The organism is Brevundimonas sp. CEF1, assembly GCF_051353055.1.
Taxonomy (GTDB): Bacteria; Pseudomonadota; Alphaproteobacteria; order Caulobacterales; family Caulobacteraceae; genus Brevundimonas.
Genome location: NZ_CP195593.1, coordinates 567,532 through 623,382 on the forward strand (window position 1 = coordinate 567,532; position 55,851 = coordinate 623,382).

Consider the following 55,851-nt stretch of genomic DNA (forward strand, 5'->3'; position numbering starts at 1 on the left):
CCGTCGACTGCGCCGTATCGCGAAGCGGATCGACCTGGTTGGCCGCAAGCGATGCCCCGAACTGGATGATCGAGGCGACGAACGATCATCCGGGGCTCTGCTGGCGAACGGTGGCGGAGGTGCTTCGCGACCCCATCACCCTGTCTTCAGCCGATCTGGTCTGCGCGTGGAAGACGGTGCCTCCAGGCGGGCTCCACCTCCCCGACGGACGAAACCGTATGATTTGGTCGCCGGCCCAGGCCGCGCGTCGTTCATCGCCGGCAGATGCTGCCGGGTTGCGAGCGACGGTCGAGGGTGCGGTGACCGGCCTGGTGGGGAGGCGGACCTCCGTCCTCGCCGAGGTTTCCGGCGGTCTGGATTCGGCGATCATGGCCTCCAGCTTGCTCGCGGGTGGTTTCCGCGGCCGGGTCATGTGGCTCAACACCTCCGGGCCCTATACGGAGTCGGACGAGCGGGCCTACGCCAGGGCGGTGGCCGAGACGCTGGGCGTTGAACTGACCATCATGTCCCGGTCCGCCCGGGACCTGGTCAATGGCCTGGCGCTGGACCATCCCCGGTCCCTCCGGCCCAGCCTCAACCGGCTCGATGCGGTTTATGACGCCCTGCAGGCGGGCCTGTGCGAGCGGCATGGCGTCGAAGGGGTTCTGACCGGCAAGGGCGGGGATGTCGCCTTCGTGCAGACGGCGAGTTCCAGCATTCTCGCCGACCAGATTCGAGATCGCGGGCTGGGGGCCCTATTGACCCCGACGGCGCCGGTGCTGGCTCGCCGAATGAGACGCTCCGCCTGGCGCACCATGAGGGCGGCGCTGGTTGCGGCGAGACGTCCGCGCGACTACGGCCCGTTGGCGAACGGACTTCTTCACCCGGATATCCGCCAAATGGACGTCGCGCCTCATCCATGGCTGGCCGACGTGGCTGACCTGGGACCCGCCAAACGTCAGCAGGTCGTCGGCTTCACCAGCAATCTCGGCCTTCACAGCCCATCATTGCGAAATGCGAGGGCGGATCTGCTTCATCCGGCCCTCAGCCAACCGGTCATGGAAACCGTCCTCGCCATACCTGCCTATGAACTGACAAGGGGCGGGCATGATCGTCTTATGGCTCGGGAGGCGTTTGCCGACAGGCTCCCTGCCGCCCTGATCCAGCGGCGCTCGAAGTCGGAACTCGGCGGCTATTATGGTCGGGTGCTGGCGGCCAACATCGATCGTCTCCGACCGCATCTGCTGGAGGGATATCTTGCTCGCCACGGCCTGATCGATCGCGAGCAGGTCGAGGCCGCGCTGCAGGTTGAACATCTGATCTGGCAAGGCGGCTATCTGGAACTGATGATGCTGAGCCTCGTCGAAAGCTGGGTGAGCGCCTGGCGTTCCTAGCCGCTAGGCGGCTACACCTTGGACTCGCGAGCCAGTAATCGGCCTGTCCGATGACGGCGTTACAGGATATCCAGGAAGTCCCGTTTTTTACTGGAGCCCTACCTTGGACGACGCGATGACGTCTGATCGGGACCTTCTCGACATGACCGCCGACATCGTCGCAGCCTATGTGACGAACAACAGGATCGAGGCAGGCGCGCTGCCCGGCCTGATCACCTCCGTCCATGCCGCGCTCGGTTCCACCGGTTCAGATCGCATCGAGGAGGTTGAACCGGTACGAAAGCTCACGGCCGCCCAGGCCCGCAAGCTGATCACCCCCTCGGGTATCATCAGCCTGATCACGCAGAAGCCCTTCAAGTCGATGAAGCGCCACCTGGCGATCCACGGGCACACCCCGCAGTCCTATCGCGACGCCTTCGGCCTTCCTGCGGATTTCCCGATGGTCCACCCCGACTACGCCAGGGCGCGGTCTGATCTGGCCAAGCGGATGGGGTTGGGGGTCGGTGGACGCAAGGCGACGAAGACCGCTCCAAAGGTCAGGTCGGGCGGCAAGTCGAAGGCAGGCGGATGACGCAGTGGCAGACGGCTCTACTCTTCTTCGCCGCCTTCGGCTGCTTGAGCATCCTCCTGGCTATCAGCAAACAGCTGGACCGGCTGATCAAGGAGATCAGCCATCTGCGGATCGAACACCGCCGGGCGACCGGCGTAGAGCCTGCGGGACTGATCTTGGCGCGAGACCGCGCCGAGGCTGATCGGATGTGATCGGGGGCTGACGGTCGCTCAGGTCCAGAGCTTGCGGCGCCGGACCTGAGCTCAGTCCTATGAAAAAGACCTATTTGTTCTGGCGACCAGGCCTGACGCGCGAAGGTTGCAGCACCTCGTCCAGCCAGGCCCAAACGGTTTCATAATAGTCGCGGATGTTCGCCGGGCTGGAGAGGACATGGCCCTCGCCCATGTAGGTCAGGAGGACGACGTCCTTCTGCTGTCGGTAAAGGGCTGAGAAAAGCTCCTGGGCCTGTCCGGGGGGAACATAATCGCGATCGGCCGTGACAAGCAGAACCGGCGCCGAGATCCGGTCGGCGGCCAGGGCCGGACTGTTGCGCACATAACGGTCCGTGTCGGCATAGGGGGGAGACCCGAGCCCTCCCTGACCGGTCTCGACCCAACCGGCCCTCGATCTCACCGGCAGCCCGTCCGCCGGCGAAAGCGCGGCGGGCAGGGAGAACTGGCCCCAGGCGCTGAGCAGATTATAGGGTCCGTTCGCCGCGATCACGGCGGAGAAGCGATCTGATTGGGTCGCCGCGGCGACGGCTGCAAAGGCGCCGAAGCTGTGCCCCCACAGGACGATCCGTTTAGAGTCGAAGGCGTCCAGAGACTCTGCGGCGTCAACAGCGGCGAGGATGTCGTCCGCCATGCCGAGGGCGGGCTCGCCCCGTCTGTCCGGTCTGGGGAGACTCGGGATCAGCACCGCATAGCCGGCCGCCGTCATCAGTTGAACGTTGGAGGTCACGCCGTCTTCCGGCGAGGCTGGCTGGTATGCGGGCTCGCCAGGATAGGGAACGACGATCAGGGGAGGCTTGTGATCGCTTGTTCTGAGCGGGCGGTAGAGCCAACTCGTGAGCGGCGCGCCGTCCGGGGCCGTGTGAATCACCGCTTCCACGGGAGCATAACTCACCTCGGCGAGCCGATCGTTCAATCGCATCAAGGGAGGCGCGCCGTCCAGGGCGAGCGCTTCACGGTTACGGTCATCCCTGATCGCGACGACGGTGCGCCGTTCCCCCGCTGCGGCGATCCGGGATGACATCTCCGATCTGGAGCCGGTCGCGGCGCCCGTGGCCGTATCCACTCGCCACATCTCCTGGCCATCACCGGTCAATGTCCAGTCCCGTCGGGCCGGGCTGTTGAAGGAGAAGCGTTGACCCCGGCTGAAGAGGGCTGATGTCGCGCTCGGCCTGGCGCGGATCGCCCTGCCCAAACGTGTCGCCGAGCCGTTTTGATCGATGGACCAGGCCTCGGCTCCGGATTGCACCACGAGGCGGCGCGCGGAAACCGCGATCAGCGAGAAGGAGGGCGAGGCCAGCGCGGCCGTCAGGACCTGCGGGCCGGCATCCGTAAGAGAGATCCAGTCGCGTCGGTCGCCGTTCTGGACATAGAGGATCGGGTTTTCGCCAAGCCAGTCCGCGCTGATGAATTCGGTTCGAAGTCCGGTCTCGAGCCGCGCCGGCTTGAAGCCGCCCAGGTCCGTAGCCCTGACGGTTTTTCGTCCGGGGTCGATCTGCATCAGCCGACCGCTCGACCAGGGCTCGCCGTCCTGCCTTGCCCAGACCAGCAAACGATCGCCAGAGAGCGACCACGACATCAGGAGCGGAGAGATGTCCAGTCCCGGGAGCGGCTCCCAGACTTCGCCGCTTTCGAGGTTTGCCAGGGTGAGCTCGCGCCGTTCTGAAAAATCTCCCTGAAGGAAGGGGGCGTCTGGATCGAACGGGCGGTCCCCGGAGAACCGCACCGCAGCGGCGAAGGCTCCGCCTGGGGCGATTTCCAGGTCGTGAAAACGACCCGTCGCCAGGCTCTGCTGTCGTCCGGTCGCGGCCGACACCAGGACCAGACGGGACTCCGCCGGTCTGGGGTTCCTGTCCAGAAAGGCGCCCCCGCCGATCAGGGTGCGGCCGGGTTGCAGCCCCTCCCGGGTGGACCGCCACAGCTCGCTCATCCGGTCCTGAACATGAAAGCCCTGGCGCACCATGGGCGGGAGATCGCCCTCCACGCGCTGGATCATGACCAGCTCAGCGTTGTTGCGCCATTGCGCCGCCCGCCCCCACATGGAGGTGTCGGGCGTGCCGGGCAGCCACAGGACGTCTCCTGTGGCCGTGTTCACGATCCCCGCCGCAAAAGAGCGTTCTGCGAGCCGATAGATGAGCAGGTGTCGATCGTCCGGAGACCAGGCGCCGATGACATGGCCCTCGCCTTTCGCCCTTGCCAGCAGGCTGCGAGGGGCCGCGCTCCCGTCCGCCGGGGCGACCATGATGCTTGAGCGCAGCACCAGATCCAGCGCGTCATATTCATAGGGTCCGGCCTCGATCATGGGGCCGATGTGTTCGAAGGCGAGGGTGGTCTCGCGAGGAGAAAGGGCGACCTGGCCGAAGCGTTCGAGACGAAGGAGGTCGTCCAGGGTTACGGGCGCGGCGAGAGCGGGTCCGGATCCGCAGATCAGGACCGCGCTCGCGGCGGCGAGCACAGTGCGAAACATGGGAGACCTACCAGCGCTTGGTCAGTTGCAGCGCGAAGGTCCGACCCAGGGGGTCGGCCTGCCCGGCGTCGAAGCCGATGCCCGTGACCGCGTCATAGAAGGGCGGGTCCGCATCGAAGACATTCCGCACCGAGGCTGTCAGGCTGAGCCCGTCGCCCCACGCGCCCGAGGGCGTCCACCCCACCTGCAGGTCCGTCGTCGTCCAGGAGCCGATCCGGGATTCCAGGAGGTCGCGATAGCCGCCGACGTGGTTCACCGCCACCCGAAGCGAAACATCGTCTCGCACCCAGCGACCGGACACGACGCCCCGCAGATCGACCGGGAAGCCGTAGGTGTCGACGAGGTCGACGGACGGCGCGGCCGTAGTGATGCGGCGCTTGTAGTCGGTCATGTAGGAGGCGGTGGCTTCCAGGGTGAGCTCGCCGCCGGCCAGGTCCAGATCATAGGCGGCGTAACCGTCTAAGCCCCGCACCTCTACCGCCGCCGTGTTCAGCCAGCGCCCATCGACGATGACGCCGAAGGCGTCTGCGGGAAGGACGCCCGGCAGCAGGAAGTCGGGACTGGTGATCAGCGCCTCTACGGCCGCCCGGTCGGCGGCCGAGTTGCGATCGACCCGATGGACGAAGGGCGCAAGGGTGGGATCCAGCAGCACCTGGGTGAGATTGTCGAGCGCCGGACGCCCGATCCGGTCGGAGAAGGCTATGTCGAACCAGGTGGCGCCGAAACGCCATGACCTGTCCCTGGGGCGATAATCGAAACCGAGGGTGAAGGTGTCCGCGGTCTCGGGCTTGAGGTCCGGATTGCCGCCGCCTTCGAAGAGGGCGACCTGCTGGCCGACCGTATCGGCGACGAAGGTCGCGGAAATGTAGCGGCGTTGCGCCAGCTCGGTCATGGCCGGTGCGCGAAAGGACGTCCCCCAGTTGGCGCGGACCTTGAGGTCCTCGACAGGGGTCCACATCAGGCCGATCTTGGGATTGGCGGTGGAGCCTATGTCGTCATAGTCCTCCAGCCGCCCCGCGAGGGAGAGCTCGAGCTTCTGAATCCCCGGAACCGCATGGTCTGGACCGACGAGCGGCGCGCGAACCTCGATGAAGGCGGCGGCGACCTTGCGGTCCTTGTCAGGGGAGCGCGTCGACAGGGGAGTGAGGCCGGAGGTGAAGGTGACGCCGCTGTTCTTCAGCACCTCCGTTCGGAACTGGGCGCCGACCGCAACCTTCAGATCTCCCGCAGGCAGCTTGAAGGCCGTGCCCTGGGCTATGAGGTTGGCGGAGGCCACCTCGTTCTCGTCGGTATATCGACTCCAGCCGCTGGAGATGAAGTCCAGGACGGTGCGGGCGTTGGCCGCGCCGGAGCCGAAGAGGTTGAGGTAGCCGTCACGCGGCGCCGAGAAGGCGGTCGCCGGATCGTCCGCGGTGTTTCCCAAGGCTTCCTGCAGGAAGGTGGACTGAATCATGCCGCGACGCCCGTCGTCGGCCCGCTCGGCCCCATAGGTCAGAAAGGCTTCGGCCTCCCAGTCGGAGGGCAGGAAGACACGCGCTCCCAGGGTCGCGCCGAGACTGCGTGCTCGACCTGAGCGTTGAGAGACCCCAAGGTCTCCACCAAAGGAATAGGCGATGCTGTGCGATGTCGCGCCGGTCGGAGACACGAAATGCGGGTTCGCCGTCGTGACCGTCGCGATGACGGTCGGGGTGGTGCTTTCGGTTTCGAACTCGCGCTGACTGAAGCGGAGATCACCTGTGAACTCGAGATGCGCGCCGACCTGCTGCCTGACGTAGAGATAGGCCGCGTGGCGATCGAACTCCGGGACGAGGGCGGCGCCTGTTCGGGTGTTGCCGTAGTTCTGCTGGCCGGCGGCGAAATCCGCCGCTGAGACCGCGACGCCGCCCGCGCCCGGGCGGATGGCGTGGGTGACGACGTAGCTGCTGCTGGCGTTGTCGAAGCGGACGATATTGCCCGGGACGGCGTAATAGGTCCGATGGTCCGTGCCGCCGAAGGGCCTGAGGTCGCCCGTCGCTGTATAGGCGCGGTCCGTGGTGCTCAGCGCGTTCTGCCGCTCGAACTCGTACGAAAGGAGCGCCTGACCGGTCGACCAGGTCCGGCCAATCGTATGGGCGGCGATGACGGACTCGCCGCCGCCCTTAGCGGCGCCTATGCGCAGGCGGCTTTCCTGACCGTCGAAGTCCCGCCGAAGGATGATGTTGACCACGCCCCCGACGGCGTCGGCGCCATAGAGGGCGGAGGCCCCGTCGAGCAGGACGTCAACACGTTCGACGGCGGCGGTCGGAACGGCCGAGACGTCGGCGAAATCACCCCTGCCGCCGGCGCCGGCCATGCGACGGCCGTTGACCAGCACCAGGGTGGAGTCCGGTCCGAGACCGCGCAGGTTCACCCCGGTCGCCAGGCCCGAATTGCTCTGCATCGGATCCGATCCGACCAGGGCCGCCGTCGGCGTGCCGCTGCCGGCGTAGTTCTGGGGCAGGGCGGCCAGGGCTTCCGCGATCGTGGCGCGGCCGGTGCGGTCAAGATCGTCGCGCCGGATCACCGTGACCGGGGAGGGCGTGTCGCCTGGCCCCCGAAGCAGGGTGCCGGTGACGACGACGTCGTCGACGACCACGGCCTCCGCGAACTCATCCCGGGGCGCGCGCTGAAGGACCCAGGCCCCGCTGGAGGACTGAACCGCGACGAGGCCGGACCCGGCCAGTAGCCGATCGAGGGCGGCGTCGGCGCTCATTCTGGCGTTCAGGCCAGAAGTCCGGCGGCCCGCGACCTGGTCCGACGTGAACATCAACTGCCGGCCGGCCTGGCGAGCATAGGCGTTGAGGGCTGCGCCCAGAGGTCCGGCGGGAATCGCGAAGTGTGTCTGGACCGGCGCCTGGGCCGGTGTTGAAGGCGGGGCTGAAGACTGGGCGTGCGCGGCGCCGGATACGGCGGCCAGGGCGACGCCGGCGAAAAGGCTTAAGCGGTGGGCGGTCATCTTGTCTCTCCCCCTCGACGCAGGAGCGCGTCGGGGTAGAGACGGTTGGGCTAGGGTCTGACCCTCACCCCTTTTCATTATTCCTTGGAGTGACCAGTCGAACCCTGCCGTCAGGCTCGCGGATCGCTTTCAGGCCGAGCAGATGGGCGGCTGCCGAAACAAAGGCCGACCGGTCCCCGCTGCGGAAGACGCCGTTGATCGGGGTGTTGGCCGAGGCAGGCGCGTCGAGAATGATCGGCGCCGTCAGGTAGCGGTTCATCTCGGCCACGGCGTCGACGAGCGGGGTATCCACAAAGGTGAGCTGGCCGTCGGTCCAACTAGTCGCGACATCAGCGTTAACGGTGGATATCCTGGCGGTTCCAGCGCGGATCGCCGATTGCTGGTTGGGCTTCAGTCTTTGTGGCGCGGCCGGCGCAGCGGACTGGGCGACGTCGACGGCGCCCGACAACAGGACGACGCGGGTTTCTGAACCGACGCGACGAACTTCGAATACGGTGCCGACTGCGGTGACGGAGGCGTCGGTGGTTGACACCACGAAGGGACGGGCGGCGTTGTGCGCCACCTCGAACAGGGCCTGACCTTGGGTCAGCTCAATGCGACGTTCACCGGCGGTGAAGCGGACCCGCATCCTGGAGGCCGTGTCCAGACGGACCCGCGACCCGTCGGCCAGTTGCAGCGTCCGCTGTTCTCCGATCCCGGTGGAGTAGGTGTTGCGCCCCTCCCAGAAGACAAACCCGGCCGCGAGCGTCGCGGCCAGCGCCGCTGTCAGGCCGATTGCGCGGACTTCGCGCGAGCCGAAACGACGCGGCCGACGTTGGTGGGCCTGTTGAAGGGCTGCCTGGATGTCCGGGTCGCCTGCGAGTTCGCCGCTCCGCGCCCAGAGCTGTTCGGCCCGACGGTAGGCTTCGGCGTTTTCGGGAATCTCGCGCCATTTGGCGAAGGCCTGGACGGTGTCGAGCGAAATGGTGCGCGTGCCGAGCCGCGCTATCCAGTTGGCCGCCTGATCGTCGGCGGCCGTACGTGTCTTCACCTCAGTCGGCATCGCAGCCCTTGGACTAGCGTCGGAGTTGAGCATCGACCTGTTTTAGCGCCCGCGTGATGCGACGCTCCACAGTCTTTACCGACAACTCTAGTCGCGCTGCGATCTCCTCGTTTGTCAAACTTCCGAACCGGCTGAGCATGAAAATATCTCGTTCGGGTTGTGGAAGCCTGAGGATCAGCTGCTTCAGCAGGACGGCTTCCGTCTGGGAGGCGGCGTCGTTGCAGGCGGTGGTGGTGGCGGCGTGCAGGCGTTGCCTTTGCGTGCGGCGGCCTTCCTCGGCCACGAGGTTGGTGGCGATCCGGAGAAGGAGGGACTTCGGGTGGCGGACCTCGCCACGCGCCTGGTAGGGCGCGATGCGGAGGTAGGTCTCCTGAACGATGTCGTCGACGCCCGTGACGCCTAGACGGCGGAGACGGGATGAGAGCCAGCTAGCATGCCGGAGGTACAGGTCTCCGAGACCTGATGGGTTCTTGCTATGCCTGATCGCGGCTTGACCAGTCATTAGTCCCTCAATGACACGTTCAGAGGGCAAAATGACACGATTAGGGGACAGATTAAAGAGTCCGGTGGCGCTCAATTGTCTGGATGTCCCTCGTCGCCCTACTGGGCCGAAATATAAGGCGTCATCGAAACGCCCTGGGCATTTCTCAGGAAGAGCTCGCGTTCCGTGCTGACATGAAGCGGAGCTATGTGAGCGGCATTGAGCTCGGCAATCGAAAACCAAGCGTCGAAGCGCTAGAGCGGCTTGCGATCGCTCTGGGTGTTGATCCACGCATTCTGCTCGAGCCGGATCGCCACTCTAATTGACACGTCTGGTGGGCAGCCAAACTCGAGCTTGGCCGGTCTCCTGTGCCCATGGACGTCGTAGCCCTTTTAGGCCGCAACGTGCGTGTTCTAAGGACTGCTGCAGGCCTCTCGCAGGAGGAGCTGGCCTTCCGGGCCGGTATGAAGCGGAGCTATCTCAGCGATCTCGAGCGCGGCACGAGAAATCCTAGCGTCAGGGCGCTGGGACGCATTGCGGCTGCGCTTGGCGTGCCGCCGAGCCGGCTTCTGGATTAGCGTTGCAGAACCGTGGCCGGGTATCCCGATTTGCAGAAGTTCTTTTAGGCGGCGCTATGGCCGCTTTTGACTCATATCGGACTTTGGGAGCGTCCGCTGACGGCATCCAACTACGAATCTGAGGATCGGACGTTCGAATCGTTTCGAGCGCGACGCAAGTGTCGGACGACACAGCAGGCTAGACTCCGACACAGAAAGTTGGACTCATTGGCCCACATCTCGGGCTCCCAGCATTTTCCAAGGTTTGAAGACTGGACAACCGCTGCAATTGCGGGGCGTTTGGATATGGTTCGGTCGGCTTCGGGCTCTTAGGTTCAGGACCCATTGATGTGAGGCGCTGGATCTGTATCTGATTGATGAATAAGGGAAATATGGTGGGCGCGCTAGGGCTCGAACCTGGGGGCCGCTGATTAAGAGTCAGCTGGTTGACGGCAGCTTTAGCCGATTTTCCACAAAAAGAGGACGGTCAACAATCGGCCCAACTTCCGCCGTTCAATGAGGCGGTTGAGCTGCCAATTTTCGAACATTAGTCGGCCGATCGCACCCTTGTAACGGTTTGGCGCAAATTCGCGATTCTGGGAGGATCGGTGGGGGTATTTTCCAAGAGTTGGGCGGAAAAACGCGCAATGTCAGAACGTTATATGTTCGATATATGTTCCTTCTCCGCTACCAGGAAATAGCGTCCGCATGTGTTCGCTTGCGTCCGTATACATCCGGATTGTTTACCCAAATCGCTGATTTCAATAACAGATGTGCTACCACGCCTATTCGCTTGGGGCCGTATGCGTCCGTATGTGTTCGCTTGAAGCCGGGGCCTTTATGGGGGTATTTTGGGGTATCCTCGGGCAGTGCGAAATCAGGCGAGACCCCCAGCTGCGATCTGTGGCTCACGGCCGGATTCTCACGCTAGTGCAACGGCGTGCCCCAGCCCTTCCGCAACGGGATCGGTCGGAAAGATCCCAATTATTTAACGTGAGTTCGAGTCCCGCCCGAGGATTCGAACAGAGGTGGCCGACTTTGGGGCAGGGGAGGACACAACCTTTTCATTCCTAGGATAACCGCTTTGCGCCCCACATCCGGCCGTTCAGCCTTGTCGCCGACGATCCCGAAAGCCGCCCTTCGTTCCGCCAGCGCTCAACTGGTTCAGACCCGACATTGCGCTCACGGCCCAACAGGCGTCGCCACAATCATATTCGGAGTGCAGCAATCAGGGCGTCCCGAGCCATGGCCACGCGCGGGTGTCGCAGCGATGAGCGTGCCCAGACGAGGTAGTAGGCGTTGCGCGGCACCGTGACCGGGGCGGGTATCTCGATCAGCGTGCAGGCAGCGCGTTCGCTGCGGGTGAGATAGCCGGGCATCACCGTCCAGCCGAGACCCGCGCACAATCCCGATCGCAATACTCTCAAATCGGGCGCGGTCAACGCGGGCTGGCTCGTCAGCTCGAGCTGGTTTGCATGGAGCCAGGTTCGCAGCAGCGGCCGGTCGAGGTCGTAGGCGAGGTGGGCCGTCCGGTTGAGCCCGTCGGCAAGCGGCAATTCGGCAATCCGCATGGCCACGGCGGGCGAGGCTACGGCGCGCAGGTGCTCTTCGCCCAGCGCATGGAAGGCCAACCGCGGATCTTCGGGTTGCGAGGCGGTGACGGCCAGGTGCACCTTGTCTTCGAGGAGCATGGCATAAAGCGCCTCGCGCCCGCCGATATGCAGCCGCAGGTCCAGCCCTGCTTCCAGCAGCGGAGCCAGTCGGGGCGTGATCATTTCGCCCAGCAGGTCCGACGGCGCGGCGATGTGGACCGTGCCCGAGATGCGGGACGAACGGGCCCGCGCGCTGGCCAGTGCCGATTCCGCTGTGTCAAGGCTGCTTCCGATTGAAGCAGCGAGATCGTCGGCGATCGCTGTCGGTCGGACGCCGCGCGAATGGCGATCGAACAAGGGACGGCCCAGTTGCGCCTCGAGCGATGCGATGTGCTGCGACGCAGCCGGTTGGGTGATGCCGATTGCCCGGGCCGCCTCGCTCAGCGAACGACGGCGGTAGACTTCAACGAAGGTGCGCAACTGCAGGAGGGACATTCCGGTTCCATAAGCGCATTTATGGCCGTCCGCCATTCTCGCTGGATTTCATGATGCCGTTCCCTGCCTATCTAGGCCGCCGAAAGGAACGATCGAATGCAAAATCGCCGCCAACTGCTGAAAGCTCTCACCACTGTCTTTGTGGCGGGCGCGGCCGCGCCGTGTGCGTTTGCTCGTGTCCCCACATCAATGGAGAAGGACAACTGACGATGACCCGCATTCTCATGGTGGCCACCTCCGCCGACCGAATGATTCCCGGCACCGAACCGACGGGTGTCTGGCTCGAAGAACTTACCACCCCGTACTACGCGTTCCGCGATGCGGGCGCCGACGTGACGCTGGCCTCGATCAAGGGCGGCGCCATCCCCGTTGACCAGCGCAGCGTCAACGCCGACGGCGAGAATGACGCTTCGGTCGAGCGCTATCTGAAGGACGAGGCCCTGAAGGCCGAGGTTACCAGCACCCCTGTATTCACAAGCATCGATCCCGCCGGCTACGACGCGCTGTTCCTGCCCGGCGGCCACGGCACCATGTTCGATTACCCCGGCAGCGACGAACTGGCGCGCCTGGTCGAACGCTTCGACCGCGAAGGCAAGATCGTCGCCGCCGTCTGCCATGGACCGGCGGGGCTGGTCTCAGCGAAAAAGGCCGATGGCACGCCCTTCGTCGCCGATCGCCGTGTCGCGGGCTTCACCGACAGCGAGGAACGCGCGGTCGGCCTCGATCAGGCGGTGCCGTTCCTGCTCGAAACGCGTCTCAAGGAACTCGGCGGCAAGCACGAGGGCGGCCCCGATTTTGCCCCCTTCGCCCTGCGCGACGGCAATCTGGTGACCGGCCAGAACCCCGCCAGCGCTACCCGCACCGCGGAGCTCGTGATGGAAGCCCTCAAGGACAAGGTCGCCTGATCATGCGCTATCTCCACACCATGGTGCGCGTCGCCGATCCCGAGGCGGCGATCCGTTTCTTCACGCTGCTGGGTCTCAAGGAAACCCGGCGCATGGAGAACCAGGCCGGGCGTTACACGCTGATCTACCTTGCCGCCGACGAGGATTTCCGCGGCGACGGGGAGCAGGGCGATGCCGAGGTCGAACTGACGTACAACTGGCCGCCCGAGGACGGCAACCCTGCCGAGACTTATACCGGGGGCCGCAACTTCGGCCACCTCGCCTACGGGGTCGACGACATCTACGAAACGTGCGCGCGGCTGCAGGCGGGCGGCGTGACGATCAATCGCCCCCCGCGTGACGGATACATGGCGTTCGTCCGCTCGCCGGACGGGATATCGATCGAACTGCTGCAGAAGGGCGAGCACAAGGCTCCGGCCGAACCCTGGGCCTCCATGCCCAACACGGGCGAATGGTGATGGCGAATTTGTTCGAACCGATTGAGGTTGGCGGGCTGCGGCTCGCCAACCGCATCGTCATCGCGCCGATGTGCCAGTATTCGGCAGTCGACGGCGCGATGACCGACTGGCACCAGATGCATCTCGGCCAGTTGGCGCTGTCGGGCGCGGGCGCGCTGACGATCGAGGCGACCGCGGTCAGCCCGGAAGGGCGCATCACCTACGGTGACGTCGGCCTATACGATGACCGTACCGAAGCGGCGATGCGAAGCGTGCTCGAAAGTGTGCGCCGTTGGTCGGACATGCCGCTGATCATCCAGCTGGCCCATGCCGGCCGCAAGGCGAGCTGTGCCAAGCCGTGGCACGGCGGAGCGCAGCTTGCCCCCGATGCAGAGAACGGCTGGCAGACCGTGGCACCCAGCGCCACTCCCTTCGCTCCGGACGACCATCCCCCCGTCGAACTGGACAAGGCAGGGCTTGCCCGCATCCGGGAGGCGTTCGCGGATGCCGCCCGCCGCGCCGGCAGGCTCGGCATCGATGCCATCCAGATCCACGCGGCGCACGGTTATCTGCTCCACGAGTTTCTTTCGCCGATCTCCAACCGGCGCGGCGACGAATACGGCGGCAGCCTCGACAACCGGATGCGGTTCCCGCTCGAAGTGTTCGCTGCCGTGCGCGAAGCATTACCGGCCGACCGCCCGGTGACCGTCCGCGTTTCGGGGACCGACTGGGTCGAAGGCGGCTGGACAGCGCAGGAGACGGCGCGGTTTGCGCAGGAGTTGGAGCGGCGCGGTTGCGCGGCGATCCACGTCTCCAGTGGCGGCCTCGATCCGCGCCAGCAAATCCTTGTCGGCCCCGGCTATCAGGTGCCGCTGGCGAGGACGGTCAAGGACGCGGTCGCCATGCCTGTCGTGGCGGTCGGAATGATCACCGATCCGCAGCAGGCGGAGCGCATCCTCGAAGACGGGCATGCCGACGCCATAGCGATAGCCCGCGCTGCGCTGTGGGATCCGCGCTGGCCCTGGCACGCCGCCGCCGCGCTTGGCGCATCGGTAAAGGCTCCGCCGCAATACCTCCGGTCGGAGCCCCCCGACGCGGGCCGCATTCTCAAGGAAATGACACCATGAAAACCTCCGCCAAACTGCTTCTTGCCGCTGGCGCTGCCCTCTCGCTCGCCGCCTGCGCGACGACCCGCGAGGGTGAATCCGCGCCCCAGATCGAACAGGTCGCTACCTTCGATGGCGCGATGCCGACTGGCGTGACCGTCGCCCCCAACGGGCGCATCTTCGTCAACTTCCCGCAGTGGGGCGACAACGCGCCGTTCACGGTTGCCGAGCTGGTCGACGGCAAGGCGGTGCCCTATCCCGACGCCGCGACCAACCAACCCGATCCGGCCGACCCGGCGGGGCACTTTATCTCGGTGCAGAGCGTGGTGGCCGATGGCGCCAACCGCCTCTGGGTGCTCGACACGGCGGCTCCCAATTTCTCTAAGCCGCAGGCCGGCGGTGCAAAGCTGGTGGCAATCGACCTTGCGACCGACCGGGTGGTGAAGACGATCGTCCTGCCGCCCAGCGTGGTGCTGCCCACGACCTACCTCAACGACGTGCGCTTCGATCTGCGTCAGGGCGCCGAGGGCGTCGCCTATATCACCGACAGCAGCAACGCCGGTGTCGGCGGCATCATCGTCGTCGATATCGCCAGCGGGCGTGCGATCCGGCGCCTGTCGAACCATGCGACGACCAACCCCGAGCCCGGCTTCACCCCGGTTGTCGACGGTGCGCTGCTGATGAACCGTCCCGCCGATGGACCGGCGACGCCGGTCACGATCGCAAGCGACGCGATTGCGCTCAGCGCCGACGGTAGCCTGCTGTATTACGGTCCGCTGGCGGGCCGCACGCTGCACGCGGTGCCCACGGCGATGCTGCGCGATCCCGCGGTGTCCGAGGAGGCACTGGCCCGCGCGGTCCGCAGCCTGGGGCGCAAAGGCGCCTCAGACGGGATAGCCGAAGACGACAAGGGCCGCGTGTTCGCCGGCGATTACGAGAACAACGCAATCCGCGTGTTCGACCAGGGCCGCTGGACCACGGTGGTGAGCAACCCGCGCATCAGCTGGCCCGACACGCTGTCGATCGGCACCGACGGATATCTCTACTTCACCGCCAACCAGCTCCACCGTCAGCCCGGTTTTCACGGCGGGCGGGATTTGCGCCGCAAGCCCTACGAGCTGCTCCGCATCAAGGTGAGCGCCGGGCCCGTCCTATTGCGCTCGCGGTGACCCCATCAGGCCGGGCGGGCTCGCGCGGGGCCGCCATGCGGCGAAAAATCAACAACTCACTTGAAGGAATACAGACATGACAAAGGGTATCGAAGGCAAGGTCGTTCTCATTACCGGCGGCAGCAGCGGCATCGGCGCGGAAACAGCGCGCCTTCTCGCTGAACGCGGCGCGAAGGTGGCCATCGCCGCCCGGCGCAAGGACAGGCTCGACGAGGTCGTCGCGGACATCGCCTCAAACGGCGGCACGGCACGTAGCTACGCGCTGGACGTGACCGACAAATCGGCGGTCCAGTCCGTCGTCGCCGCAATCATTGCCGACTTCGGCCGCCTCGACGTGCTGATCAACAACGCCGGGCTGATGCCGATCCGTCCGATGGCCGAGGTCAACACCGACGAGTGGGACCAGATGATCGACGTCAATCTGAAGGGTACGCTCTACGGCATCGCGGCGGCCCTTCCCGGTTTTCTCGAGCAGGGCAGCGGTCACATCATCAACCTGAGCTCGGTTGCGGGCATCAAGGTCTTCGCACCAGGCGGCACTGTCTACTCCGGCACCAAGTTCGCCGTCAGCGCGATCAGCGAGGGCTTGCGCTACGAGGTGGGGGAAAAGGTCCGGGTTACGTCAATCGAGCCTGGAGCTGTCGAAAGCGATTTGAAGTTCACGACCTCTGGCACGGCTGCCGAGACGGTGCTGGACTTCTACAAGCAGGCCATCCCGGCGGCATCGGTGGCGCGTGCTATCGCGTTCGCCGTCGAACAACCTGATGACGTCGACGTCAACGCGATTGTCATCCGTCCGACCGCACAGCAGTTCTGATTGCAACGAAGAGGCGGGGCCGCGTGTGCTCCGCCTCATGGGGAACGTACCGGCCCGCTCGTCCGTTACTCTGCCGAAGAATTGACGTGCCCCTGAATTTTCATCCAGCGGCGACCAGAGTCCTTGGGTTAGTTACGCCTCGCAGCGTGGGATGAGCAACAGGCCGGACCGCGCAGCTTTCATCCTGCGCAGCGGGTCGGCCTGTTGCGGTCAGACTGGCGGCAAAAGCCTCCGGGGTGAGGTAGCCGATCGATGAATGCGGCCGGCGGGTGTTGTAGTCCAGCGCCCAGGCGGCGACCTTCTGGCGGGCGTGGTCGAGGCCGAAGAACAGGCTTTCGTTCAACAGTTCGTCGCGCATCCGCCCGTTGAAGGATTCCACAAACCCGTTCTGGGTCGGCTTGCCCGGCGCGATGTAGTGCCAGTCGACGCCTTGATCCTGCGCCCAGGCCAGGATGGCCGTGGACGTAAACTCCGTGCCGTTGTCGCTGACGATCATGGCAGGACGGCCCCGCCGAGAGATCAGCGCTGTCAGCTCTCGCGCGACGCGGCGTCCCGAGATCGAGGTGTCGGGGATCGCCGCCAGGCACTCGCGGGTGACGTCGTCGACCACGTTGAGAATGCGGAAGCGGCGGCCCGTGGCGAACTGGTCGTGCACAAAGTCCAGCGACCAGCGGGCGTTCGGCCTGGCCTCGACCAGGATCGGCGCCCGCGTGCCTATGGCGCGACGACGTGAGCGGCGCTTGCGCACCGTCAGGCCTTCCTCGCGATAGAGCCGGTAGATCCGGTTCTTGCCCGAGGCCTCACCCTCACGTCGCAGCAGCACGAACAGCCGCCGATAGCCGAACCGTCGCCGCTCCACAGCCAGCGCGCGTAGCCGCTCCCGCAGCGCCGTGTCCGGCTGACGGCAGGAGCGATAGCGCACCGATTTGCGATCGGCCTTGATGATGGAGCAGGCCCGCCGCTCGCTGACGCCGAACGCCGCCTTCAGATGGGCGACGGCCTGGCGCATCGCCGCGGGCCTTACCACTTTTTTGAGAGCAGATCATTCAGCGCCGCCTTGTCGAGCATGGCGTCGGCCAGCAGACGTTTCAGCCGGCCGTTCTCGTCTTCCAGGGCGCGCAGGCGCTGGGCGTCCGACACGCTCATCCCGCCGAACTTGGCCTTCCAGGCGTAGATCGTGCCCTCCGACACGCCGTGCTTGCGCGCCAGCTCGCCCGCTTTGGCGCCGGCCTCGTTCTCCCGCAGGATCCCGATGATCTGCTCTTCCGTGAATCTCGCTCGTTTCATTCCGTCCGTCCTTTCAAGGGCCGGACTCTAGCTCCGCGTGGAGGAAATTCTCAGGGGCACGTCAGAATAACTGAGCGTTCCACTTGAGAAGTGATTTATGCTCAAACTTGCCCTGTATGTACCGCTGAAGGCCAAGCCCGGAAAAGAGCGCGATGTCGCCGATTTCCTGACCTCCGCATTACCGCTCGTTCAAGCTGAGCCGGGCACTTTAACCTGGTATGCGATCGAAGAAGGTCCCGGTGCGTGCGCGATCTTCGATACGTTCGACACAGAGGAGGATCGGCAGGCCCATCTTGACGGCAAGGTTGCCGCCGCACTGATGGACAAGGCAGAAGAACTGTTTTCCGAACCGCCGCAGATTCACAAGTTCACCCTGCTGGCCGCGAAATAACGGAGCGATGGGCACCCTAGCGCGTCGGTCTCACCGCCCTGTTGGGGGGGGGGGCGGGCGCGGCGGCGTGCGTTGAGCGGTGTTCCACGAACCGGCCACGGAGACCCACCATGCGCGCTACCCAAACGCTCGACCTGAACGACGCGCGAACGATCATTGATGCGGGGATCGCGGAGGCCGAGCGGATCGGCAACCCGATGAACATCGCGGTGGTGGACGCGGGCGGCTGCCTCCTAGCGTTCGCGCGGATGGACGATGCGTGGCGCGGCAGCGTTGACATCGCGATCGACAAGGCGTGGACGGCGCGCGCATTCGACGTCGAGACCAAAGCGCTGGCGAAGCTGGCCCAGCCGGGCGCCGACTTCTACGGCATCCATGCCTCCAACGACGGCAAGGTGATGATCTTTGCCGGGGGCGTGCCGATCAAGGAGGGCGAGAAGGTAATCGGCGCGGTGGGCGTGTCAGGCGGCACCGGCAAGCAGGACCAGGGCGTGGCCGAGGCGGCGGCGCAGGCGTTAGCGGGCGGCTGAGCCTTCGCGCGCGGTGCCGGGCGCGGCGGCGCCGGCTCAGTCGATGGCGGCGGGCGCGCCTCGCGGTCGTCGCGGGTCGCCTCCGTTTAGCACGTTATTCGGCCGTTCTGGCCAGTCATTCAGAAAGCCCTGTGAAACCATTTGAGGATGGCCCTAACGCGAAGGAACCTCTCTGGTGGCGGAAGGTTGAGTAAAACTGCAATCACTTGAAGGGTGCCATGTCCTCCGCCGTTGCGATGAACAGGATCATGACCACGCTCTCAATCTGATGACGTGTTGAGAAGAGCTGCGAAAGGAAAAGATCCATGAAAGCTGTCGTGTATAACGGGCCCAAAGATGTTTCCGTCAATACAATCGATGATCCCAAGATCGAAAAGCAGACCGATGTTATCATCCGGCTGACCACGACCAATATCTGCGGGTCGGACCTTCACATGTATGAGGGCCGTACCAGCTTTGAGAAGGGCAAAGTCTTCGGTCACGAAAACCTTGGCGAGGTCATCGAAGTCGGCGCTGCCGTAGATCGCATCAAGAAGGGCGATCGCGTGTGCATGCCGTTCAACGTCGGTTGCGGTTTCTGCGAAAATTGCGAACGCGGTTTGACGGGTTTTTGCCTCACGACCAACCCTGGAACCGCTGGCGCAGCGTATGGCTTTGCCGAGATGGGTCCGTGGCAAGGTGGTCAGGCCGAGTTGATGCGCGTTCCTTATGCGGACTTCAATTGCCTGAAGCTGCCTGAGGACGCTGAGGAGAAGGAGGATGACTATGTCATGCTCTCCGACATCTTCCCGACGGGCTGGCATGGCGTCGAACTGTCAGGTTTCCTGCCTGGCGAAAGCATCGCGATCTACGGCGCCGGTCCGGTCGGTTTGATGGCCGCGCATTCAGCCGAAATTCGTGGTGCCTCTCAGATCTTCGTGGTCGATTCTCACGATGACCGCCTGAAACTGGCCGAGGCGATGGGCGCTATTCCGATCGACATGCGCAAGGGCGATCCGGCCCAGCAGATCCTTGACGCGACCGGCGGGCTCGGGACCGACCGGGGGGTCGAGGCGGTCGGGTATCAGTGTTGCGATCGCCACGGCAAGGAGCGCAGCAATTACACGATGAACTGCCTCGTCAAAAGCACGAAGGCCACTGGCGGCATCGGCGTCGTCGGCGTGTTCATTCCGGAAGACCCGAACGCGCCCGACGATCTCCAGAAGGAAGGCAAGATGGCGTTCGACTTCGGCAACTTCTGGTTCAGAGGCCAGAAGATCGGCACCGGCCAGTGCAATGTAAAGCACTACAACCGGCGACTGATGAAGCTTATCGAGCAAGACCGGGCCAATCCTGCCCAAATCATCTCGCACCGACTGCCGCTTGATCAGGCACCAGACGCCTACAAGCATTTCGACGAGCGCGATGCTGGTTGGACGAAGGTCGTGCTCAAGCCGGGCGCCTGACCTTAGTCTTCGACGCAATAGGAATTAATTATGACTTTGGAAGGCAAATCAGTTGCCATTCTGATCGCACCCCGCGGGACGGAAGAACCAGAATTCTCGAAGCCCAAGCAAGCTGTCGAGGACGCTGGGGGCAAAGTGACTGTGGTCAGTTTTGAGCCGGGCAAGGCTCGCACAGTCAATAACGATCTTGACGAGGGCGGGAGCTATACTATCGACAAGACGTTTTCCGAGGTCAAAGCCGACGATTTCGACGGACTTGTTGTGCCCGGAGGGACTGTCGGTGCCGACAAGCTGCGCGGCAGCGTCGAGGCAATTGGTTTCATCCGGGCTTTCTTCGATCAGAAGAAACCGGTTGCGGCTATATGCCATGCGCCCTGGACATTGATCGAGACGGGCGTGCTTAAGGGTCGCACCTTGACGTCCTACCCGACGCTGAAGGTCGATATCGAGAACGCCGGCGGTGCATGGACCAATGAGGAAGTCGTGGTCGACGACGGCCTTGTTACCAGCCGCGATCCCAATGATTTGCCCGCCTTCTGTGCCAAACTCGTGGAGCAAGTCGCGGCAGGTGTGGGCGCTGGGCTCGCAGTCGGGAATTAAGACGGCGCGTTTCGACGAACCATGTGAGGGCCCTCTCCCTGGAGAAGGTTGGCACAGAGCAAGCGTGGCGGACGGCCAATCGCTGGCCATCCGCCACGCCGCGTATCACACGAACACGGCGCACCTGACGGGCACTCAAACCCTAAGCCGCGTCAACCGCGGCGACACATCGCCGGCTCCGCTTCCAGATTCGACCCATTCCAACGTGTGGTTGAGATGCACCTGATCGAACGTGCGTTCAGCCAGATTTAAGACCTACAGCGCCGCCTTGAGGTAGCGGGCGGTGAGACTGCCGTCCGCTTCCGCAACGACGCCAGGGACGCCGCTGGCAACGATACGGCCCCCATCTTCCCCGGCCCCCGGTCCCAGGTCGATGATCCAGTCCGCCTGTGTGATGGCGCGCATGTCATGTTCGACGACTACGACGGTATTGCCGGCGTCTACGAGACCCTGCAGGTGTTGCATCAGCCGGTCGCCATCGGAGGGGTGAAGCCCCGAAGTTGGCTCGTCGAGGATGTAGATCGTGTTGCCGCGTTGAGCGCGTTGCAGTTCAGTCGCCAGCTTGATGCGCTGCGCCTCCCCGCCAGACAGCTCGGTCGCCGGCTGACCGAGCCTCAGATAGCCAAGACCGATCTCCCGCAACACGTCGAGGGAGCGCATCACAGATGCCTCGCCAGCGAAGAAATCGCACGCATCGTCGACCGTCAGTTCGAGCACCTGGGCGATATTGCGCCCATTCCATTCGACTTCGAGCGTTTGCGGGTTGTAGCGAGAGCCATGACAGGTCGAGCACGGGGCAAAAACGCTCGGCAGGAACAGCAGCTCCACCATGACGTATCCCTCGCCCTCGCACACAGGGCAGCGGCCTTGCGGTACGTTGAACGAGAACCTCCCCGGGCTGTAGTGCCGCCGGCGGGCGAGCGGTGTATCAGCGAAGATCCGTCGCACATGGTCGAACATGCCGCTGTAGGTGGATAGGTTCGAGCGCGGCGTGCGGCCGATCGGTTTCTGATCGACCCGCACCAGCCTGCGAACATGCTCCATGCCTGCGACAATGCGTCCTTCAGTGTCGGTCTGCGCAACATCGAGCAGCGGATCGATATCCTCCTCCTCGGCCATGCGGGAGCCGCCGAGGTGTTCCGTGACGAGCTCGGGCAGCGCCTGACTGACAAGACTGGATTTGCCCGATCCCGAAACGCCGGTGACAGCGGTGAAGCAGCCGAGGGGAAACTCGACATCGAGACCATGGAGATTGTTCCGCCTGATCCCTTCCAGGCGTAGCCATGCCTTGGGATCGCGCGGTGTGCGCTCACTGCGGAGCGGCTCTGCGAACAGGTAGCGGCGGGTGATCGAAGTCTCGACGTCGGCAAGCCCCTCTATCGGCCCGCTGTAGAGGACTTCACCGCCCTTATCCCCGGCTCCTGGCCCGACATCGACGAGCCATTCCGCGCGGCGGATCACGTCGAGATCATGTTCGACGACGAACAAGGAGTTGCCCGCCGCCTTGAGACGCTCGAGGATGGTGAGCAAGGCTTCGCCATCTGCCGGGTGCAACCCTGCCGAAGGCTCGTCAAGCACATAGACCACCCCGAAAAGCTGTGACGACAATTGCGTGGCAAGCCGCAAGCGCTGCAGCTCTCCGGAGGAGAGCGTCGGCGTGCTGCGGTCGAGCGAAATGTAGCCAAGGCCAAGATCGATCAGCGGCTCTAGCCGCTCGATCAATTCGCAGGCAAGGCGTTGGGCGGCGATCCGCTTCTCGTCGGAGAGATTGGGCGTGCGGCGTACGTCGGGCGCGCTCTTGTGCGCAGAGCCGCCCGCCGCAACCCGTTGTTCGACCGCTGCATCGCGGGCCGCTTTTTCCAGAACATGGCCCTTTGAGGGGGCGGAGACCGCCCCATACGCGCCATGCGCGACGGGCATCAGCAAGTCCTTCAGCTTGAGCACCGTTAGGTCGCCGAACTCGGCAATGTCGAGGCCGGCGAATTTAACCGACAGGGCTTCGCGCTTCAGGCGCTTGCCGTCGCAGGTCGGGCACTCGCGGCCGATGATATATTGCGAGACGCGCTTCTTCATCAGCGCGCTTTTCGTGTTGGCGAAGGTTTCCAGCACATAGCGGCGCGCGCCGGTGAAGGTGCCCTGGTAGCTCGGCTCCATGCGGCGCTTGAGCGCCACGCGGGTCTGTTCGGGCGTCAAGCCCGCATAGACCGGCACCGTCGGCGCCTCTTCAGTGAAGAGGATCCAGTCGCGATCTTTTTTCGGCAGGTCGCGCCACGGCGTATCGACGTCATAGCCCAGCGAAACGAGGATATCGCGCAGGTTCTGGCCATGCCAGGCGGTCGGCCAGGCGGCGATCGCCCGATCGCGAATGGTGAGGCTGTCGTCAGGAACCATCGTCTCTTCGGTCGCGTCATATACGCGGCCGATGCCGTGGCAGGTCGGGCAGGCCCCAGCGACCGTGTTGGGGGAGAAATCCTCCGCATAGAGCATCGGCTGATGGCGCGGATATTCGCCGACGCGCGAATAGAGCATCCGCACCAGGCTGGAGAGCGTCGTCACGCTGCCGACCGAGGATCGCGCGTTGGCCGAGCCGCGCTGCTGCTGCAACGCGACCGCAGGCGGCAAACCGTCGATCGCGTCGACCTCCGGCACGCCGGCCTGGTCGATCAGGCGACGGGCATAGGGCGCAACCGACTCCAGATAACGCCGCTGGGCTTCGGCATAAAGGGTGCCGAACGCGAGCGATGACTTGCCCGAGCCCGATATGCCGGTGAACACCACGAAGGCGTCGCGAGGTACATCGACGTCAATATTTTTGAGGTTATTCTGGCGCGCGCCGCGAACCTGCACGCAAGCGGGCGGCCCCGTATGCCCATGATCGGTGGCCGGCGTCGTCGCGTGAATATCCTTGCTCTTCAATTCAGTCTTCCTGCCCTATACGCCTGTGCGGCCCGTGGTTCATCACAGTCGGGTACAGATGAATGCATTTCCGACACAATACATCCAACGGCCAGGCTGGCCCGATGTTCGGCACCTTTGAAATATTTTTCCAGCACTAGACAAAGGTTACGACAAAACCATTTTTCCCGTTGGGTCGCGCGACGAGACCACACACTCCGCTGGTAAGCGCCTGGGCCAGGCGGACCTGGTCAGTGCCGCTATCGGCATGTAACGACCGCACTTCGGCCCTTGTTACCGCATCGCGACGCGTTGCCCATTTGCCAGAGCGCCCGTCATCATGGCCGGGGTCGGGCCATGATGACGGGCGAGTTGTCGATTCGAGCGCTTCGCGCCGCTTCGGATCGATGGGTCAGTAGTGAATGACTGAGCGGATCGACTTGCCTTGATGCATCAGTTCGAAGGCCTCGTTGATCTCCTCCAAACCCATCGTGTGGGTTACGAACGGGGCCAGATCGATATCGCCTCTCATCGCGTCCTCGACCATGCCGGGGAGCTGTGTCCGTCCCTTGACGCCACCGAAAGCGGACCCCTTCCATACGCGGCCCGTGACGAGCTGGAACGGGCGGGTGGAGATTTCCTCGCCCGCGCCGGCAACGCCAATCACGATCGACTGACCCCAGCCACGGTGCGCTGATTCAAGCGCGGCGCGCATGACGTGGACGTTGCCGATGCACTCGAAGGTATGATCGATGCCCCAGCCCGTCATCTCGATCAGCACTTGCTGGATGGGCTTGTCGTGGTCCTTGGGGTTGATGCACTCGGTCGCGCCGAACTGGCGTGCCAGTTCGAACTTGGACGGATTGGTGTCGATGGCGATGATGCGACCCGCCTTCGCCTGGCGCGCACCCTGAATCGCCGCGAGGCCGATGCCGCCGAGGCCGAACACGGCGACCGAGTCTCCGGGCTGGACCTTGGCGGTATTGTGGACTGCGCCGATGCCGGTCGTGACGCCGCAGCCGAGCAGGCAGACATGTTCGGGGTTCGCCTCGGGATTGATCTTGGCGAGCGAGACTTCGGCGACGACAGTATATTCACTGAAGGTTGAACAGCCCATGTAATGATAGAGGGGCTGACCATTGTACGAAAAGCGGGTGGTCCCATCGGGCATCAAGCCCTTGCCCTGCGTTTCGCGGACAGCGACGCACAGGTTGGTCTTGCCCGACAGGCAGAAGTCGCACTTGCCGCACTCGGCGGTGTAGAGCGGAATCACGTGATCGCCCGGCTCAACGCTGGTGACGCCTTCACCGACCTCGACAACGATGCCCGCGCCCTCGTGGCCCAGAACCACCGGGAAAACACCCTCCGGATCACTCCCCGCCAGCGTGTACGCGTCGGTGTGGCACACACCGGTGTGCGTCACCCGTATGAGGACTTCGCCTTTCCGGGGTGGGGCGACATCGATCTCGACGATTTCGAGTGGCTTGCCCGCCTCGAAGGCTACAGCGGCGCGAGATTTCATGTTGGGATACCCTCGTTGACTTAAACTGATTGCTGGTGCGAGGCCGTTGCGTCAGCGCAAATCCGTCGACATTCTCATACTGGCAGGGAGTATTTTTATCATACTCCCTGCCAGTATAAAAGAGGTGTCCTAACGAGGATCTCAAACCAGAGAAGGCAGCAGGGGCTGGCTTCTAGCCTAGCGCGACATCGCTTACGTAGAAGAAGAAACTCACCACGACGATGGCGGCAGAGCGGTCGCAGCGATGCCACATACCGCTCTGTCTAGCTTACTTGACCGCGAGAACATCCCAGCGCTCGATGACCGGCGGCGTGGCCAGAAGCTCATCGGCGTTCTGCATGAGTGCTGCCGCGATCGGACCGTTGAGATGTGCGGTTCTGTCGCCATCATTCTGAAAGGCGTCAAAGATCGCGAAACTGCTTGGTCCGAACTTTACAGCATACCAGACCGGAGTACCCGTTTCGGCTTGTGCCAACGGCAGCGCGTCCTTCAGAAACTTTTCCAAAGCCGCTTCTTTGCCAGGCTTGGCGTCGAGCCGCACGAATAAGCCCATATGTGTCATCTTCATCGTCTCCATCTTTGGGTGTGGTTGGGTTGACTTCGAGCTGCCTGTCGTATTCGCCATTGCGCTTGTCGCGCCGGTGGCGACAACGAGGGCCGCCGTGAGCAGGAACACTTTAATGGTCCTAATTTTCTTCCCTATTTGATCGCGCCATCGTCGGCCGCGTCGCTAGACTATCATCGCAGCGGAGCGTTAGCGCTTGGCAGAATTGACAAACCTGATACCATTCTCGCCATGAGTACAGCTACGACAATTTTAGCGCTAGATGGGGTGTTCGATACTGGGCTTGCGGCGTTTCAGGACACCTTAGCGACGGCGCGCGACTTGGCGCCCCCCGCCTTGCGTGAAAGTTTGAACTCGTCGGTTTCCAGCATTCGTCGCGCAACACGTACAGCGCACGGCCTCGCAATCCCTACGGTTCGGGCCGACGCCCTCCCGACTCCCGGCTTTGTCTTCGTGCCGGCATTGGGAGCGAAGACGGAGGAAGGCATTGCCGACGCCCTTGCTCATCCCGATGTAAAGCGAGCTGTCGAACTATTGCGAACCTGGCAGGCAAATGGTGCGACTATCGCTGCCGCTTGTACGGGGACATTCGTCCTCGCCGAGACGGGATTGTTAGACAAACAAGAGGCGGCCACCAGTTGGTGGCTCGCGCCTTTCTTTAGAGCCCGGTATCCCAGCGTTGCACTCGATGACAGCCGTGCGCTGGTGGGTAACGACAGGGTCGTTACCGCAGGCGCGGTGCTCGCACATTTTGATTTGGCGCTCTGGTTCGTTCGTCAGCGGAGCCCCGAACTGGCCGACACCGTCGCTCGCTACCTAATGCTCGATCCTCGCTCGCCTCAAGCCACCTATGCCATCCCGGATCATTTGCGCCACGCCGACCACCTGGTGATGCTCTTCGAGAAGTGGGCGCGTGAAAACCTCGATACGGGCTTTTCCTTGGAGCAGGCCGCGGCCTTTGTCGGGACAAGTGAACGAACTCTTTCCCGCAGAATCAATATGGTGCTGGGCCGCTCTCCATTGTCTTATTTCCAGAGCCTGCGCGTTGAACGAGCGGCTTATCTCCTGAGGACGACCAAATTGGGAATGGATGAGATCGCAGCCCGCACCGGCTATGATAATGCAGCCACTCTCCGCACTCTGCTACGTCGTAAGACTGGCCGCACCGCCTCAGAAATTCGCCGGACGAACCATTTAGGAGTGCAGGATTAGAACCGTGCCCGAGCGGTTTGGGACGGCTGGAGGGGCGGGACGTTAAGGGGTGAAGGAGGATGGCGATGCCTTCGCCTTTGTCCGTCGATTTACGCGAGCGTGTCGTGTCGGCCGTAGCCGCGGGCGCGTCCTGTCATCAGGCTGCAGCCCGGTTTGGGGTCAGCGTGTCCAGCGCCAGCCGCTGGTCGGATCGGTTTCGCCAGGAGGGACAGCTTGCGCCCAAGCCGTCGGGCGGCGATCATGCCTCGCACCGGATCGAGGCGCAGGCCGACCTGATCCTGACGATCTACGAGGCGCGGCCGGCGATCTTTCTGCGCGAACTGCGTGACGCTTTGGCCGAGCGCGGCCTGCAGACCAGCACGAGCAGCCTATCCCGCTTCTTCGCCCGGCGTGGCATCACCCGTGAAAAGGGGCGATCCACGCCGCCGAGCAGGCGCGCGAGGACGTAAGGGCAGCCCGCGAGGCTTGGTTCGAGAACCAGGACGCCCTCGATCCCGACAGGCTGGTTTTCCTCGACGAGACTGCCGCGGCCACCAACATGGCACGCCGCTACGGTCGGGCTCCGCGAGGCGAGCGCTGCCGGCTGGCTGTCCCGCACGGGCACTACAAGACCACCACGATCACCGCCGCCCTGCGCAGCGATGGCCTGTGCGCCACTTCCCTGTTCGACGGCGCCACCAACGGCGCACGCTTCCGGGCCTACGTCGCCGACACGCTTGTGCCCGCGCTCAAGCCCGGTGACACCGTCATCCTCGACAACCTGCAGGCCCACAAGGTGGCAGGCGTGCGTGAGACCATCGAGGCCGCCGGGGCGCGGATGCTCTACCTCCCGCCCTACAGCCCGGAATTCAATCCCATCGAGCAGATCTTCGCCAAGCTGAAGGCTCTGCTCCCGACAGCGGCGGCCCGCGCCGTCCCTGATCTGTGGCACGCCATCCGGCAGGCTTTGGCTCCCTTCACGGCAGATGCGTGCCGCAACTCCCTTGCTGCCGCCGGCTACGATACCGACTTGGCCGTCGCTACGTGACCGGGCACGGCTCTAAGTGCGGGAGAACACGGGCAAGAAAATGAGCCTGAAATCGTCATTTGAGATAAGTACGCAGAATCTTCATTACGCCCTCCACGCCGTCATCGTGATCGCCACCTGCGCCTCCGACGGGCCGATCCGCGCCCGCACCGAATGTTTCCCTGAGATGACTCTGCATCACTTCTGCCATCAGTCCATTTGTCGCACCACGCATGGCAACAATTTGCTGCAGCAGGGGAGCGCAATCGGCCCCCGCTTCGATCGCGCGTTCCAGAGCGTCCGCCTGACCCTTGATGCGCCGCAAGCGTGTGATGGCTCGCTTCTTGTCCTCTGATGAATGTGGCATCGCGTTTTCCCGAGAAATCGCTCCAGCATACTATACAGGGGGGGAGTTTCAATCCTGCACAGAGCCGGGCGTTTTTCTAATCGGGCGAGGTTCCGGTCATGCTCTCAAGCCCTCGCCACGAGCAGCCTCGGCATGGGCGCCGAGGGTCCGATCCTCTGTCGGGGAAGGGGGGAGCGATGGCTCACTCCCCCCGGTATGCCGGTCAGACCGTAACGACGACCTTGCCGATCTGGTCGTTCGATTCGAGGAAGCGGTGAGCGTCCTGGATGGCGTCGAGCGGGAAAGTGCGCGCGATCCGCGGCTTGAGCCCGCCCGATTCCAGACCCGCCACGATGAACGCCTTGGCGCGATCGAGGACGGCATCGTCCGAGACGATCTCGCTGTAGAGATACCCCTTGAGCGTGAGGCTCTTGCCCAGCACGGAGAACAACGGGAACGGCGTCGGTTCGCCGCTGAGCGCGCCATATTGGAGCAAGATGCCGCCGCGTGCCATGCTCTCGGTCAGCGGCTCAAACGACGGGCCTCCGACCGGATCGAGCACCACGCGCGCACCCTGACCATCGGTTATCTCCATCACCCTCGCTACCAGATCCTCTTCCCCGGTCGCGACGACATGATGTGCACCGGCATCGATCAGGGCCTGGCGCTTGGCGCCGGTACGCGTCGTCGCGATTACCGTCGCGCCGACCATCCGCGCAATCTGGAAGGCAGCAAGGCCGACGCTGCTGGAGGCAGCAGTGACGATGACGAAATCGCCCTCGCCGAGTTTCGCCTGCTCCACCAGCGCACCCCAGGCGGTGACATACTGCATCCACACGGCCGCGGCTTCCTCGAACGACAGCGCCGCCGGATGCTTGACGACGAGGCGGGCGGGCACGTTGGCGACCTCGCCATAAGTGCCCCAGCGCGCGATATCGAGCGGGGGGATGACGCTGACGGCTTCGCCTTCCGCAAACCCGGTCACGTCCGCGCCGACCGTAACGACAGTACCGGCAGCCTCATAGCCCAGGCGGCTCGGGAACTCGGCTTCCTGAAGGTAGGCATGGTTGCGGAACATCACCTCGGCGCGGTTTATGCCTATCGCCTTCACCGCGATCTGCACTTCGTCGGCCGCGGGCGCGGGGACTGCCACATCTTCAATCCAGAGGACGCTGGCGTCGCCATATTCGTGGATACGGACGATGCGGCTCATTGGAGACTCCTTGATTATTGAATGATCGTTCTGTAAGGGGGTGGACCACCAGTTTCAAGATATTATTTATCGATCGTTCCATATCGTGCGCCAGAGATGACAGAGACGAAAGCCCGTCGCCGCGCGGGTCGCCCTCGTGTGTTTGACACTGACGCTGCGCTCGACAAGGCGGTGCGGCTGTTCTGGCAGCGCGGCTACGAGGCGACATCGATGGCCGATCTGGTGGCGGAGACTGGCGTCGCCGCCGCCAGTCTTTATGCAGCGTTTGACAACAAGGCGGGGCTATTTGCGGCGGTGATCGAGCGCTACGCCGCGACGTTCAGCGTCCACATCTATGCACCCATCAACGATCCGGCGTTGTCCACCTACGAGGCCGTCAAAGGCCTGCTGGAACGAGCGGCGTCATCATTCTCGGAACCTGGAACGCCGGCCGGCTGCTTCATGTATTCGGCAGCGGCAGCCGTTTCGCCGGCGTCCGCCGCCATAGAATGCCTGCTGCGCGACAAGCGCATCGCGGCGGAGGCCCTCCTGATCGAGCGTCTGCAACGCGGCGCCGCGCAGGGCGAGCTTGCGGCCAACACCGATCCGGCCGTGCTAGGCAAATTCATCAATACGGTCATGGAAGGCATGTCCGTTCAGGCGCGCGACGGCGCTACGATCAACGAACTGCTCTCCATCGCCAAAATGGCACTCGATCGATGGCCGGCCGCGATATGATCGTTACATGGTGGTCATCTGCCAATCCGCCTCCCGCGACCGAGCAGTCGAACTGATCTAATAGGACGGATGCACATGAAACACGTGACATTGCCCGGCGGGGAAGTGGTTCCTTCAATGGGTCAAGGCACCTGGAAGATGGGCGAACGTGCCGAGCGGCGATCCGATGAAATTGCCTCGCTGCGCGCCGGTGTCGAGCTGGGTATGACGCTCGTCGATACAGCGGAAATGTACGGCGACGGTGCGGCGGAAGTGCTGATCTGCGAAGCGCTCGGCGACCGTCGCGACGAGTTGTTCCTCGTCAGCAAGGCGTATCCACAGAACGCATCGCGCTCCCGCCTTACCGGTGCGTGCGAGGCGAGCCTGAAGCGGCTCGGCACCGATCGGCTCGACCTCTACCTGCTCCACTGGCGGGGATCGGTGCCGCTCGCTGAGACCGTGGAGGCAATGAAGGCGCTTAAATCGGCAGGGAAGATTCGGCATTGGGGTGTCAGCAACCTCGATACCAACGATATGGACCAGCTTGTCGCTGCCGGCGGGGATGGCTGCGTAACCGATCAAATCCTCTACAATCTCGTCCGTCGAGGCCCTGAGTTGGACCTGTTGCCGTGGCTCGCCCAGCACAAAGTGCCAGTGATGGCGTATAGTCCCGTCGAGCAGGGACGCCTCACAAGCCATCCCGCGCTCGACAAAGTAGCGGCCCAGGCTGGCGCAACCCCTGCGCAGGTCGCACTTGCCTGGACGTTGCGCCACGATGGCCTTATCGCCATCCCGAAAGCGAGTTCGATTGCACATGTGCGGGAGAACCGCGCTGCCGCAGATATCGTCCTCTCCGACGCCGACCTTGCGACACTCGATGCGGCATTTCCCCGGCCAGCGAGCCGTCGCCCACTCGAAATGCTGTAGCGTCAGATGGCGACATCCTCTCTCAAAGCAACCGAACGCAAATCGGACCGCCTTGAGGCATTCGTGGACGCGGTGCTGGCAATTGCCATCACCCTCCCGGTGACCGAACTACACGCACCAGAGCCGACTGACGGCGACCCGGCACGGTGGATGCTGACTTCGGCTAATCAGTCCAGGATTTTGTCGATCGTGATCGGTATCGGCACGCGACAGTACGCGAGACTGGTCGATCAATGGATCCGTTTGATAGATCTGGAGCCCGCGGCTTACGGCACCCATAGCCTCAGGCGCACGACGGTCTCACTCGTCTACAAGAAGACCGGCAACCTGCGCGCATGCCAGCTGCTTCTCGGTCACCGCAAGCTGGAGAGCACCGTACGCTACCTTGGCATCGAAGTTGACGACGCCTTGGAGCTCTCTGAGCAGATCGATCTCTGACACCGACCGGGTCCGCTCAGCGGACCCGGCGTTCGTCCGCTAAGGGTGGAAAGCGGACTGGCGTTCTCAAGTCGCTGGCATGAGGAAGGCAGCAACCGCTGAACGGAGTTGCTCGCGCATTACGACGGCGCGTTCGTGACTGAGGTCAAACTTACTGTTCAGATCGCGGGTGATGGCCATACCGGCGAGAAAGCCCATAAGTAGGCGCGCACGGACATCTGCGTCCTCGCCCCCGATCCATGCTTCAAGGTCGCGAAAGCCTTGGTGACCCAACGCTTCATCGATGAGGCGTTTGGCCTTATCTGATCCAGCGGAGCGCATCAGAACGAGCAAGTCGCGCAGCACCCTTCCGCCAGTTGGAACCGCCAGAACATCATCCGTCACGCGCTCAGCGAAGCTCTCACGATCTCCCCAGCGACGCTGCCAGTTCACGCTCCCAGATTTGATCACTTCGACGAAAAGCTCGTCCTTTCCACCGAAGTATCGGCTGATCAGCGAAGAATCGACGCCCGCGCGCGCTCCAATCGAGCGGACTCCGACTGCCTCGAAACCCTCCTCAGCGAAGAGGTCCAGCGCAGCCCGAAGGATCGCGTGTCGGGTAGCTTCGGCATCCCGCGTTGGAGTGGTGGTGGTCATAAGCCATCTATAGCGGAACTGATCTAACTATGTCCGCAACGGGTCGAGAGCGGACGCTCAACAAGGTGTGTTGCCGAGGTCCGGTTTCCGGCGTTGAGTGAATGACCGCTCCTGGCGCATCGCCGCCAATCGCGGGGCGCGGACCTTCATAGTCAATCTACCGCCAAGAGCAGCTCGATGCGGTTTTGATAAAGCGCCGAAAGGGCGGCGGGATCTGCGAGGTTGTTTCGTGATGAAAGGAATGCTCGCTGGGAGACGCGGAGGGCTTGGCGGTCCCGGCTGAGAGCCGAGGCGCGAGTATAGGCCATGGCCAGCATCCGGTCCTGCATAGCAAGTGCCGGCACTGTGCAGACGCTTTGCTCGCCTGCCGTGCGAGCTGCTCCGCACTCGAAGGATGGGCCGGCGGCATTGAGAGGTTCGATATAGACGGGCGAGGCGTATGCGTTCTTTCCTAGGAACCACTGAAGAGCCTCCGGATAGGTCGCAAAGGTCAGTTCGGCTTCGGGCGGGCAGGCGTCCTGGGTGCGGATCCGGCACGCCTTGGGGAGGTTCCAGTCGGAAGCCTGATCATAGGCGCCGAGCATGAGACTCCAGGCTGCGTCGAGCTGGCCGAGCCGGGCCGCCGTTGCGACGAAGGCTGCGCAGGCGCCGTTCGAACCCGCTAGGCAATCCGGTCGCACCTCTTCCAGATAGGCGGCGTAGGTCGGGCGGAAGGCGCGTTCGGTCGAGAGCGTTGAGATCTTGCCCTGATGGACCTGCTTGATGACGGGCGGCGCGGCGCTCTCGGCATAGGAGGCGAAGGCGTAGAGGAAGGCCTGGTCGACGAAGACCATCTCCTTGCGGCCGTCATTATCGAGGTCCTTGGGCGTCGCCGGGACGTCTCCGTCCCATGACCCCAGTTCCGAGCGGTTCCAGCGGCCGTCTCGACGTTCGAACACCGTCACCTCGGTGCAGCAGTGGGCGCCGCCGCTGTAGTCGGCGACGATCAACTGACGCGTGGGATCTGCGGCGTCCATCTGCACGACCATGAAGATCAGGTTCGCCCAACTCGACCCAGAGGTCTGATGATCGAGGGCCGCGCCGTCAGGCGCGATAATCTTGAGCTGCGCCGCTGGGAGACCTTCACGGTCGACTGTAGGCGCGACGGTCAGGCTGTAGCCGCCGACGCGGTAGGTTCGAGCGAGGTCGTCGCCCTTCCATGTGATCCACTGACCTTCCAAGTCCGTGTCGTGAAGGGGAGCGACGGTCTCGGCTGCGGGCGCAGGCGGCGAGGAGAGAGAGCGGGTGCGGGTGCTCTCGCCTCCGGCGAGCACGGCGACGACGACGCCCAGTGCGACCAGACCGAGAAGCCAGGGCCAGGATGGACGTTTGTCTCCGTCCGAATGCGGGGCGGGGCGCGTGGAGGACGGCTTCTGACCTAGGTCCACGAGATGCGAACCTCGATCGCTTGGCCGACGAAGGCGGCGTAGGCGCCATCGACTCGCATGCGGTAGAGGGCGGCGGCGCGGACGGCGGCCTGGCCGTAACGGCGGCCCGGCGGGGTTTCCGACTCGGCGAAGCAGGCGAAGAGAGTTCCGTCTTCCGCCACCATGCATCGAATGACGGCGCTGCCGAGCGGCTGACGCGGCGCGCCGGAGGGGCGCAGACGATCCAGATAAGCGGCGGTGGTTTGGTCGAGCCAGACGGGCTCGGTGGGCACTGGTTCGACCGCTGCTGGAGCCGCAGGGGCGAGCGGGGCGGCCGTAGCAGGGACCGCGCCGAGAGAAGGCGTGGCCACGGTTACGCCCAGGCCGTCGAGGGTCGCCAAATCGAGATAGCCGGACCGTTTCCACAAGGCGACAGGGATGACCTCGACCGAATACTGGCAGCGGCTGCGCGTCGCCCGCGCCCGCAACCTCTTGCAAGAAGGCCTTCTGTCCACGGACCAGGTCGCCTGGGACGTCGGGTATTCTGATCCGAGCGCCTTTCGCCGGGTCTTCAACCGCGTGGTCGGCCTGACCCCCGCCGAATATCGAAATCGATTCAGGGGGCGAGGGGGCCGCGACGATATCTGAATATCGACTTGCAGGCTGATACCGAGTGCCTGCTTATGGCGCGTTCAAGTCAGGAACAATGCCGACAGGCAGGTGCGCCTTGTCGTGCTTGCCGACACGCTGGATCAGCGACTGCCCGGCCTCGTTCATGCCGATGACCCGCACCTCCGCGCCCTGACGGCGATAGCGGAACACCACCTTGTCCACGGCGACGACGGCGGTGAGGTCCCACAGATGCACGTCGGTCATGTCGATCTCGACACGGGTCGGCTGGCCATGATGCTCGAATGAGGCGGCGAAGACGTCGGCCGAGCCGAAGAACAACTGGCCGCTGACGCGATAGCGCAGCACGCCGGGCTCGGCGGTTTCGATGTCCTGCACGACGATAGTCTTGCCCAGCTTCCGCATGAAGAAGATGGCTGACAGGATCACGCCCAGCACCACGCCCTTGGACAGGTCATGCGTGACGACCACCGTGATCGTGGTGGCCAGCATGACGATGGAGGACTGGACCGGGGTCGAACGCAGGCTCAGCACTGACTTCCAGTCGAAGGTTCCGACCGAGACCATGATCATCACCGCCACAAGCGCGGCCATCGGAATGCGCGCCACCCAGTCCTGAAGCACCAGGATCAGAAACAGCAGGAACAGGCCCGCCCACAGGGTCGACAAGCGCCCGCGCGCGCCGGAGGTCACATTGATGATTGATTGGCCGATCATGGCGCAGCCCGCCATGCCGCCGAACAGAGAGGCGGCGATGTTGGCGATGCCTTGCCCGCGGGTCTCGCGGTCCTTGTCCGACGGCGTGTCAGTGATGTCGTCCAGAAGGTTGGCGGTCAGCAGGGATTCCAGCAGGCCCACGAAGGCCAGGGTCGCCGCGACCGGGGCGATGATGGTGAAAGTCTCCCACGTCAGGGGGACGGCCGGGAGATGGAACATCGGCAGCGTCGAGGGCATCTGCCCCATGTCGCCGACGGTGCGGACATCCAGTCCGGACCAGATGACGAAGGCGCTGATGACCACAATAGCGATGAGGGGCGACGGGATCGCCTTCGTGATCCGCGGTACGCCGTAGATGATCGCCAGCGATGCCGCGACGAGGGCGAAGGTCTGCCAGTTGGCGCCGATCAGCTCGGGCATCTGCGCAAGGAAAATCAGGATGGCTAGCGAGTTGACGAAACCGGTCATCACGCTGCGGCTTACGAAGCGGATGTAGCGACCCAGCTTCAGCAGCCCGACGATGATCTGGAATACCCCGGTCAGCAGAGAGGCGGCGAATAGGTATTCAAGCCCGTGGTCCCGGACGAGCGTGACCATGACCAGGGCCATGGCGCCGGTCGCAGCTGAAATCATCGCGGGGCGACCGCCGACGATGGAGATGGTCACTGCGATAATGAAGCTGGCGTAGAGGCCTACCGCCGGATCGACCCCGGCGATGATGGAGAAGGCGATCGCCTCGGGGATCAGGGCGAGGGCGACGACCGTACCAGCGAGCAGGTCGCGGCGCGGGTTGGCGAGCCATTGCTGGCGCGCGGAAATGATTAGAGACATTGGAGGTTCATCAAGATGAGCCGCATCCCGCAGCTCGGTTTCCTGACGGATGAGCGGTCAGGATAGCCACCGGCCACACTGCGAAGAGGGCGCGGTCCAAGTTGAGACCCATCTCATGCCTTCAAGCTACGGACGAAGCAAGCGACGAATCCGACTCAGAATTCACACTGGCGAAGCGTCATGTTTGCCGAATGGCCCGGATGTTCGCATGCGGCGAAGAAGTGTCTATCGTCCATGACCTCAAGATAGGGCAAAGCGGCCAGCAGCCGCGCCTCCCAGGATCAGCAGGGGCATCCATCGCGGTTTGAGGGTCCATGCGGCGATCAGTGCGCCGGCGAAGATCAAACCTGCGATCCCGAGCGACGGTACGGAGTGAGCCGTTGTCCAGGCCAGTTGAAGCGAGGTGGCCGCGATCACGCCGACGACGGCTGCGGCCACGCCCGCCATAAGGCGGTGCAAGGCCGGGTTCTCGACGACGGCCTCCAGATGGTTGAACAGCACCATCGAGAAGGCGAAGGCTGGCAGGAAAATTCCGGCCGTGACCGCCAGGGCGCCTGCCCAGCCGCCGACCACATAGCCGGTGAAGGTGCCGAAAATCACCAGAGGCGCCGGCAGGACGCCGGCCAGAGCCACCCCGTCCAGAAAGACGCCATCTGGCAACCAACCGCGTCCGACGGTATCAGCGCGCACATAGGGGATAGCGGTATAGGCGCCGCCAAATGTCAGCAGGCCGCCTTTCAATCCGGCGGCGAACAGGGCGGCGAGCTGAGGCGACGGCTCGGCCGAAATCCCGACTGCCGGCGGTGCGACCTCCAGATGGATACCGAACAGGAGGGCGGTGATAACGGCGGCGGCCACGATGGCGGCGCCTACCCACGGGCGTTGCTCTAGGGCGTAGATCAGACCGCACGCCAGAAGGGGTATCCAGAACGGCGCGTGCAGCAGGGCGGCTGCAAAGGCTCCGATCGCCAGAGCCCACAACAGACGGTCCTCCAGGACGTGGGAGCCGATGCGATGGACGGCGCGGATGATGATGGCGACCACGACGATCTGGACGCCCAAAAGCAGACCGGTCAAGCCAGACTGTCCGGCGATGAAGCGTTCGTAGAGCCAGGCCGCCGCCAGCATCAGGACGAACCCGGGCATCATGAAGCCCAGACCCGCGAGAAGGCCGCCGATCCGGCCGCGCGCCATCATGCCCATGTGGACACATAACTCGTGCGCTTCAGGACCGGGAAGCACCTGCATGACGGCAAGCAGACGGTTGAAGCGTGGGCTTGAGATCCATCGTTCATCGTCGACGAGGGTGTGACGGATCATGGCGATCTGGGCCACGGGGCCGCCGAAGGCGAGCATGCCGAAACGCAGGAATTTGAGGAAGAGCGCCGCCAAGGACAGTCGGGGCGGTCCCATGGCGTCTGAGGGAGCGGTCATGCCTTGCCTCATGGATCATGTGTTCTGGCGACAAGGCGGCGTTCAACGTCGCGATCGCGCGTACTGTCTATCATTGATCGCGTTTGGCAGGTCTACGTTGCGGAACAGAACGAGGGCCCTCGTGGAAGCCGTTCATCAGGCCGTCGTGATCCTCAAAGGTCCGGCAGCGCCTGATCGGCCCGGCCCCACGAGGAAAGACCTTTCGATCTCGCGCGCTTCAGGAGTTCGAGCTGGTCGCCGACATGGAATTGCGCAGGGCTGGCGATGGTCTCCATCTCCTTCCAGGTGATCGGCGCCGCCACGGGCGCGCCTTCCCGCGAGCGGACGCTGTAAGGCATGACCGCCGTCGCGCCGCGCTGATTGCGGAGATAATCGACAAAGATACGGCCCTTGCGCTGGGCCTTGGGAAGGGCGGCCGTGAACTTGGCCGGCTCTGCCTGAGCGACCGCGATCGCGAGACGCCGGGCGAAATCTTTCACTTCAGGCCACTCGGCCTCGGGGATCAGGGGCGCGATGACATGAACGCCCTTGCCGCCGGTGACCATTGGAAATGTATCAAGACCGATGTTCTTGAGGATATCGCGAAACCGAAAAGCGGCGGATCGCACGGCTTCAAAATCCAGACCGACATCCGGGTCGAGATCGAACACCAGGCGGTCGGCCTTTTCGACGTCTTCGATGCGTGCGCCCCAGCCGTGGAACTCTATGGTTCCCATCTGGACACAGGTCATCAGACCTTCCGGCGTATCGAGGTAGAGGTAGGGTTCAGTCTCGCCGTCTTTCTCCTCTATCGCCACATGGCGCACGGCTTCGCCGAAGCTTCCGGCCTCGTGCTTCTGGAAAAAGCACTTCTTAGACCGGCCCTGCGGACATCGCACGAGGCTGACCGGACGAGAGCCAGCCCAGGGCAGCATGATAGGCGCAACGGCGGCGTAGTAGTCCGCTAGCTGACCCTTGGTGATCTGACTCTCGGGAAAGAGGATCCGTTGAGCGTTGCTGATCGGCACGATCTCGCCACCCGGCGCTGGCGTCTCCAACGCCGGCTTCTCAACAACGACCGCTTCGGGCTTCTTGTCATCGCGCAGGCCGAGATAGCTCGGGTGACGCAACGTGCCTTCATTGGTCATTTCAGTGAAGGCGATTTCCGCGACCAGCCGGGGGCGGAGCCAGTGGGCGTCCCGAACCTCGGCGCGGGGCGCCTTGACGGTGGGATTGTCCTGTTCGAGCGGTTTCATGACCTCCAGGAGCCGTTGCAGCTCCATCGTATCGAAGCCCGTGCCAACCTTGCCTGCATAGCGGAGGGCGCCGTTGTCATTGACGGCGAGGATCAAGGAGCGGAAGGCGCGCGATTTGTCTGAGGGAAGCCATCCCACCACAACGAACTCCTGACGCTGGATGCATTTGGTCTTCACCCAAGCCGCCGAGCGCGCGCCGACGTACCGGCTGTCGGCCAGCTTGGACACCACCCCCTCCAGGCCGTTCGCGCAAAAGCTGTTCAACAGCTTTTCGCCGCTGCCCCGAATGTGATCGGAGTAACGGAGCCGTCCCGGCGTCTTAGGAAGCAGGTCGCGCAGAAGAGCCTTGCGCTCGAGCAACGGTCGCGACGACAAATCCTCCCCGTTAAGCGCGAGAAGGTCGAAAGCGACATAGGCGATCTTGCCGGGTTCGCCCTTCAGAGCGCCTTGCAACGTCTGGAAGCTGGAGCGCCCTTCGGCGTCGAACACGACAGCCTCGCCGTCGAGCACCGCGGAGTCCACCTTCAGGGACGCAGCGGCGTCGACGATCCCCGAAAACTTCTCCGACCAGTCGAGTCCGGAGCGCGTAAAGGCTCGAGCGCGACTTCCGCCGACGACGACCTCCAGCCGGTAGCCATCGTACTTCATCTCATGCAGCCAGCGATTTCCTCCTGGCACGGCGTCGACGAGCGTGGCGAGCTGCACGGGACGAAAAGCGGGCAGGGCGGTCGTGGTCTTGGGTCTGGACCGTATGGAGCGTTCTGCGGTCATGGCTTGGGGCCGCCTCGGCCAGGCCTAGTTTGTTGGCAGCCCGGCTGATGAGGGGCGGCGAATGAACGGAACGGGCGTCTGGGCGATCTCGCAGGGATCAGGTTGCGACTAGGCATGGAGGCTCCTTTCCATGGCGCAACGCACCTCCCGAAGGAATGGCGCCAATGGCATTGCTATCGACGCTGTTCCTGGTGCGCAGAAGCCGGATAGCTGACCGTCCCGTCGGGATGAATGACAGCGCCTGCTGTCAATCGAGCCTTCTCCAACCTGCCGTGCCCCATGATGTGAATGACAGTCTCCCCCCTGGCGAGAAGGTTGTCGGCGATGAGCCGTCGATGACACCGCCACCACACTGCTTCCGAGCACATGATCGCACTAGGTTGGCGCCGCCCCGTTTCGATCAACTGCTCTAACCCGGCGTGGAAAGAGGCGGAAAGAGCGTAATCGGCGTAGTTGTGGAAGCTCGTGTTCTCCCAGTAACCGTTGCTGTCGTCGGCCACATCTTCGATCCGACCGCGCCTCCCGCCCAGTCCGACATTGTGGTCGTAGGCTATCTGGTGCTCCGCCAGCCTGTGCGGAAGTGTTTCCTGGTTGAACTGAGGATTGGCTCTGGATCTCGGAATCTTGCGGACATCGACGACTTTTAGGATCTGTGCTTCCTGCAGAAGGGCGACGAGATCTTCAAAACTTCGGTTCGAGTGCCCGATCGTGTAGAACGGCAGCGTCATTCTCGGCGTCGCACATAATCCAGTGCGCTCCCCTTGTGAGCTGCGATGTGATCTGTCCTGTCGCTCCTGATCTCATATTGAGGTTCTGCTCTGGAAGCGCGGTGCGTGTGGCCTTTGTAATCGAAGTCGCGTGTGTGAACCCGAGTGATTCGGCCGGTTACTCGCCCTGCCTCGGAGTTCCAGCTCACATGATCTCCGACATCGAACGTCTTAGGCATTTTGATCTCCGTGCGGAGACAATCTGACCTGGTCGATTTCGTTCCGGCATTGAAGGGAACGAAAATGGGCCGGTCGCGTCCGTCGATATGCTGATGAGCAGAACGATCTTGATCGCGCCGTGTCGGGCTAGGCGACACGATCGTGGGAGGCGGTCATCAGGTTTTTCCAACCGTCGAATGATGTAGATCGAGCGGTTAGGGCGATTGACCGGCGCTAGAGCACCCTGATCATTCGATAGTTGCGAAAGATCTGGCCGCGGAGTTCGACGTCCTGTTCCCAGGCCACCTTGAAGCCGCTGCGTTCAAAGAACGGCTTTGCCGTGATGCTCGCGTCCGTACATAAAGACGACAGCTTTTGTTCGTGAGCCTTGAGCAGGATGTGGTCCATCAGGCTCTTGGCGACGCCGCGACCCTGATGTTCGCAATGAACGAATAGCATATCGATATGGCCGGTCGGCCCGAGGTCGCTGAAGCCTGCGATTCGATTCATATGTTCTGCGATGAACGTCGGCTTACCCTCAAGGCGCTCGGACCACTGGACCAGGTTAACCGCAACCGGCGCCCAGGCCTCGATTTGAGCCGGACTGTAGTCACGGCTGGCGATCTTTCTGACCGAGCCGTTGAACAGTTCGACGACAGCAGTCAAATCAGCCGGATCATACGGACGAATTCGGATCGAGTTCATGCGACTGGATTTGGCATGGTGAGGGTTTCCAGCCAAGCTTTACGCGGCCGCAGCTTCCGTGACCGGCGTGCCGCTCATGCCGCCAGACCCGCTGCAATGAGATGAAGGGATTCCGGACGAAGGTGGGTGTACCGTCGGAGCATCTTCCAGTCCTTGTGGCCGGTGACCAGCGCGACCTGGTGGATTTGGAAGCCCGCCTCGAACAGGCGACTTGTCCCTTCATGGCGAAGGTCGTGAAAATGGAGATCGATGATGCCGAGCGCTTTGCAGGCTCTCGTGAACGCGGCGCCGGCTGACCGGTGATTGAAAGGGAAGATGCGGGCGTCCGCGTTTGTCTGCGAGGAACGCCGCTCTTCAATGAGCGCCACGGGGTCAAAGCCGCTGACTGAAAGAAGTGGAATACGCTGGTCGTTGCCCGATTTTTCGCGAGGGTCCTTGCGATCGCGGATGGTCAGCATCTTGGTCCGCGCTGCGTAGTCACCCCAGACGACCTTGAAAATCTCTTCCTGGCGCATCGCCGTCGCGACCGCGAAGCGAATGACGGCGCCCATGGGAATGGTTTGACGAGGCTTGTCCTCGAAGTGGCGGATCAAGCGCTCCAGTTCTTCATCGCTGGGACGGCGATCTCGCTCGACGCCCTTGCCAATCAAGCCAAGGCGCTTGAGGGCGAGGCGGGCCATATCAATAGCCTCAACCGAGACAGTCAGGCCGTGAACCGCTGCGGCATGGGAGAGGATGAGCTTGATCGCGCCGATGTCGATGCTCAGCGTCATGGGGCCGGCGCCTTCGGTGGCGCGTCTCCGACCGAAGTCGATGAAGAGTTGTCGATCGAGTTGGGCGATCTTCTTCCCGCCCAAGCGCGTTTTCAGCATCTTGAGCGTCGCCGCTTTCGATCGCCTGGGCGCCTTCCCGACGGACTTCATGTCGTGGATGTGCAGGTCGATGAGCTCGCCAAATGTGCGCAGCTTGGCCGAACGGGACGGAGTGGGAACTTCTCCGCGATCGATCCGTCCCTCGGCTTCGGTCGCCCACCGCCGGGCGTCATCGCGTTTGAGGAAGGTCTCGCTTATATAGCGACCCTTCCGTCTTACCTGGACCCGCCACGTTCCTGACGGGAGTTTCGAGTAGGTCGCCATTTCGTGTGCGCTCTGTGTGCACTGAGGTGTCGAAAACCCGGAAAAAACGTCGCAACACGTCGCAAATTCGAGTGCACACGCCGCCTTCCAACTTTTTGATATTACGGAAAAAATGCCGATAAATCAAGCCCATAGGCTGTCCGTGGCGCCCATGATGGACTGGACCGACCGCAACTGCCGGGCGTTTCACCGTGCGCTGAGCAACCGGGCGCTGCTCTATACCGAGATGGTCACGGCCCCGGCGGTGATCCACGGCGACCGCGAGCGGCTGCTGGGCTTTGACGCCGTCGAGCATCCGGTGGCGCTGCAACTGGGCGGGTCGGACCCGGCCCAACTGGCCGAGGCGGCGAAGATCGGCGAGGCCTACGGCTATGACGAGATCAATCTGAACGTCGGCTGCCCCTCGGACCGGGTGCAGTCGGGCAAGTTCGGCGCCTGTCTGATGCGCGAGCCGGAGCTGGTGGCCGACTGCATGGCGGCCATCAGGGAGGCGGTCAGCGTCCCGGCCACCGTCAAATGCCGCATCGGCGTCGATGATCAGGACCCCTTGATCAGCCTGTTCGCCACGGTGGACGCCTCGGCGGCGGTGGGCATCACCAGCTTTGTCGTCCATGCCCGCAAGGCCTGGCTGAAGGGCCTGTCGCCCAAGGAAAACCGCGACGTGCCGCCGCTGGACTATGATCTGGTGCGGCGTCTGAAGCGCGAGCGGCCGCATCTGACCATCTGCATCAACGGCGGCGTCGGCGATCTGGATCAGGCCGAGGCGCACCTCGATGCATCCGACGGCGTGCAGCTGGATGGGGTCATGCTGGGCCGCGCCGCCTATCACGAGCCGGCCCTGCTGGGGCAGGTGGATCGGCGGCTGTTCGGGATGGACGCCCCGGACATCGATCCCTTCGTCGCCATCGAACGCTATCGCCCCTACATGGCCGGGCGACTGGCCGAGGGCGCCCATCTGGCCGGCATGGCGCGGCATATGCTGGGCCTGATGCACGGTCGGGCCGGGGCGCGGGCCTTCCGCCGCATCTTGACCGTCGAGGGCGTCAAGGCCGGGGCCGGGCTGGAGGTGGTGGACCGCGCGGCCGAGGCTGTGCGCGAGGCCGAGGCGCGGCAGGCGCGGCTGGGTGAAGCCGTAGAAGCGGCCTGATCTTTACTTTCGTCATCCCGGCCTTGAGCCGGGACCGCCCAAGGCGCCGGCGCTTCTTGCGGTCCCGGACAGCGGCTGCGCCGCTTCCGGGATGACGGGGAGGAAAGCGCCCGCTATGCCCAAGCCATGACCGCCTTGCCCCTGTCCGAACTTCTGATGATGTTCACCGCCCTGATCGCGGCGGGGGCGGTCGCGGGCCTGATCGGCGGTCTGTTCGGGGTCGGGGGCGGGACAGTGCTGGTGCCGGCGCTGTTTTACGCCTTTTCGGTGCTGGGCGTGGGGGGCGAAAGCAATCTGCACGTCGCCATCGGCACTTCGCTTCTGACCATTGTCGCCACCTCGCTGCGGTCGCTGGCGACGCATCGGGCGCATGGGGCGGTGGACGAACAGGTGCTGAAGACCTGGACGCCCTGGGTGGCGTTCGGCGGTCTGGTCGGGGCGGCCATCGCGGGCTTCACCCCGATGGAGGGGCTGGCCATCGTCTATGGCGTCTGTCTGCTGCTGATTGCCATGCAGATGGGGTTGCTGCCTGAACATGTGACCCTGAGAAAGGACCTGCCGACCGGCTGGGGACGGCGCGGCGTGGGGACGGGCATCGGTCTGCTGTCGGCCATGATGGGCGTCGGCGGCGGCAGTTTCGGCGGCATGACCATGACCCTGTGCGGACGGCCCATCCATCAGGCGGTGGCCACGGCCAGCGGCTTCGGCCTGGCCATCGGGGCGACCGCGGCCCTGGGCTTTGCGGTCTTCGGCTGGGGCGCGCCGGGGCGGCCGCCGCTGTCTCTGGGCTATGTGAACGTGCCGGCGGCGGTGATCATGGGGCTGCTGACGGCCTTGACGGCTCCCTATGGCGCGCGGCTGGCGCACCGGCTGAACCGCAGGGTGCTGCGCCGCGCCTTCGCCGTCTATCTGTTGCTCACTGCCCTGTCGGTGGTGGTGAAGGCGTTGTGACTACGTAGATGTCCGCTGTCGGACGATAAGGCTTTGGCGAACAGCGGGGCGTTAGGGAGCAGCTACTGTCCTCCCCCCGAGCGTAGAAAATGCTGCAGAACCTGTCCGTCCCCAAGAAGCTGATGCTGTCCTTCGCCGCCGTGATCGGCGCCTGCGGGATGGCGACCATGGTGGTCCTGTGGGCCGTGACCGTGCTGCAGCGCGCCGACGCCGCCAACGCCGCCTCGGCAGAGATGTTCAAGGCGTCAGACCTGGTCCTGGCCGCCGCCGTCGAGCAGCAGAACGCCATGCGCGCCTTTGTGGCGACGCGCGACGCCGACTTCATTCCGAAATATGAGGAGCCGGGCAAGGTGCTGGTCTCGCGCCTGGCCGACTTGGCGGCCGCTGACGTCAACGCCGCCTATGGACAGGAGCAGGCGGCGCTGAAGGCCGCTGTCGACGCCTTCCATCAAAGCGCTGACGGTCTGATGGGCCTGGCCCGTGATCCCGCCACCCAGCCCCAGGCCGTCGCCGGTCTGGAACATGGCGCGCGTCTGGCGGACATCCGCGCCGCCGTCGGCGCCATTCAGGAAAAGGAGGCGGTGGTCGCCGCGGCCAACGCCAAGGCCAAGGCCTTCGCCTACAAGGAAGCCTACTGGAGCTTCGCCATCGGCGGGGTGGTGGCCCTGATCATCGCCCTGGGCGCCGTCGCCTGGCTGATCGGGGCGTTGAGCCGCCCGGTCGAGGCCATGACGCGGGCCATGGGACGGCTGGCGTCGGGCGATCTGAACGTCGCCATTCCGGCTGTCGGTCGCCGCGACGAGATCGGCCACATGGCCGCCGCCGTCCTGACCTTCAAGCAGAACGCCGAGGAAAAGGTGCGTCTGGAAGCCGAGGCTGAGGTCCAGCGCGCCGCCGCCGAACAGGCGCGCATCGCCCAGGCAGAACGCGACGCCGAGGCGGCTCGTCAGCAGGCTGAGGTGGTCGAGGGCATCGCCGCCGGTCTGGATCGCCTGTCGAACGGCCATCTGGCTTTCCGCCTGAACGCGACCTTCGCGCCCGAGTATGAAAAGCTGCGCGCCGACTTCAACGCGGCCATGGCCAAGCTGCAGAGCACGATGAGCGTCATCGTCGACCGCTCCAGCGCCATCGGCGCCAGCGCCCACGAGATTTCGCAGGCCTCCAACGACCTGTCGCGCCGCACCGAGCAGCAGGCCGCCGCCCTGGAAGAAACCGCCGCCGCCCTGGAGCAGATTACCGCCACGGTGTCGCGCTCGGCCGAGAACGCCGTCGAGGCGGGGGGCGTGGTCAAGGCCGCCCGCAGCGAGGCGGTCGACGGTCAGGCCGTCGTGGGCCGCGCCGTCGTGGCGATGGGCGAGATCGAGCGTTCGTCCAACGAGATCGGCAACATCATCGGCGTGATCGACGAGATCGCCTTCCAGACCAACCTTCTGGCCCTGAACGCGGGCGTGGAAGCGGCGCGTGCGGGCGACGCCGGTCGCGGCTTTGCGGTCGTGGCGTCGGAAGTGCGGGCTTTGGCCCAGCGCTCGGCCGAGGCGGCGAAAGAGATCAAGGCGCTGATTTCCGACTCCAGCCGTCAGGTCGGCGAGGGCGTGCAACTGGTCGGCGACACCGGCGAGGCCCTGAAGCGGATCGGTGGTCAGATCGAGCGCGTCACCGCCATCACCGGCGAGATCGTCGCTTCGTCGCAGGAACAGTCCAGCGGCCTGCAACAGGTCAACACCGCCGTGGCCCAGATGGATCAGGTCACGCAGCAAAACGCGGCCATGGTCGAGGAAGCCACCGCCGCCAGCCATTCCCTGGCCCAGGACGCCCGCGAACTGGATCGGATGATGGGTCAGTTCTCGCTGGAAGAGACGGCGATGGACGCGCGCGGTCAGCAGCGGATGCTGGAACGCGCGGTGGCGTAAAAAGAAGGCTTTTCCTCCCCATGCAATGGGGAGGGGAACCGCGTAGCGGTGGAGGGGGCGACGCAAACGTATCCCGTCGTGCCGCCCCCTCCGTCACGTCGGCTGCGCCGCCGCGCCACCTCCCCATCGCTGTGCGACAGGGAGGAAAGAAACTCGAGCCTAGGCCGCCTGTTGCAGCACCAGGGCGTCGAGCGCCTGAACCAGGTCGGCCAGGATGTCGTCCTGATGCTCCAGACCGACCGACAGGCGGATCAGGCCGTCGGTGATGCCGGCGACGACACGGGCGTCGGGCGTCATGGCGGCGTGGGTCATGGTGGCGGGGTGGGCGATCAGGCTTTCGACGCCGCCCAGCGACTCGGCCAGGGTGAAGATGTTGAGGGCCTCTATCAGGTCGCGCACGGCGTCCGTGCCGCCGTTCAGCTCGAAGCTGAGCATGGCGCCCGGCCCCGACTGCTGGCGCGCGGCCAGGGCATGGCCGGGGTGGGACTTCAGGCCGGGATAGTGGACGGCCTTGACCGCCGGATGCTGTTCCAGGGCGGCGGCGACCAGGCCGGCGGTGGCCTGCTGGCGCTCGATGCGGGTGAACAGGGTCCGCAGGCCGCGCAGGGTCTGATAGGCGTCGAAGGGCGAGCCGGTGACGCCCAGGCAGTTGGCCCACCAGGCCAGTTCGGCGTGATCGGCCGGATCAGCCGCGATCACGGCGCCGCCGACCACGTCGGAGTGGCCGTTGATGTATTTGGTGGTCGAGTGGACCACGATGTCGGCGCCCAGTTCCAGCGGGCGCTGCAGGGCGGGCGACAGGAAGGTGTTGTCGGCCACCACCTTGGCCCCGACGGCATGGGCGCGACGACAGACGTCGGCCACGTCCACGACGCGCAGCAGGGGGTTGGACGGGGTCTCGATCAGCACCAGCTTGCAGCCGTCGGCCAGCGCGGCGTCGAGCGCCTCGCCGTCGTTCTGATCGATGAAGGCGACGCGGAAGTGGCCCTTCTTGGCGCGCGCCGTCAGCAGACGGTGGGTGCCGCCATAGCAGTCGTGCGGGGCGATCAGCAGTTCGCCGGGGTTCAGCAGGCTCAGCGGCAGGTCGACCGCAGCCATGCCGGTGGCGGTGATGACGGCGCCGGCGCCGCCTTCCAGCTCGGCCAGGGTCTCGGCCAGGACGTCGCGGGTCGGGTTGCCCGAGCGCGAATAGTCGTACTTCCGCTTCTGGTCGAAGCCGGCGAAGGAATAGTTGGACGACAGATAGAGCGGCGGCATGACTGCGCCGTGGGCCGTGTCCGTATCGACGCCCGAACGGGCGGCGATGGTGCGGGGATCGGCGGGGCGGGCGGCGCGGCTCATTGGTCGATGTCCTTCAGAACGGAAGTCAGGATGTCGGCGACCAGGGCGTCTTCCTTGAGGAAGGCGTCGTGGCCGTAGAGGGAGGGGTGCTGTTCGAAGCGCCAGAGGTTGGGCAGGCGCGCGGCCAGCTCCTTCATGTCGTCGATGGGGCAGAGGCGGTCGGTGGTGAAGCCGACCAGGGTGACGGGGGCGGTGATGGCCTCGGGCTCGACCCGGTGGCGGTCGATGGAGTCCGACAGGGTCAGCCAGCGCGACGGCGTGGTGCGGTCGCGATAGGCTCGGCCCCGCGACGTCAGGTAGTCGCAGACGGGATAGGCCTGACCGGCGTGGCTGGGGGCCTCGGAATCGAAGCGCTCGCCGAACTCGTCGGGGGTGCGATAGGTGGTCATGGCCAGCTCGCGCGCCAGGCCCACGGCCTGATCCACGCGGCCGGTCTCCAGGCCCAGTTGCAGGATGCGGCGCTGGATGCCGCGCCAGGCGGTGGCCAGGGGGTGAGGGCGGTGGGCGGCGGACACCACCACCAGCTGCTCGGCCCAGTCCGGGAAGAGTTCGCCGAACGCCAGGGCGATCATGCCGCCGTAGGAACAGCCGACGAAGGCCGCGACCTTGTCCACGCCCAGGTGGTCCAGCAGCAAGGCCAGCAGCCGCGCCTGATCCTGGGTGGTGATGGTCAGCGGGGTCTTGGCGTCCTTGACGCCTTCACCGAATTCCGGTGCAAAATCAAAGGCTAGAACGCGGAAGCGGGTCAGGTCGATGGGGGCGCGGACGCCCACGGCGCCCGACCACCAGCCCAGGCCCTTGGTCTCGGTGCGGTGGACGTAGCGGTCGGCCGAGATGCCGCCAGCGACGACGATCAGGGGGGCCCCGGCCTTGCCGTGCAGGCGGCCGACGATCTGCTTTTGGTTCAGGGTTCCGCCGAAATCCAGCGGGAAGCCGTCGGGGATGGGGACGAAGACGTCATGGGCCCCGTCGCGCGACAGCAGCTCGGACGGACGGCGCGCAGACGCAGGCCGACAGGCTGGCTCTTCGGCGGGGGCGATGGGGTCGATCAGGGCCAGGGTCATGGGTCTCGGTCACTCAGCAAAACGGCTCGCCAAGGAACCCATGCAGTGACAGACCGTGGAGCTTCGCCTCGTCGATGCTCCACCCATCTCTCGCGGTCTTCAGGTCGCCCTGAAAACCCCGCAGGAGTTGGCACCGTTTCGGGCGGAACCCGATGGTTGCCCCGGCGTCAAAGGGCCTAATCCCTCAGCCGGTCTTGATGAGTGACCTTACGTTGCGGTTGCGAAGGGCGCCGGTCAAGCGGAAAATTTCACCTCATTTCGGGCTCACGGCGTAATTCGTCGGTGAAATCACGCCTATTTGGTGGGTTCGAGAAAAATTTGTTCTTTTCGGGGTTGACGCGGTGCGGGGTCGTGGAACACCCTTAGGTCAGATTTTCAATCGGACGCCGCCTGTGCTCGACCAGTTCGCCAGCATGATGATGACCCTGATCGCCGCCTCGGCGACGGGCCTCTTCGCGTCCATGATTACCACCACCGGTACCACCATCATGCCCTCACGGGCGGGGACCGGATGATGCGCGCCGCCTAGGCGAGAAACGCAAAAACCGATCACCCGCCCGGGACCCCCGGGCGGGTTTTTTATTGCCCCGAACAGACCTCGAACTTCTCCCCAGACCCCGCCTTCAGGAACAAGCCGATGCCCGCCTCTCTCGCTCTCGTCGCCGACAAACAGAAACCTCAGGCGGCGCCCGACGCCGAAGTCGTGGTGCTGAAATTCGGCTCCTCCGTCCTGCGCAACGCCGCCGAAGCCCCCGCCGTGGCCTCGGAAATCTACGGCCACGTCCGCGCCGGGCGTAAGGTGGTGGCGGTGGTCTCGGCCCTGTCGGGTCATACCGACCGGCTGCTGGCCGACGCCCGGTCGCTGGGCCTGGACCATGAGAACGAACTGCTGCCCGCCTATGTGGTGCTGGGCGAGGAGAAGGCGGCGGCCCTGGTCGCCATCGCCTGCGACCGGGTGGGACTGGACGCGGTGGGGCTGTCGGTTCGGGAACTGGGCATCGTGGTCGAGGGGCCGGCGCAGCACGCCCGCCCCGTCAGTCTGAAGGGCGACCGCCTGGCCCAGGCTCTAGCCGAGCATGAGGTGGTGGTGGTGCCGGGCTTCGGCGGGGTGCGTCCCAATGGCCGGGTGGCCCTGCTGGGCCGGGGCGGATCGGACCTGACGGCGGTGGTTCTGGCGGCCGAACTGGGTCTGGACCGGGTGCGTCTGGTCAAGGACGTGGACGGCCTCTACGACCGCGATCCGGCTTCGGAAACGGGTACGCCGCTGCGCTATCGCCGCGCCAGCTGGGAGACGGCGCGCCTTCTGGGCGGGGCCCTGGTCCAGCACGACGCCATCGACCTGGGCGAGGCGCGCGGCGTGGAGATCGAGGTGGCCGCCCTGGGCCGCGCCGAGGGCACGGTGGTCGGCGAGCGCGGGGCCCCTCCCGGCCCGGTTCAGCCGGAAGCGCCGCTGCGCGTCGCCCTGGCCGGATGCGGCGTGGTCGGCGGCGGCCTGCTGAACCGTCTGCTGCCCGACGGGCGCTATGAGGTGGTCAGCGTCCTGGTTCGCAATCCGGGCAAGAAGCGCGATGTGGATGCACCCGCCGATCTGTTCACCAATGACATCGACGCCTGGCTCGCCAAGAAGCCGGATCTGGTGCTGGAGGCCCTGTCCGAAGGCGAGGTCGGCCACGCCCTGATCCGTCGCGCGCTGGAGGCCGGCTGCGACGTGGTCAGCGCCAACAAGCAGGCGGTGTCGCGCGATCCCGGCGGCCTGCAGGCCCTGGCTGCGGCCAACGGCGCCCGCGTGGCCTGGTCGGCCTCGGTCGGCGGCGGCTCGCCGATGATAGAGACCCTGCGCGCCGCCCGCGCCGCTGGTCCCGTCGCCGGCTTCGAGGCGGTGTTGAACGGCACGGTCAACTTCATGCTGCAACGCCTGGGCGAGGGGGCGGCCTTTGCCGACGCCCTGTCCGACGCCCGCGTGGCGGGCTTCGCTGAGGAAGACCCGTCCTCGGACCTGGAGGGCCACGACGCCGCCGCCAAGGTCAAGCTGCTGTGCTTCGAGGCCTTTGGCCGCGCCCCCGCCGACCTGCCGCGCGACGAACTGTCGGCCGAGACGCCGCTGGGCGACAAGCCGGTGCGCCAGATCGGCGCCTGTCATGACCGCGACGGCGAACTGGACGCCTCGGTCCGGCTTGACGGCGATCTGAAAGACGCGCTGTTTCAGTCGTTGAAGGGAGAGCGCAACGCCTTGAAGGTCTATGGTCAGGACGGTCGCGTCTGGACGTGCAAGGGGCGCGGCGCCGGGCGCTGGGCCACGACCGAGAGCGTGCTGGCCGACGTGGCCGACGTGGTGCGCGCCCGTCGCGCGGCGGCGGAGCTGGTCTGAACATGGCTGTCTTCACGCCCGTCACGCCGGATCAGGCCGCTGACTATCTCATGCGTTACCCCCTGGGCGATCTGGTCGCGCTGACGCCGATCGCCGAGGGGGTAGAGAACACCAACTACAGGCTGGAAACGACGTCCGGCGCCTATGTCCTGACCCTGTTCGAAGGACGGACGGACGCGGCCTCTCTGCCCTTCTGCCTGGGGCTGACGCGGCATCTGGCGGTGCGGGGCTTTCCGACGCCCTCGCCGGTGGCGGACCGTCAGGGGGAGCTGATCGGCCACCTGAACGGCCGCGCCGCCGCCATCCTGAACTGGGCGCCCGGCGCCTGGAAGCGCCAGCCGTCGGACAAGGAACAGTATCGCGCGGGGCAGGTGCTGGCCCTGCTGCACCTGGATGCCGCCGACTATGCGGTCGAGCGGAAAAACCCGGTCGGACCGGAGGCCTGGGCGGCCCTGGCTGCCCGCTGCGAGCCCGCCGCCAAGGGCGTCGACCGCAAGATGCTGGACCAGATCAAGGCCCTGCTGCCGCATCTGGCTGAACCGTGGAGCGATCCCGCCCTGCCGCGCGGTCCCATCCACGCCGACTACTTCCCCGACAACGTCCTGTTCGCCACCAATGAACACGGCCAGTGCGACGTCGGCGGGGTGATCGACTTCTATTTCGGCTGCAATGACGTGTTGGCCTATGACCTGGCCATCGCCCTCAGCGCCTGGGGTTTCGACGCCGAGGGCCGCCCCATGCACTCGGCCCTGCGCGCCTTCCAGAAGGGATACGAGTCGGTGCGTCCCCTGACGCCCGCCGAGGCTGAAGCCCTGCCGGGGCTGGGGGCCGCGGCGGCGGTGCGCTTCACCCTGACCCGCCTGCACGACCGCCTGTTCCACGACCCCGCCAACCTGGTCACGCCCAAGGACCCGGCGCCCTTCTTCCGGCGCCTGGACTACTGGAAGGCGGCGGAGGTGGTGTGAGGGGGAGGCGGCTTCTCGCGACTGGGCGAGGGGCCGTTTTCGATCCGTAGTGGATGTTGGTGTGCGCTTTCGCTTTCGTCATCCTCCGGCGAGCGCAGCGAGACCGGGGGATCCAGCGGCGCGCGAGAGCGCGAACCTGTCGCGCAGACGATGGTCGAACATCTCTCGTGAACAGATCGCCTTCGGCACCGCTGGTTCCCCCGGTCTGCGCCGCCAAGAGGCGGCTTGCCGGAGGGTGACGAAAGGGAAAAACGCCGCTCTAGGGATTTCCGCTTTCGACCCATTGCGGACATTGACTCTGCGAAAGCTCCGATTGAGTTGTTGCCAGCCTAGCCTCGGAAGAAGTCAACGGTGCATTGTGAAAATGACTCATATTCTCGAGAAAACTCAAATGCTCCACCGTCATCTCCGTCGGCAACCATCGCCACTCTGCGGTCAAGTTTGCCAGATGCATTCGAAACATTGATCTCAAAACAAATCTGGCCACCAAAACTGAAATCACGTCTTCCGAATTTCCAGTTTTGTCGTTTGATTACATCGACCGCCGCAGGAGCATAATGGCTGGCCAACGCGTCGCTGATACGTTGTTCTGTTTGTTTATGCGACCAAGCGTCGAGTGCTAGGAAGAGGATCACCAGAGCGGTCACCACCATCAAAACGGTGATCGCAACGCCTTTTACTAAGACGCCGACTACCCGCCACAAGCTCGATGTCTGAGGAACTACCATGGCAGCCTAATAGCACACCGGCCCTAACGTCCGCTCACCACCCTTAGCCGACGTTCCGCAGGTCCGCTTTCGGCGCTTGCGGTTCCCCATGCAACGATCCCGCCGCGCATGCCTTTGAAGGAGAGGGCAGGCGAGGAGGCTGAGGATGGCGGCGCGCGCGGAGGCATGGCCTGAACTGACGGCGGCGCGGCTGTGGCCGACGATGGAGACGCTGCAGTTGTGGGCGCAGATCGTCGGCAAGGTGCGGCTGTCGCAGACGCCCTGGCTGAACCACGGCTGGCACGTGACGCTGCGGGTCTCGGCGCGGGGGCTGGCGACGGGTTTGATTCCGCACGGCGCGTTCGGGTTTTCGATGGAGTTCGACTTCATCGCCGGGGCCTTGGTCATCCGCGTCAGCGACGGGGGCGAGCGCCGGATCGTGTTGAAGTCCGGGACCGTCGCCGACTTCTACGCCGAGGTTCAGGAGGCCCTGACGGCCCTGGGCGTGGCCTGTCACATCGACCTGACGCCTGACGAAATGGCCGAGACGACGCCCTTTCCGCTGGACGAGCGGTTCCGCGTCTATGACCCCGGCGTGGCGCGCGACTATTGGCGGGCGCTGGTGCAGGTGAACCGGGTGTTCGGCCTGTTCCGCACCGGGTTCCTGGGCAAGTGCAGCCCCATTCAACTGTTCTGGGGCGCCTTTGATCTGGCGGTGACGCGGTTCTCGGGGCGGCGGGCGCCCTTGCATCCGGGGGGCGTGCCGAACTTGCCCGACGCGGTGACGCGCGAGGCCTATTCGCACGAGGTGTCCAGCGCGGGCTTCTGGCCCGGCGATCCGGGGCGCGAGCCGGCCTTCTACGCCTATGCCTACCCCGCGCCGAAGGGGTTCGAGGCGGCCCCGGTGTCGCCGGTGGCGGCCCATTGGGACGCGGGGCTGGGCGAGTTCATCCTGCCCTATGCGGCGGTGCGGGCCGAGGACGAGCCAGACGCCGCCTTGTGCGCCTTTCTGGAGACCACCTATGAGGCCGCCGCCGATCTGGCGGCCTGGGATCGCGCCGCGCTGGAGTGTCCGCGCGGGACGCCGCGGCGCCCGCGCTGGGTGGGTTAGGCTCTAGCCCGCAAAGCCCTTCACCGCCGCCAGGGCGGCTTCGGCCGTGTTGTCGATGATGGTCAGACGCTCGGGCTGGTCGCCCAGGGCGCGAATGACGGGGGCGGGTTCCGGCTCGAAGCCCAGGACGTCGGAGACAAAGGCGCCGAACTTGGAAGGGTGGGCGGTCGACAGGGCGACGACGGGGCCGTTGGCGCGGTCCAGCCGCCGCGCGGCGGCCAGGGCCACGGCGGTGTGCGGGCAGACGACGCGGCCCCAGGCGGCGTGGGCGTGGGCGATCTCGGCCTTGGTCGTCGCCTCGTCGATGGAGACGGCGGCGACTTCGGCTTTCAGCGCGGCCAGCAGGTCGGGCGACAGGGTGACGGAGCCGTCGCGGGCGAAGGTTTCGAACACCGCGCGCGTGGCGTCAGCGTCGCGGCCGGAGGCCTCATAGACCAGGCGTTCGAAGTTGGACGGGGCCTGGACGTCCATCGACACGCTGCCGCTCTCGACAGCGGGGCGGCGGGCATAGACGCCCTCGTTGATGGCGCGGGCCAGGGCGTCGTTCTGATTGACGGCGGCGACGAAGCCCTTGACCGGCAGGCCCATCTTCTTGGCGGCGATGCCGGCGAAGGCGTCGCCGAAATTGCCGGTGGGGACGACGAAGGTCGCGGCCTGACCCAGCTGGGCCGTGGCCGAGACATAGTAGGGGATCTGGCCCGCCAGTCGGCCCCAGTTGATCGAGTTGACCGACGACAGGCGACGTCCGTCGCGCAGGGATTCCTCGGCCAGCAGGCCCTTCACCAGACGCTGGCAGTCGTCGAAGTCGCCGCGCACGGCCAGGTTCAGGACGTTGTCGGCTTGCACCGTCGTCATCTGCTTGCGCTGCACCGGAGAGACCCGGTCCAACGGGTGCAGCACGATCAGGTTGATGCGCTCGGTGCCGGCGAAGGCGCGCACGGCGGCGGCGCCCGTGTCGCCGCTGGTGGCGGTCAGCAGGGTCAGCTTCTGGCCGGTCGCAGCCAGGGCCTCGTCCGACAGGGCGGCGACCAGTTGCATCGCCAGATCCTTGAAGGCGGCGGTCGGGCCGTGGAACAGTTCCAGCACGAACAGGCCCGGCTCCAGTTCGACCAGGGGCGTCACCGCCGGATGGTCGAAGCCCTGGGTCAGGCGCTCCAGCGCGCGGTCGAGCGCGCCCGCCGGCAGGGCCTCGCCGATGAAGGGCGAAATCGCCTCCTTCGCCATCTCGGCATAGGTCCGGCCGGGGCGCGCCGCGTCGACGGGCAGACTGGGCCAGGTCTGCGGCATGTAGAGGCCGCCGTCGGGGGCGATCCCGCGCAGCAGGGCGTCGGCGAAATTGGTCGGGGCGGCGTCGCCGCGCGTCGAAAGATAGCGATCAGGGGAGGTGCTCATGACGGGTCGTTTCTAGCCGTCGTTTGGTGCTTCGTCATGATTATTTTGCGCCTGAGAAGGGTTTTTCGCGATTTGATGGAGAGTATTTTCGTTTTCTGGCATCCGTCTCCTCTGCACCATCCACGGGCTCGACCGAGGATCGCGCCATCCGTCTGTGTGAGGCAGGAAAGGTCGAGCGCGCCGCACCACTCGATCCTCGGGTCGAGCCCGAAGACGACGGCGAGGGAGAGGAGGGCGCGCCGGAAGGGCTGGCGCATCGCCGCCGTCCGGTCCATGTCAGGGGCGATGAGACGCCGTTCCTTTCTGATCCGCGCGGGCGCCGCCGCGGCTGCTGTCGGCGGTGGCCTGTGGCTGAAGGATCATGTGGTCTGGCGTCGGCCGAGCCTGCGTTTTCCCGAGGGCGGGACCAGCGGGTGGACGCCCTTTGTCGTCAAGAACGCCGCCACGCCGACCGTGCAGGTGCGGATCGCCGGGCGCGAAGTCACGGCCCTGATCGACAGCGGCGCCCAGTATTCGGTGATCGACCGGGCGCTGGTCGAGGCCCTGGGCCTGACCACCTTTTTCGACATGCCGATGGTGGCCTATGGCGTGGGCGGTCAGCCCCAGGTCGGACGCGGGGTCACGCTGGACGTGACCGTCGGATCGCTGGTGGTCGAAGGGTTGCGCGCGGCCATTCTCGACCTGGGGCCTCTGGCTCAGGCGGCGGGTCTGGGCGCGCCCCTGGTGCTGGGGCAGGACCTTCTGGGCGAGGCGGTGCTCGACCTCGACATGAAACGTCGTCGCGCGCGCCTGGTCGATCCGGCGGACCACGTGGTTTCACCGGCCTTGCGGCCCGTGGCGGTCAAGCGCAGCGGCACGGCCCTGACCGCCGAGGTCACGGTCGAGGGGGCGGTGATGCGGGCGGTGGTCGACACCGGCTTCTCATCCCTGATCGCCCTCAGCCAGGGCGCGGCCGAGGCGGCGGGCCTGCTGGACGGGCGCGCCGAGACCGCCGGGTCCAGCATCGTTCTGGGCGGCGTCGCGCGGGCGCGGGTGATCGAGGCGCGGACAGTGACCTTTGGCGACGACCTGTGGCGCGGGGTGGCGACGCCGGTTTTCGCGGATTCGCCCCTGCCCAACTATCCCGACGCCCTGCTGGGCGTGGCGGCGTTCGAGGATCGCGAGGTGGCGCTAGACCTGGGGCGAGGACGGCTGCACGTC

52 protein-coding genes, 2 pseudogenes, 1 riboswitch and 1 other annotated feature (2 of these 56 cut by a window edge) are annotated in these 55,851 nt (G+C 64.9%); of the genes and pseudogenes, 29 read left to right on the top strand and 25 right to left on the bottom strand.

Translation table 11 applies throughout. The features are described 5' to 3' along the window. From ACR9FL_RS02880 to ACR9FL_RS02890, 3 genes are all read left to right on the top strand, one after another. A protein-coding gene (locus ACR9FL_RS02880) for an asparagine synthase-related protein (RefSeq protein WP_436357056.1) crosses the window boundary here: on the top strand, positions 1-1,373 show its 3' portion. The gene continues 334 nt to the left of window position 1, outside the view; 1,373 of the gene's 1,707 nt are visible here — the last part of the coding sequence; its start codon lies beyond the left edge, outside the window; its stop codon occupies positions 1,371-1,373. Between the two features lie 103 nt (positions 1,374-1,476). Further along, positions 1,477-1,944 (top strand): MucR family transcriptional regulator, encoded by a 468-nt coding sequence (locus ACR9FL_RS02885; RefSeq protein WP_436357057.1) that lies wholly within the window; start codon positions 1,477-1,479, stop codon positions 1,942-1,944. Then, positions 1,941-2,135, top strand: a complete 195-nt coding sequence (locus tag ACR9FL_RS02890) for a hypothetical protein (protein WP_436357058.1) — start codon at positions 1,941-1,943, stop codon at positions 2,133-2,135. Before ACR9FL_RS02885 ends, ACR9FL_RS02890 begins: the two co-directional genes overlap by 4 nt. Before the next feature lie 70 nt (positions 2,136-2,205). Here the strand turns inward: ACR9FL_RS02890 and ACR9FL_RS02895 are convergent, their stop codons facing one another. The 4 genes from ACR9FL_RS02895 to ACR9FL_RS02910 all read right to left on the bottom strand — a co-directional run bounded on the left by ACR9FL_RS02895 (position 2,206) and on the right by ACR9FL_RS02910 (position 9,138). Then, a complete protein-coding gene (locus tag ACR9FL_RS02895) occupies positions 2,206-4,620 on the bottom strand; it encodes an alpha/beta hydrolase family protein (RefSeq protein WP_436357060.1) in 2,415 nt (804 codons plus the stop codon). Positions 4,621-4,627: 7 nt separating this feature from the next. Next, on the bottom strand, positions 4,628-7,594 hold the full coding sequence (locus ACR9FL_RS02900) for a TonB-dependent receptor (RefSeq protein WP_436357061.1): 2,967 nt from the start codon (positions 7,592-7,594) through the stop codon (positions 4,628-4,630). 64 nt (positions 7,595-7,658) lie between these two features. Then, on the bottom strand, positions 7,659-8,624 hold the full coding sequence (locus ACR9FL_RS02905) for a FecR family protein (RefSeq protein ID WP_436357062.1): 966 nt from the start codon (positions 8,622-8,624) through the stop codon (positions 7,659-7,661). A gap of 25 nt (positions 8,625-8,649) precedes the next feature. Then, a complete protein-coding gene (locus tag ACR9FL_RS02910; protein WP_436357063.1) occupies positions 8,650-9,138 on the bottom strand; it encodes an RNA polymerase sigma factor in 489 nt (162 codons plus the stop codon). An 83-nt stretch (positions 9,139-9,221) separates the two neighbouring features. Here ACR9FL_RS02910 and ACR9FL_RS02915 point away from each other — a divergent pair, with 83 nt between their 5' ends. After that, positions 9,222-9,443: a helix-turn-helix domain-containing protein gene (locus tag ACR9FL_RS02915; protein WP_313472136.1), complete on the top strand. Its 222-nt coding sequence runs from the start codon at positions 9,222-9,224 to the stop codon at positions 9,441-9,443. A 48-nt stretch (positions 9,444-9,491) separates the two neighbouring features. Continuing rightward, on the top strand, positions 9,492-9,695 hold the full coding sequence (locus ACR9FL_RS02920; RefSeq protein WP_436357064.1) for a helix-turn-helix domain-containing protein: 204 nt from the start codon (positions 9,492-9,494) through the stop codon (positions 9,693-9,695). Between the two features lie 1,187 nt (positions 9,696-10,882). Here ACR9FL_RS02920 and ACR9FL_RS02925 read toward each other — a convergent pair. After that, positions 10,883-11,761: a LysR family transcriptional regulator gene (locus ACR9FL_RS02925; RefSeq protein WP_436357065.1), complete on the bottom strand. Its 879-nt coding sequence runs from the start codon at positions 11,759-11,761 to the stop codon at positions 10,883-10,885. 209 nt (positions 11,762-11,970) lie between these two features. Here ACR9FL_RS02925 and ACR9FL_RS02930 point away from each other — a divergent pair, with 209 nt between their 5' ends. The 5 genes from ACR9FL_RS02930 to ACR9FL_RS02950 all read left to right on the top strand — a co-directional run bounded on the left by ACR9FL_RS02930 (position 11,971) and on the right by ACR9FL_RS02950 (position 16,195). Continuing rightward, on the top strand, positions 11,971-12,666 hold the full coding sequence (locus tag ACR9FL_RS02930; RefSeq protein ID WP_436357067.1) for a type 1 glutamine amidotransferase domain-containing protein: 696 nt from the start codon (positions 11,971-11,973) through the stop codon (positions 12,664-12,666). A 2-nt stretch (positions 12,667-12,668) separates the two neighbouring features. Beyond that, entirely contained in the window at positions 12,669-13,124 is a 456-nt protein-coding gene (locus ACR9FL_RS02935; RefSeq protein ID WP_287900258.1) for a VOC family protein, read from the top strand. Further along, positions 13,124-14,230 carry an NADH:flavin oxidoreductase/NADH oxidase gene (locus tag ACR9FL_RS02940; protein ID WP_436357068.1) on the top strand — a complete coding sequence of 369 codons (1,107 nt, stop codon included), beginning with the start codon at positions 13,124-13,126 and terminating at the stop codon, positions 14,228-14,230. Before ACR9FL_RS02935 ends, ACR9FL_RS02940 begins: the two co-directional genes overlap by 1 nt. Then, positions 14,227-15,378 carry an L-dopachrome tautomerase-related protein gene (locus tag ACR9FL_RS02945; RefSeq protein ID WP_436357069.1) on the top strand — a complete coding sequence of 384 codons (1,152 nt, stop codon included), beginning with the start codon at positions 14,227-14,229 and terminating at the stop codon, positions 15,376-15,378. Before ACR9FL_RS02940 ends, ACR9FL_RS02945 begins: the two co-directional genes overlap by 4 nt. Positions 15,379-15,454: 76 nt before the next feature. Beyond that, the gene (locus tag ACR9FL_RS02950; RefSeq protein WP_436357071.1) at positions 15,455-16,195 is read left to right on the top strand and encodes an SDR family oxidoreductase; all 741 of its coding nucleotides are present in this window, start codon (positions 15,455-15,457) and stop codon (positions 16,193-16,195) included. A gap of 100 nt (positions 16,196-16,295) precedes the next feature. Here the strand turns inward: ACR9FL_RS02950 and ACR9FL_RS02955 are convergent. Further along, positions 16,296-17,482 (bottom strand): IS3 family transposase gene (locus ACR9FL_RS02955; protein WP_138141362.1). Its coding sequence is split into 2 segments (ribosomal slippage): positions 16,296-17,221 and positions 17,221-17,482, totalling 1,188 coding nucleotides; the frame shifts between segments, so codons are not numbered across the junction. A 97-nt stretch (positions 17,483-17,579) separates the two neighbouring features. On the opposite strand from ACR9FL_RS02955, the gene ACR9FL_RS02960 reads away from it, so the two are divergent. The 4 genes from ACR9FL_RS02960 (at position 17,580) to ACR9FL_RS02975 (ending at position 20,448) form a co-directional block, all read left to right on the top strand. Beyond that, positions 17,580-17,873, top strand: a complete 294-nt coding sequence (locus tag ACR9FL_RS02960; protein WP_436357073.1) for a putative quinol monooxygenase — start codon at positions 17,580-17,582, stop codon at positions 17,871-17,873. A gap of 110 nt (positions 17,874-17,983) precedes the next feature. Further along, the gene (locus ACR9FL_RS02965) at positions 17,984-18,403 is read left to right on the top strand and encodes a GlcG/HbpS family heme-binding protein (protein WP_436357074.1); all 420 of its coding nucleotides are present in this window, start codon (positions 17,984-17,986) and stop codon (positions 18,401-18,403) included. A gap of 305 nt (positions 18,404-18,708) precedes the next feature. Continuing rightward, entirely contained in the window at positions 18,709-19,848 is a 1,140-nt protein-coding gene (locus ACR9FL_RS02970) for a glutathione-independent formaldehyde dehydrogenase (RefSeq protein ID WP_436357075.1), read from the top strand. 30 nt (positions 19,849-19,878) lie between these two features. Then, a complete protein-coding gene (locus tag ACR9FL_RS02975; protein ID WP_436357077.1) occupies positions 19,879-20,448 on the top strand; it encodes a type 1 glutamine amidotransferase domain-containing protein in 570 nt (189 codons plus the stop codon). A gap of 255 nt (positions 20,449-20,703) precedes the next feature. Here ACR9FL_RS02975 and ACR9FL_RS02980 read toward each other — a convergent pair whose 3' ends face one another. The 3 genes from ACR9FL_RS02980 to ACR9FL_RS02990 form a co-directional block, all read right to left on the bottom strand. Next, on the bottom strand, positions 20,704-23,364 hold the full coding sequence (locus tag ACR9FL_RS02980) for an excinuclease ABC subunit A (RefSeq protein WP_436357078.1): 2,661 nt from the start codon (positions 23,362-23,364) through the stop codon (positions 20,704-20,706). Between the two features lie 391 nt (positions 23,365-23,755). Beyond that, positions 23,756-24,865, bottom strand: a complete 1,110-nt coding sequence (locus ACR9FL_RS02985) for an S-(hydroxymethyl)glutathione dehydrogenase/class III alcohol dehydrogenase (RefSeq protein ID WP_436357080.1) — start codon at positions 24,863-24,865, stop codon at positions 23,756-23,758. Positions 24,866-25,133: 268 nt separating this feature from the next. After that, positions 25,134-25,541, bottom strand: coding sequence for a putative quinol monooxygenase (locus ACR9FL_RS02990; protein WP_436357082.1), 408 nt, complete (start codon positions 25,539-25,541; stop codon positions 25,134-25,136). Positions 25,542-25,661: 120 nt separating this feature from the next. Here ACR9FL_RS02990 and ACR9FL_RS02995 point away from each other — a divergent pair, with 120 nt between their 5' ends. Together ACR9FL_RS02995 and ACR9FL_RS03000 are read left to right on the top strand one after the other, a co-directional pair. Continuing rightward, complete coding sequence (locus tag ACR9FL_RS02995; RefSeq protein WP_003601689.1) at positions 25,662-26,642, top strand: GlxA family transcriptional regulator; 981 nt, start codon at positions 25,662-25,664, stop codon at positions 26,640-26,642. A gap of 65 nt (positions 26,643-26,707) precedes the next feature. Further along, positions 26,708-27,669 (top strand): IS630 family transposase gene (locus ACR9FL_RS03000; RefSeq protein ID WP_436357084.1). Its coding sequence is split into 2 segments (ribosomal slippage): positions 26,708-27,047 and positions 27,047-27,669, totalling 963 coding nucleotides; the frame shifts between segments, so codons are not numbered across the junction. Positions 27,670-27,724: 55 nt separating this feature from the next. On the opposite strand, the gene ACR9FL_RS03005 is transcribed toward ACR9FL_RS03000, so the two are convergent. Further along, positions 27,725-28,015: a metal/formaldehyde-sensitive transcriptional repressor gene (locus ACR9FL_RS03005; protein WP_436357086.1), complete on the bottom strand. Its 291-nt coding sequence runs from the start codon at positions 28,013-28,015 to the stop codon at positions 27,725-27,727. Between the two features lie 202 nt (positions 28,016-28,217). Then, positions 28,218-29,207, bottom strand: coding sequence for a zinc-dependent alcohol dehydrogenase family protein (locus ACR9FL_RS03010; RefSeq protein WP_436357087.1), 990 nt, complete (start codon positions 29,205-29,207; stop codon positions 28,218-28,220). A 138-nt stretch (positions 29,208-29,345) separates the two neighbouring features. Here ACR9FL_RS03010 and ACR9FL_RS03015 point away from each other — a divergent pair, with 138 nt between their 5' ends. From ACR9FL_RS03015 to ACR9FL_RS03030, 4 genes and pseudogenes are all read left to right on the top strand, one after another. Further along, on the top strand, positions 29,346-29,924 hold the full coding sequence (locus ACR9FL_RS03015; protein ID WP_272815273.1) for a TetR/AcrR family transcriptional regulator: 579 nt from the start codon (positions 29,346-29,348) through the stop codon (positions 29,922-29,924). Between the two features lie 75 nt (positions 29,925-29,999). Next, positions 30,000-30,830 carry an aldo/keto reductase gene (locus ACR9FL_RS03020; RefSeq protein ID WP_436357088.1) on the top strand — a complete coding sequence of 277 codons (831 nt, stop codon included), beginning with the start codon at positions 30,000-30,002 and terminating at the stop codon, positions 30,828-30,830. A gap of 6 nt (positions 30,831-30,836) precedes the next feature. Beyond that, positions 30,837-30,953 (top strand): annotated as a pseudogene (locus tag ACR9FL_RS03025) (TMEM175 family protein); the annotation flags it as partial. A gap of 75 nt (positions 30,954-31,028) precedes the next feature. Then, positions 31,029-31,268, top strand: a pseudogene (locus tag ACR9FL_RS03030) (tyrosine-type recombinase/integrase); the annotation flags it as partial. Between the two features lie 66 nt (positions 31,269-31,334). Here ACR9FL_RS03030 and ACR9FL_RS03035 read toward each other — a convergent pair. The 3 genes from ACR9FL_RS03035 to ACR9FL_RS03045 form a co-directional block, all read right to left on the bottom strand. Then, entirely contained in the window at positions 31,335-31,904 is a 570-nt protein-coding gene (locus tag ACR9FL_RS03035; protein WP_436357090.1) for a TetR/AcrR family transcriptional regulator, read from the bottom strand. 152 nt (positions 31,905-32,056) lie between these two features. Beyond that, positions 32,057-33,331 (bottom strand): lysozyme inhibitor LprI family protein, encoded by a 1,275-nt coding sequence (locus ACR9FL_RS03040; RefSeq protein WP_436357091.1) that lies wholly within the window; start codon positions 33,329-33,331, stop codon positions 32,057-32,059. Continuing rightward, positions 33,322-33,603 (bottom strand): hypothetical protein, encoded by a 282-nt coding sequence (locus ACR9FL_RS03045; RefSeq protein ID WP_436357093.1) that lies wholly within the window; start codon positions 33,601-33,603, stop codon positions 33,322-33,324. Before ACR9FL_RS03045 ends, ACR9FL_RS03040 begins: the two co-directional genes overlap by 10 nt. Before the next feature lie 145 nt (positions 33,604-33,748). Here ACR9FL_RS03045 and ACR9FL_RS03050 point away from each other — a divergent pair, with 145 nt between their 5' ends. After that, the gene (locus tag ACR9FL_RS03050; protein WP_436357094.1) at positions 33,749-33,958 is read left to right on the top strand and encodes a helix-turn-helix domain-containing protein; all 210 of its coding nucleotides are present in this window, start codon (positions 33,749-33,751) and stop codon (positions 33,956-33,958) included. A gap of 33 nt (positions 33,959-33,991) precedes the next feature. Here the strand turns inward: ACR9FL_RS03050 and ACR9FL_RS03055 are convergent, their stop codons facing one another. From ACR9FL_RS03055 to ACR9FL_RS03085, 7 genes are all read right to left on the bottom strand, one after another. Then, the gene (locus ACR9FL_RS03055; protein ID WP_436357095.1) at positions 33,992-35,488 is read right to left on the bottom strand and encodes a SulP family inorganic anion transporter; all 1,497 of its coding nucleotides are present in this window, start codon (positions 35,486-35,488) and stop codon (positions 33,992-33,994) included. Positions 35,489-35,524: 36 nt separating this feature from the next. After that, positions 35,525-35,589: a sequence feature (sul1 is cis-regulatory element that is thought to sense ions involved in sulfur or methionine metabolism; They are found in Alphaproteobacteria), on the bottom strand. 139 nt (positions 35,590-35,728) lie between these two features. Then, on the bottom strand, positions 35,729-36,922 hold the full coding sequence (gene chrA / locus ACR9FL_RS03060; RefSeq protein WP_436357096.1) for a chromate efflux transporter: 1,194 nt from the start codon (positions 36,920-36,922) through the stop codon (positions 35,729-35,731). Between the two features lie 152 nt (positions 36,923-37,074). After that, positions 37,075-38,928 carry a DNA ligase D gene (ligD, locus tag ACR9FL_RS03065; RefSeq protein WP_436357097.1) on the bottom strand — a complete coding sequence of 618 codons (1,854 nt, stop codon included), beginning with the start codon at positions 38,926-38,928 and terminating at the stop codon, positions 37,075-37,077. Between the two features lie 173 nt (positions 38,929-39,101). Further along, positions 39,102-39,656 carry a DUF488 domain-containing protein gene (locus ACR9FL_RS03070; protein ID WP_436357098.1) on the bottom strand — a complete coding sequence of 185 codons (555 nt, stop codon included), beginning with the start codon at positions 39,654-39,656 and terminating at the stop codon, positions 39,102-39,104. Further along, positions 39,653-39,874, bottom strand: a complete 222-nt coding sequence (locus ACR9FL_RS03075) for a DUF2945 domain-containing protein (protein ID WP_207822953.1) — start codon at positions 39,872-39,874, stop codon at positions 39,653-39,655. Before ACR9FL_RS03075 ends, ACR9FL_RS03070 begins: the two co-directional genes overlap by 4 nt. Before the next feature lie 214 nt (positions 39,875-40,088). Then, positions 40,089-40,559, bottom strand: a complete 471-nt coding sequence (locus ACR9FL_RS03080) for a GNAT family N-acetyltransferase (RefSeq protein WP_436357100.1) — start codon at positions 40,557-40,559, stop codon at positions 40,089-40,091. Positions 40,560-40,633: 74 nt separating this feature from the next. Further along, the gene (locus ACR9FL_RS03085) at positions 40,634-41,695 is read right to left on the bottom strand and encodes a site-specific integrase (RefSeq protein WP_436357102.1); all 1,062 of its coding nucleotides are present in this window, start codon (positions 41,693-41,695) and stop codon (positions 40,634-40,636) included. 112 nt (positions 41,696-41,807) lie between these two features. On the opposite strand from ACR9FL_RS03085, the gene dusA reads away from it, so the two are divergent. From dusA to ACR9FL_RS03100, 3 genes are all read left to right on the top strand, one after another. After that, entirely contained in the window at positions 41,808-42,842 is a 1,035-nt protein-coding gene (dusA, locus tag ACR9FL_RS03090; protein WP_436357103.1) for a tRNA dihydrouridine(20/20a) synthase DusA, read from the top strand. A 126-nt stretch (positions 42,843-42,968) separates the two neighbouring features. Further along, the gene (locus ACR9FL_RS03095; protein WP_436357105.1) at positions 42,969-43,793 is read left to right on the top strand and encodes a sulfite exporter TauE/SafE family protein; all 825 of its coding nucleotides are present in this window, start codon (positions 42,969-42,971) and stop codon (positions 43,791-43,793) included. Positions 43,794-43,882: 89 nt separating this feature from the next. Then, entirely contained in the window at positions 43,883-45,703 is a 1,821-nt protein-coding gene (locus ACR9FL_RS03100) for a methyl-accepting chemotaxis protein (protein WP_436357106.1), read from the top strand. A gap of 159 nt (positions 45,704-45,862) precedes the next feature. Here ACR9FL_RS03100 and metB read toward each other — a convergent pair whose 3' ends face one another. Both metB and metX read right to left on the bottom strand, forming a co-directional pair. Next, a complete protein-coding gene (gene metB / locus ACR9FL_RS03105; protein WP_436357108.1) occupies positions 45,863-47,044 on the bottom strand; it encodes a cystathionine gamma-synthase in 1,182 nt (393 codons plus the stop codon). After that, a complete protein-coding gene (gene metX, locus ACR9FL_RS03110) occupies positions 47,041-48,108 on the bottom strand; it encodes a homoserine O-succinyltransferase MetX (protein ID WP_436357109.1) in 1,068 nt (355 codons plus the stop codon). Before metX ends, metB begins: the two co-directional genes overlap by 4 nt. Before the next feature lie 80 nt (positions 48,109-48,188). Next, positions 48,189-48,312, bottom strand: a riboswitch (SAM riboswitch). A 188-nt stretch (positions 48,313-48,500) separates the two neighbouring features. Here metX and ACR9FL_RS03115 point away from each other — a divergent pair. The 3 genes from ACR9FL_RS03115 (at position 48,501) to ACR9FL_RS03125 (ending at position 51,441) form a co-directional block, all read left to right on the top strand. Next, complete coding sequence (locus ACR9FL_RS03115) at positions 48,501-48,623, top strand: hypothetical protein (RefSeq protein ID WP_436357111.1); 123 nt, start codon at positions 48,501-48,503, stop codon at positions 48,621-48,623. A 122-nt stretch (positions 48,624-48,745) separates the two neighbouring features. Further along, entirely contained in the window at positions 48,746-50,476 is a 1,731-nt protein-coding gene (locus tag ACR9FL_RS03120) for an amino acid kinase family protein (protein WP_436357112.1), read from the top strand. A 2-nt stretch (positions 50,477-50,478) separates the two neighbouring features. Next, on the top strand, positions 50,479-51,441 hold the full coding sequence (locus tag ACR9FL_RS03125; RefSeq protein WP_436357114.1) for a homoserine kinase: 963 nt from the start codon (positions 50,479-50,481) through the stop codon (positions 51,439-51,441). Between the two features lie 329 nt (positions 51,442-51,770). Here ACR9FL_RS03125 and ACR9FL_RS03130 read toward each other — a convergent pair whose 3' ends face one another. Next, positions 51,771-52,169: a hypothetical protein gene (locus ACR9FL_RS03130; RefSeq protein ID WP_436357115.1), complete on the bottom strand. Its 399-nt coding sequence runs from the start codon at positions 52,167-52,169 to the stop codon at positions 51,771-51,773. 145 nt (positions 52,170-52,314) lie between these two features. Between ACR9FL_RS03130 and ACR9FL_RS03135 the strand changes: the two genes are divergently transcribed. Then, complete coding sequence (locus ACR9FL_RS03135) at positions 52,315-53,259, top strand: DUF5996 family protein (RefSeq protein WP_436357117.1); 945 nt, start codon at positions 52,315-52,317, stop codon at positions 53,257-53,259. Between the two features lie 3 nt (positions 53,260-53,262). On the opposite strand, the gene thrC is transcribed toward ACR9FL_RS03135, so the two are convergent. Next, complete coding sequence (gene thrC / locus ACR9FL_RS03140) at positions 53,263-54,651, bottom strand: threonine synthase (protein ID WP_436357119.1); 1,389 nt, start codon at positions 54,649-54,651, stop codon at positions 53,263-53,265. 285 nt (positions 54,652-54,936) lie between these two features. Here thrC and ACR9FL_RS03145 point away from each other — a divergent pair, with 285 nt between their 5' ends. Next, positions 54,937-55,851 carry the 5' portion of an aspartyl protease family protein gene (locus tag ACR9FL_RS03145; protein WP_436357120.1) on the top strand. The gene runs 30 nt beyond the window's last position, so 915 of the gene's 945 nt are visible here — the first part of the coding sequence; its start codon is at positions 54,937-54,939; its stop codon lies off the right edge, out of view.

Coding starts and splice junctions, on each gene's coding strand:
- ACR9FL_RS02995 (WP_003601689.1), top strand. CDS start 25,662: ATGAGTACAGCTACGACAATTTTAGCGCTAGATGGGGTGTTCGATACT.
- chrA (WP_436357096.1), bottom strand. CDS start 36,922: ATGACCGCTCCCTCAGACGCCATGGGACCGCCCCGACTGTCCTTGGCG.
- ligD (WP_436357097.1), bottom strand. CDS start 38,928: ATGACCGCAGAACGCTCCATACGGTCCAGACCCAAGACCACGACCGCC.
- ACR9FL_RS03120 (WP_436357112.1), top strand. CDS start 48,746: ATGCCCGCCTCTCTCGCTCTCGTCGCCGACAAACAGAAACCTCAGGCG.
- ACR9FL_RS03020 (WP_436357088.1), top strand. CDS start 30,000: ATGAAACACGTGACATTGCCCGGCGGGGAAGTGGTTCCTTCAATGGGT.
- ACR9FL_RS03075 (WP_207822953.1), bottom strand. CDS start 39,874: ATGCCTAAGACGTTCGATGTCGGAGATCATGTGAGCTGGAACTCCGAG.
- ACR9FL_RS02910 (WP_436357063.1), bottom strand. CDS start 9,138: ATGACTGGTCAAGCCGCGATCAGGCATAGCAAGAACCCATCAGGTCTC.
- ACR9FL_RS03050 (WP_436357094.1), top strand. CDS start 33,749: ATGACCTCGACCGAATACTGGCAGCGGCTGCGCGTCGCCCGCGCCCGC.
- ACR9FL_RS02915 (WP_313472136.1), top strand. CDS start 9,222: ATGTCCCTCGTCGCCCTACTGGGCCGAAATATAAGGCGTCATCGAAAC.
- ACR9FL_RS03080 (WP_436357100.1), bottom strand. CDS start 40,559: ATGAACTCGATCCGAATTCGTCCGTATGATCCGGCTGATTTGACTGCT.
- ACR9FL_RS03130 (WP_436357115.1), bottom strand. CDS start 52,169: ATGGTAGTTCCTCAGACATCGAGCTTGTGGCGGGTAGTCGGCGTCTTA.
- ACR9FL_RS03055 (WP_436357095.1), bottom strand. CDS start 35,488: ATGTCTCTAATCATTTCCGCGCGCCAGCAATGGCTCGCCAACCCGCGC.
- ACR9FL_RS02890 (WP_436357058.1), top strand. CDS start 1,941: ATGACGCAGTGGCAGACGGCTCTACTCTTCTTCGCCGCCTTCGGCTGC.
- ACR9FL_RS02985 (WP_436357080.1), bottom strand. CDS start 24,865: ATGAAATCTCGCGCCGCTGTAGCCTTCGAGGCGGGCAAGCCACTCGAA.
- ACR9FL_RS03100 (WP_436357106.1), top strand. CDS start 43,883: ATGCTGCAGAACCTGTCCGTCCCCAAGAAGCTGATGCTGTCCTTCGCC.
- ACR9FL_RS02940 (WP_436357068.1), top strand. CDS start 13,124: ATGGCGAATTTGTTCGAACCGATTGAGGTTGGCGGGCTGCGGCTCGCC.
- ACR9FL_RS03125 (WP_436357114.1), top strand. CDS start 50,479: ATGGCTGTCTTCACGCCCGTCACGCCGGATCAGGCCGCTGACTATCTC.
- ACR9FL_RS02895 (WP_436357060.1), bottom strand. CDS start 4,620: ATGTTTCGCACTGTGCTCGCCGCCGCGAGCGCGGTCCTGATCTGCGGA.
- ACR9FL_RS02965 (WP_436357074.1), top strand. CDS start 17,984: ATGCGCGCTACCCAAACGCTCGACCTGAACGACGCGCGAACGATCATT.
- ACR9FL_RS02975 (WP_436357077.1), top strand. CDS start 19,879: ATGACTTTGGAAGGCAAATCAGTTGCCATTCTGATCGCACCCCGCGGG.
- thrC (WP_436357119.1), bottom strand. CDS start 54,651: ATGAGCACCTCCCCTGATCGCTATCTTTCGACGCGCGGCGACGCCGCC.
- ACR9FL_RS03095 (WP_436357105.1), top strand. CDS start 42,969: ATGACCGCCTTGCCCCTGTCCGAACTTCTGATGATGTTCACCGCCCTG.
- ACR9FL_RS02945 (WP_436357069.1), top strand. CDS start 14,227: ATGAAAACCTCCGCCAAACTGCTTCTTGCCGCTGGCGCTGCCCTCTCG.
- ACR9FL_RS02970 (WP_436357075.1), top strand. CDS start 18,709: ATGAAAGCTGTCGTGTATAACGGGCCCAAAGATGTTTCCGTCAATACA.
- ACR9FL_RS02960 (WP_436357073.1), top strand. CDS start 17,580: ATGCTCAAACTTGCCCTGTATGTACCGCTGAAGGCCAAGCCCGGAAAA.
- ACR9FL_RS02930 (WP_436357067.1), top strand. CDS start 11,971: ATGACCCGCATTCTCATGGTGGCCACCTCCGCCGACCGAATGATTCCC.
- ACR9FL_RS03070 (WP_436357098.1), bottom strand. CDS start 39,656: ATGACGCTGCCGTTCTACACGATCGGGCACTCGAACCGAAGTTTTGAA.
- ACR9FL_RS03005 (WP_436357086.1), bottom strand. CDS start 28,015: ATGCCACATTCATCAGAGGACAAGAAGCGAGCCATCACACGCTTGCGG.
- metB (WP_436357108.1), bottom strand. CDS start 47,044: ATGAGCCGCGCCGCCCGCCCCGCCGATCCCCGCACCATCGCCGCCCGT.
- dusA (WP_436357103.1), top strand. CDS start 41,808: ATGCCGATAAATCAAGCCCATAGGCTGTCCGTGGCGCCCATGATGGAC.
- ACR9FL_RS03010 (WP_436357087.1), bottom strand. CDS start 29,207: ATGAGCCGCATCGTCCGTATCCACGAATATGGCGACGCCAGCGTCCTC.
- metX (WP_436357109.1), bottom strand. CDS start 48,108: ATGACCCTGGCCCTGATCGACCCCATCGCCCCCGCCGAAGAGCCAGCC.
- ACR9FL_RS03035 (WP_436357090.1), bottom strand. CDS start 31,904: ATGACCACCACCACTCCAACGCGGGATGCCGAAGCTACCCGACACGCG.
- ACR9FL_RS02950 (WP_436357071.1), top strand. CDS start 15,455: ATGACAAAGGGTATCGAAGGCAAGGTCGTTCTCATTACCGGCGGCAGC.
- ACR9FL_RS03085 (WP_436357102.1), bottom strand. CDS start 41,695: ATGGCGACCTACTCGAAACTCCCGTCAGGAACGTGGCGGGTCCAGGTA.
- ACR9FL_RS02925 (WP_436357065.1), bottom strand. CDS start 11,761: ATGTCCCTCCTGCAGTTGCGCACCTTCGTTGAAGTCTACCGCCGTCGT.
- ACR9FL_RS03135 (WP_436357117.1), top strand. CDS start 52,315: ATGGCGGCGCGCGCGGAGGCATGGCCTGAACTGACGGCGGCGCGGCTG.
- ACR9FL_RS02900 (WP_436357061.1), bottom strand. CDS start 7,594: ATGACCGCCCACCGCTTAAGCCTTTTCGCCGGCGTCGCCCTGGCCGCC.
- ACR9FL_RS02935 (WP_287900258.1), top strand. CDS start 12,669: ATGCGCTATCTCCACACCATGGTGCGCGTCGCCGATCCCGAGGCGGCG.
- ACR9FL_RS02920 (WP_436357064.1), top strand. CDS start 9,492: ATGGACGTCGTAGCCCTTTTAGGCCGCAACGTGCGTGTTCTAAGGACT.